Below are 55,199 nucleotides of genomic sequence, written 5' to 3'. Positions count from 1 at the left end.
ATGGTGCGGCCGGAGAACAGCACGTCGTCGACCAGGATGACCAGCGCGTCCTCGATGCCGCCCGCGGGCAGCGCGGTCTGCCCCAGCGGGCGGGTGGGCTTGCGGCGCAGGTCGTCGCGGTAGAGGGTCACGTCGAGCGCGCCGACCGGGACCCGGATGTCGCTGAAGTCGGCGACCCTGGCGGCCAGCCTGGTGGCCAGCGGCGCACCCCTGGTGGGGATGCCCAGCAACACGACCGGGCTCGCGCCGGACGCGCCGAGCGAGGTCTTCTCGATGACCTGATGGGCCATTCGGGCGATGGTGCGCGCCACGTCACCGGCGGAGAGCAGCTCGCGCCGCTCGGCCGGTTCCGGCGCGCCACGGGGCCGTGGCGGCACGGGGGACTCCTTCCCCGCCTCACGGGACGGGTCGTTAAAGGTGTCTAGCGACCCCTCTGACCTGGGATCGCCCCGACCGTACCAGGGTGAGCCCGGCCACTGACCGGGTGGTCGGAGGCCACTCGCGGCGATGTCCTTGACGAACCAGCTTGACCTGGTGACAACTCTGGGTAACCATTACTCTGCGTGTTGATTTGAAGCTACCCGCGGCAGTCCTTAGCGCCGACGGGGCGAATGAATGGAGAACCGCCGCATGGGCGACTACGCCAAGGCGCTAGGGGCCAAGCTCCGCGCCATCCGCCAGCAGCAGGGGCTGTCGCTGCACGGCGTCGAGCAGAAGTCCGGCGGCCGCTGGAAGGCCGTCGTGGTCGGCTCGTACGAGCGGGGCGACCGCGCCGTCACCGTCCAGAAGCTGGCCGAGCTCGCCGACTTCTACGGCGTGCCGGTGGTCGAACTGCTCCCCGAGGGCCGCGTCCCGTCCGGCGCCGAACCGGCCACCAAGATCGTGATCAACCTGGAGCGGCTGCAACAGCTGCCTGCGGAGAAGGTCGGGCCGCTGGCCCGCTACGCCGCGACCATCCAGAGCCAGCGCGGCGACTACAACGGCAAGGTGCTGTCGATCCGCACCGAGGACCTGCGCTCCCTGGCGATCATCTACGACATGACCCCCGGCGAGCTGACCGAGCAGCTGATCGACTGGGGCGTGCTGCCCCCCGAGGCGCGCCCGTCCAAGGAGGACTAGGTCCGGCCCTCGCCAGACACCCGACCGCGCAGACGGGGATGCTGCTCGGTCGGGTGTTTTTCATGCCCGGGGTCCGGGCAGGCAGAACCTGGGGCGCGCGGGTCAGAGGGTGGCGCGCAGGCGGTCGGCCATGCCGCCGATCCGGCCGAGCACCCCGTTGACGAAGCGCGGGGAGTCGTCGGTGGACAGCGACTTGGCGATCTGCACCGCCTCGTCGATGGCGACCGCGTCGGGCACGTCGGTGGCCCAGAGCAGCTCGTAGAGGCCCAGCCGCAGCACCGCGAGGTCCACCGCGGGCATCCTGGCCAGCGACCAGCCCTCGGAGTGCTCGGTGAGCAGTTCGTCGATGCGGGCGCGGTGGGCGGTGACGCCCTCGACGAGGGTCACCGTGTAGTCGTTCACCGGGGGGACGTCGGGCGAGCCGACCCGGTCGGCCAGCAGGCTGACCGGGTCCTCGCCGCGCACGGCGGCCTCGAAGAGCAGGTCCACCGCCCGCTTGCGTGCTTTGCTGCGGGCGCCCACGTCAGCTGTTGACCCGGCCGAGGTAGCGACCGTCGCGGGTGTCGACCTTGACCTTCTCGCCGGTGGTCACGAACAGCGGCACCTGGATCTCGGCGCCGGTCTCCAGCCGCGCGGGCTTGGTGCCGCCGGTGGAGCGGTCGCCCTGCAGGCCGGGGTCGGTGTGCTCGATGACCAGCTCGACCGAGGTCGGCAGCTCGATGAACAGCGGGACGCCCTCGTGCGAGGAGACCACGGCGGTGCCGTTCTCCAGCAGGAACCTGGCCTGCTCGGCGACGGTCTCCGCCGAGACCGGGATCTGCTCGAAGGTGTCGCCGTCCATGAAGTAGTACTCGGCGCCGTCGTTGTAGAGGTAGGTCATCTCGCGGCGGTCCACGGTGGCGGTCTCGACCTTGACGCCCGCGTTGAACGTCTTGTCGACGACCTTGCCGGTGAGCACGTGCTTGAGCTTGGTCCGCACGAACGCAGGCCCCTTGCCGGGCTTGACGTGCTGGAACTCCACCACGGTCCACAACTGGCCCTCGATCTTGAGCACCAGGCCGTTCTTCAGGTCGTTCGTCGAGGCCACTGGATGGATCTCCTGTTGTCCGCGCGTGGCCGTCCGAGAGGTCTAGACGACCATGAGTTGCTTGGTGGTCTGCGTGAGGAGCTCGGGATGGGTGTCCCGCACGACGAGCGTGTCCTCGATGCGGACGCCGCCGAGCCCGGACAGGTACACGCCCGGCTCGACGGTGACCGCCATTCCGGCCGAAAGTGTACCTTCGCCGGTTTTCGCCAGGCTCGGTGCCTCGTGGATCTGCAGGCCGACCCCGTGTCCGAGGCCGTGCAGGAACTGCTCGCCCCGGCCTGCCGCCTCGATGACCTGGCGCGCGGCGGCGTCGACGGCGGACACCGCGACCCCGGGGGCCAGCGCGGCGGTCCCGGCGGCCTGCGACGCGGCGACCAGGTCGTAGATCTCCTGCTGCCAGTCCGACGGCGCGCCGAGGACCAGGGTGCGGGTCATGTCGGAGTGGTAGCCGTGCAGCAGGGCGCCGAAGTCGAGCTTGACGAAGTCGCCGGTGCGCAGGACGGCGTCGGTTGGCCGGTGGTGCGGGATGGCGGAGTTGGCGCCGGTGGCGACGATGGTGTCGAACGCGGGCGCGGCGGCGCCGTGGTCGCGCATCCGGTCGTCGAGCTCCCTGGCGACGTCACGCTCGGTGCGACCGGGGCGCAGACCGCCCTCGGCGATGAGGTCGGCCAGCGCGGTGTCGGCGATGGCGCAAGCCTGGCGCAGCGCCTCCACCTCGGTGTCGTCCTTCACCAGCCGCAACGCCTCGACCAACTGCGGCGCGCGGACCAGTTCCACGCCCTCGGCGGCCCTGGTGAGCGCGTCGAGGCCGTCGACGGTGACGTGCTGGCTCTCGAACCCGACCGCGGCCAGCCGGTCGGCGGCCGCGCGCGCCGCGAGCGCACGGGCACTGGCGCGGTCGATGACCCGCTCCAGCCCGGCGACCTGCTCGGCTGACTGTTCCTGGTAGCGCCCGTCGGTGCAGAAGACCGTGCGGTCATCGCCGTCGACGTGGACGAGGAGGGCTCCGTTGGAGCCGGTGAACCCGGTGAGGTAGCGCAGGTTGCGCAGGTCACCGATGAGTAGGGCGTCAAGGCCACGGTCGCGCAGGGTGCTGCGCAACGCGGCGCGACGCCGCTCGTGCGGGTCGGACATGACCTTGAGCTTAGAGCGCCCACCCCTACCCTTGGGTAATGCGAACCTGGCTGACCCGAGGCGCGGTCCTCGCCGTCGTGCACGCGGCGGCCGCCGTGACCGTCGCGACCCTCAGGGCGGCGGACCCGACGGGGTGGACGACCGTGCAGGCCCTGGCCTTGGGCTCACTGGTCGCGGCGGCCGCGGTGTGGGCGGCGGTGGACGGGTGGCGGGGGTTGCCGGACCGGGGTCGGACGTGGGTGCTGGCGGCGTTGGTGGCGGGCTGGGGCTCGGCCGTGCTGACGGTGGTGGGGCGGGGCGCGTTGGTCGACCAGACGGGGGTCAGCGCCCTCGGCTCGGCGCTGACGGGCGGGGCGGCGTTCACCGCGCTGGTGGTCCTCGTCCCCGCCGGAGTCGGCCTCGTCGTCGGCCCAAGACTCGACCGCCGCACGGACCCGCCCGCGGACGAGGAACAGCCACACCGGGTCATCCCACCCCGTCCGTCCCCGCGGCCCAGAGCCGACTAGGTCAGGCCGAGCGGGTGGCGTTGTCGGCGATCCAGCGCAGGGCCAGCAGGTAGCCGTCGACGCCGAGGCCGACGATGATGCCGGAGGCCAGGGCGGAGATGTGGCTGTGCGCCCGGAAGTCCTCGCGCTTGTGGACGTTCGAGATGTGGACCTCGACCAGCGGGGCGGTCAGTTGGGCCACGGCGTCGCGGATGGCGATGGAGTAGTGGGTCCAGGCGGCGGCGTTGAGGACCACCGGGTACCCGGCGTCGGCGGCCTCGTGCAGCCAGGCGATCATCTCGCCCTCGGTGTCGGTCTGGCGGACCTCGACGTCGAGGCCGAGGTCGGTGCCGGTGGCGCGGCAGCGGTCGGCGAGCTGGGCGTGCGTGGTGCTGCCGTAGACCTCGGGTTCGCGCAGGCCGAGCCTGCCCAGGTTGGGGCCGTTGAGGACCAGGACGTTCACAGCAGCACCCCCGTGCTCCGGCCGCTGTCGGCGGCGACGGCGGAGTAGGCGGCGGCCAGCAGGGCCGGGTCGGGGCCTTCCAGCCGCGCGGGCTTGGCCAGGCCGTCGAGGACGACGAACCGCAGTACCCCGGACTTGGTCTTCTTGTCGCTGAGCATGCCCTCGATGAGCTGCGGCAGCGCGTCGGCGTCGTAGCTGACCGGCAGGCCGACCGAGGCGAGGATCGCGCGGTGCCGGTCGGCGGTGGCGTCGTCGAGGCGACCGGCGAGGCGGGCCAGCTCGGCGACGAACACCAGGCCCACGCTGACCGCCGCGCCGTGGCGCCACCGGTACCGCTCGCGGCGCTCGATGGCGTGGGCGAGGGTGTGGCCGTAGTTGAGCACCTCGCGCAGGCTCGCCTCGCGCAGGTCGGACGCGACGATGTCGGCCTTGACCTGGATCTTGCGGCGGACCAGCTCGGGCAGCACGGGGCCGGTCGGGTCGAGCGCGGCGGCCGGGTCGGCCTCGATCAGGTCGAGGATCACCGGGTCGGCGATGAAACCGCCCTTGATGACCTCGGCCATGCCCGCCACCAGCTCGTGGCGCGGCAGGGTGGTGAGGGTGGCCAGGTCGACCAGCACGGCGGAGGGCTCGTGGATGGCGCCGACCAGGTTCTTGCCCGCGTCGGTGTTGATGCCGGTCTTGCCGCCCACCGCGGCGTCGACCATGCCGAGCAGCGTGGTGGGCACGTTGACCAGGCGGATGCCGCGCATCCAGGTCGCGGCGACGAACCCGGCCAGGTCGGTGACCGCGCCGCCGCCGATGGCCACGATCGCGCCCTGGCGGTCCATGCCCATCCGGCCGAGGACCTCCCAGCAGAACGCGGCGACCGAGAGGGCCTTGCCGTCCTCGGCGTCGGGGATCTCGACGGTGTGCGCGTCGATCCCGGCCGCGGTCAGCTCGTCGCGGGTCGCGGTGGCCGTCGCGGCCAGGGTGGCGGTGTGGATGACGGCGACCTTGGAGGCGCCGCGCACCGCCTCGACCAGGTCACCGAGCAGCCCCGTGCCGATGACCACGTCGTAGGGCGCGCTGGTGGCCACCCTGATCCGCCACGGCTGCTCGCCGACACCGGTACTCACCGAGATCCTCCGCTGGTGCTCAGTCTTGTGCTGCCCCGGCCAGGTTCGCCACCAGGCCGTCGATGATCTGCTCCGGCTCCGCGTGGTCGGTGGCCACCTCGATGGTGGCGACCTCGCGGTAGATCGGGAGGCGCTGGTCGAGCAACTCCTTGAACCTCGCCCGCGGGTTCACCCCGGCCAGCAGCGGCCGCGCGGTGGACAACCCGGTGCGCCGCACGCCCTCGGCCATGCCGACGTTGAGGAACACCACGGTGTGCCCGGCCAGCAGAGCACGGGTGCCCTCGGCCAGGACCGCGCCGCCGCCGAGGGCCAGGACGCCGTCGTGCTCGACCAGCGCGGTCGCCACGGCTTCCGCCTCGGCAGCGCGGAACACGGCTTCACCGTCCTGGGTGAAGATGTCGGCGATCGACTTGCCCGCGGTGGCCTCGACGTCGGCGTCGGTGTCGCGGAAGGCGACCCCGAGCGCGGCGGCCAGGCCCTCGCCGATGGTCGTCTTGCCCGCGCCCGGCGGACCGACGACGACCGCGACCGGGCTCACCAGCGACCGCGCAGCGCCTCGAGGTACCCCTCGACGTTGCGCTTGGTCTCGCCGAGCGAGTCGCCGCCGAACTTCTCCAGCGCCGCCTCGGCCAGCACCAGGGCCACCACGGACTCCAGCACGACGCCCGCCCTGGGCACCGCGCACACGTCGGAGCGCTGGTGGATGGCGACGGCGGGCTCGCCGGTCACGACGTCCACTGTGGACAGCGCGCGGGGCACGGTGGAGATGGGCTTCATGGCGACCCTGGCGCGCAGCGGCTCGCCGTTGGTGATGCCGCCCTCCAGGCCGCCCGCGCGGTTGCTGCGCCGGGTGACCCCGGTGACCGTCCCCTCGGCGCGGTCGATCTCGTCGTGCGCCTCGCTGCCCCAGCGCTGCGCGGTGGTGAAGCCGTCGCCGATCTCGACGCCCTTCATCGCCTGCACGCCCATCAGCGCGCCCGCGAGCCGCGCGTCGAGCCTGCGGTCCCAGTGCACGTGCGAGCCGAGGCCCGGCGGCAGGCCGTAGGCGATGACCTCGATGACACCGCCGACGGTGTCACCCGCCTTCTTGACGGCCTCCACCTCGGCGACCATCGCGTCGGTCCCGGCCTGGCTGAACGCGCGCACCGGGCTCTCGTCGACCGCGTCGAGGTCGCCGGGGCCGGGCGCGGGGCCGTCGGGGGCGACGGCCTTACCGATGGACACGACGTGGCTGACCACCTCGACACCGAGCAGCTGGCGCAGGAACGCGCGCGCCACGGTGCCCAGGGCGGTGCGACCGGCGGTCTCACGGGCGCTGGCGCGCTCCAGGACCGGGCGGGCCTCGTCGAAGTCGTACTTCTGCATGCCGGGCAGGTCGGCGTGACCGGGCCGGGGGCGGGTCAGCGGCTCGTTGCGGCCGAGGGCCGCGAGCTCGGCGGGGTCCACCGGGTCGGCGGACATGACCTGCTCCCACTTGGGCCACTCGGCGTTGTCGATCTTCACCGCGATCGGGCCGCCCTGGGTCAGGCCGTGCCGGACCCCGCCGAGGAACTCGACGTCGTCGGTCTCGAAGCCCATCCGCGGGCTCCGCCCGAACCCCAACCTGCGGCGGGCCAACTGCCCGTTGAGGTCGGCCGTGGTGACCTCGACACCGGCCACCATGCCTTCCAGCACGGCGACCAACGCGGGCCCGTGCGACTCTCCAGCGGTTATCCAACGCAGCACGTCCGAGATCCTGTCATGACTCCCCCACTCCCCCGCGTCCGGCCAATCGCCCAATGGGGGCGTGAGTCCCGCCACTCGCCCGACCTGGGTGTCCGCTGGTCGGAACAGCTTGTCCGGGCGCGGCTGCCGAAAGGGATTCCGCATTCCTCGAGATTTCCCGGGACCACGACTGTGGGCGCCGAGATCAATTCCGCTCCGACCGCCGGTAACACGGAGGAATGTCGACACGACGCCCCGGGCATGACCGCGTCCGAGGGCGACCCGCGCCCATTCGCACCGTGGGAGGGGTTCGTCCTCGACTCGACCCAGGTGGCGCGGCTGCCCGGTGACGCTCCGATACCGGCGGTCCCCGCAGTGCCTTCGGCGCCCTTGGCGCCTTTGGCCGACGCGGTGCTCTGGGGTGACCCGGTGCCCTCGGGTGCCGTGGTGCGCGAGGACGTGCTCTCCGAGGTGTCCGCAGTCGTCCCGCTGGTCCGCGGAACGCGTCCCCGCCGGTCCCGGCAGGGGCTCGTCGCGGCCACCTTCGTCGCGCTCTGCGCCACCCTCGGCGGCGGCCTCGCCTGGGTGGCGTCGGCGAACGAGCCGCCCCCGGCCCCCACCACGTTCGACGTCCGCGGCACCTTCACCCTCTACGACGACGACTTCGACGCCCACGCCCAGGGCTGCGCGGGCAACGGCGGCTATACCGACATCGCCACCGGCACCACCGTGACGATCTACGACGGCGACCGGGTGCTGGCCGCGGGGGTCCTGGGCAAGGGGCACCTGGGCGACGGCGAGTGCGAGTTCGCGTTCACCGTGCGGGGAGTGCCGATCGGGGTGCGCACCCTGGGTGTCGAGGTGTCGCACCGGGGCAAGATCACGTTCTCCGAGCAGGACGCCCGCACCGGCAACGTCCACCTGGAACTCGGCAACTCCTGAGTGGCACCTGACACGCCGACGTCCGGTAACGACCGGAACCCGGGCCGCGAATCCCCAGCGTGACCACGCTCGCCCACCGCACCGCGCCGTTCGCCGACCTCGACCCCCGGCTGCTCGCGGCCCTGATCGGCGACCCCGAACTCCAGGCCCGGAGGGTGGCGAAGCAGGCGACCTCCGGCACACCCAACCGCAAGCGGCGGCTCCTCGTGGGCGCCTGCCTCGCCATCGCGGCGGTCATCGGGGGGATCATCGTGTGGGTGTCCACCCTGGAGGACTCCGGGCCGCAAGAACTGCACGCGACGCTTTCGCTGTACAGCAACGAGTTCGCCGAGGGGGACCAGGGCTGCGCGGGCAAGGGCCCGCGCTACGCGGACATCACGGGCGGGGCGCCGGTCACGGTCACCGTGTCCTACCGGGACTCGGTCAAGCGCACCTACACCGGCACGTTGGGGCGCGGGGAGCGGGTCGGCGACGTGACGTGCGACTTCGCCATCACGATCCCGGGCGTCGACCGGCGGGCGGTGGCCGTCGTGTTCCGGGTGGCGGACCGGGAGCCGGTCCACTTCTCCGGGGTCTACGCGGAGAGGGGCGGCGCCGGGCTGGAACTCGACACCGGCGTGTACGGGCCGGACGACGAGGTCGTGGCGAAGCCGGACTACCTCGGGCAGTAGCCGATCACACCACGCGGGGTTCGGTGAAGTCGTCGACCAGGGCGGTGGGCAGGACGAGCCTGGTGGTGCCGGCGGGGCGGAAGGTCTCGGTGCCCATCACGACGGCGGTGACGTCGGGAGCGGCTATGCCCGCGCGGGTCTGGAGTTGGTCGCTATCCTCGCCGATGGCGACCCGCTGCTCGTAGAACCAGCCGACGCCGTGTGCGGGGATCACCGGGTCGACGACGACGCCACCCGCGGCGGCCGCGGGCCACCATTCGTCGCCCATGCGGTGGAACGCGTGCAGGTCGCACCGGACACCGAGGCCGGTCCAGCGGGCGATCGCGACGACGGCCATGTCCCGACCGCGCCAGCTGCCGACACCGCGCCAGTCGACGTCGTGCTCGGAGGGCCAGGCGGAAGCGGGGTCCGCGTCGCTGTTCAGCACCGCGCGGGCGACGGTCTCGTCGTTGCTCATGCTTCGCGGTTCCTCATGCTTCGCGATCTATCACGCTGAGTCATCCCCCGTGGTGCGGCGTCCCGTGGCGCGTGGTCCGCCGGGGCCGTGGAGACTGGGGCGGGCACGGGGAGCCGCCACCCGGCTTGACACCCGGGGGACAATAAAAAATTAGCGCGTTCTCCGGGAAATGAAGGAGAACACGCTGGATCTGCACTCAGCTTAAGCACTGTGAGGGGCCTGTGTCAACTCAGGGGTATGAAGAGGAATTGCGGTCCGAACGGGGCTACGTGGCGGAGCTGTACACCCGGCTCGACGCCGAGCGGGCTCGGGTGCGGCGGGAGTACACGTCCGCGCTGCGCGGGACCGGGGGCACGCACCTGGAGCGCGACGACCAGGTGCGGGCCTCGGCCAGGGAGATGCGGCGGCTCGACGTCGCGGACACCGGGTTGTGCTTCGGCCGGTTGGACACGCTGTCTGGTGAGAGCTCGTACATCGGCCGGATCGGGTTGTTCGACGAGGAGAACGACTACGAGCCGGTGCTGCTGGACTGGCGGGCACCCGCGTCGCGCGCGTTCTACGTGGCGACGGCCGCGTTCCCAGAGAACATGCGGCGGCGGCGCCAGTTCCACTCGCGCGGCCGGGTGGTGGTCGACTTCACCGACGAGGTGCTCGGCCGCCCGGACGGCGACGCGCGGGGTGACGCGGCGCTGCTCGCGGCGGTCAACGCGCCGCGCGGGCCCGGGATGCGCGACATCGTGGCGACCATCCAGGCCGAGCAGGACGAGATCATCCGGCTCGACCACCCCGGCGTACTGGTGATCGAGGGCGGCCCCGGCACCGGCAAGACCGTGGTGGCGCTGCACCGGGTCGCGTACCTGCTCTACACGCAGCGGGAGCGGATGGAGCGCCACGGCGTGCTCGTGGTCGGCCCGAACCCGGCGTTCCTCAACCACATCAGCCGCGTCCTGCCGTCGCTCGGCGAGTCGGACGTGGTGTTCATGACGACCGGCGACCTGGTGCCCGGTCTGCGGGTCACCGCGGAGGACACGCCGGAGGTGGCGCGGCTCAAGGGCTCGCTGAAGATCCTCGACGTGCTCGCCGCCGCGGTCGCCGAACGCCAGCAGCTGCCCGCGGACCCGGTGCCGATCGAGCTGGGTGGGGTCGCGCTGCGGATCGACGCCGAGACCGCCGAATGGGCCAGGGACGAGGCGCGCGCCAGCGGGCGCCCGCACAACGAGGCCCGCGCGGTGTTCGCCGAGATCATCACGTACGTGCTCACCGAGCGGGCGATCGGCCGGATCAGCAAGGGCTGGTTGAACCGGTCGGACCGCGAGGGCTGGGAGCAGACGCGCGTGGAGCTGCTCAAGGACCTCGCCGACGACGACAAGTTCACCGCCACCCTCGACGACCTGTGGCCGACGCTGACGCCGGAGAGCCTGTTGGGCTCGCTGTTCTCCTCTCCCGACCGCCTGCGCGCGGCAGGCGGCGATCCGGTGCTGGCCCGCGTCGACGGTGACGCGTGGACAGTGTCGGACGTGCCGCTGCTGGACGAGTTGGTGGACCTGCTCGGCCGCGACCAGGCGATCGACCAGGCCGCGGAACGCGAGCGCAAGGCCCAGGCCCAGTACGCGGCGGCCGTCCTGGACAGCATGCACGGCCGCGCGGACTCGATGGACGACGAGGACCACCTGTACGCCACGGACTTGTTGTACGCCGAGGACCTGGCGGAGCGCTTCGAGGAACGCGACACCCGCGAACTCGCCGAACGCGCCGCCGCCGACCGCGACTGGACCTACCGGCACGTGGTGGTCGACGAGGCCCAGGAACTGTCCGAAATGGACTGGCGGGTGCTGATGCGCCGCTGCCCCGGCCGTTCGTTCACCGTCGTCGGCGACCTGGCCCAGCGCCGGACCGAGGCCGGTGCCCGGTCGTGGGGCACGATGCTGGACCCGTACGTACCGGACCGGTGGAAGTACCGGTCGCTGACGGTCAACTACCGCACCCCGGCCGAGATCATGACCGTGGCCGCCGCCGTCCTCGCCGACTTCGCCCCCACCGTCCACCCCCCGGAGTCGGTCCGCGCCTGCGGTGTGGCCCCGTGGTCGCGCCAGGTGACCCCGGACGGACTGGCCGCCGCCATCGACGACTTCATCCGCGACGAGTCCACCCGCGAGGGCACCAGCATCGTCATCGGCCCCCCGGGAATCCCCGGCGTAGTACCCGCCTCGGAAACCAAGGGCCTCGAGTTCGACGCCGTCCTCGTCGTAGAACCCGACCACATCCTGTCCGACGGCCCCCGCGGCGCAGCAGAGCTCTACGTAGCCCTGACCCGCGCGACCCAACGCCTAGGCGTCCTCCACCAAGGCCCACTCCCCCAATCCCTCACCGGTCTGGTCGAACTCCACCCTTCTGGTCACAACGCCTGACCTAGCCCTCCTCTCTCTCCGCGGCAGGTCTGGTCCCACTCCGGGACTGGGCCTGCCGCTCCTGTCTCGCGCTAGCAGTCGACGAGTTCAGCTGACGGATAAGGGGAAGAGCGCGAAGGTGGCGGCTAGCAGACCGGGGGCGAAGGGGATCCTGGCGTGCCAGGCGGGGTGTCGAAGTAGGTGCAGGGACAGGGTTATGGCCGAGGCAAGTAGCGGGGCCAGGATCAGCGACAGGGGGCCGCCAGGGCCCAGGTACAGGCCGAGGATGGGGGCTAGTTTGACGTCGCCCATGCCTAGGGCGCTGGGGTTGAGCGATGTGACGAGGGCGAAGAAGGCGGTCGCGAGGATGGCGCCGGTGAGAGCGTCTTGGAGCAGGGGGTTGGGGGTGGACAGGGCGGCGGGGATAAACAGGGCTACAGCCAGCGGGAAGGCGGGCAGGGTCAAGCGGTTGGGTAGGCGTTGGTGGAGTAGGTCTATGACGGCCAGAGGTACGGATAGTGTTGCCAGGAAAGCGATCGCGGGGAGCCACCACCCAGGGATGATGCCTGCGGACCAAGTAGCGGCAAGGATGGACAAGAGGGCGGCGGTGGGCAGTTCGATCCAGCGGGCGGGGACCGCGTACTCGGGCACCAGCAGGCGAACCGCGGCGCCGATGGCGTAGCCCGCGATGGCGGCCACTGTGGACAGAGCGATCCCGTGGAACAGCGCGGGAAGCGGCAGACACAGCGCGGTGGCGGCGAGCAAGGCGGCCAGCGCGGGAAGGCGTGTCGGCGGCGAGGCCGAAGGCGTGAGGTGGAATGAGAACAGTGACTGGGTTGGCATGAGGAACTCCCTTCGCTTTCCAAGGTAGCGAGGGTGGAGTTCGAGCCGCAGTCACTCAATACGGTGGGGATAGGTTGGTTGACGGAATTGACGGGGGTGTGCTGTGGCGTTCTGAGCAGCCCCCGTTTTCCCAGTCTTCCGGGTGGGGAGGGGTGGAGGGAATAGGTAATGCGGGGGTGTGGATGGGTTGGGGCGTTGTGGATAGTCAGATGGGGAGGGGGTGGAGGCCGCCGGTTGCCGCAGAGAGGGCTTGGCGCATGGGGGGACGGGGGGGGGGGTGGCCGGTGAAGTGGGTTACCTGGCCGAAAGCCTGGTGTAGGAGCATGTCCAGGCCGGTGGTGACGGCTCCTCCGGCGGCGGATACCGCGGTGGCCAAGGGGGTTGGCCAGGGGTGGTAGATGACGTCCAGTAGGTGGCGCGCCGGGGCCAGGGTGGGGGCTAGGGGCTCGGTGGCGGCGGGGGGGACGGTGTTCACCAGGACCGCGGCGGATGAAGCGAGTGTGGCGAAGTCTGTGGTGGACCAGAGGGAGACTTCCAGGGGCAAGCCCAGGCGTGCGGCGCAGTCGGTTGCTTCGGTGGCGCGGGAGAGGTCGCGGACTACGACCACGGCGGAAGTGATTCCTAGGTCTACAAAGGCCGCTAGTGCCGCGCAAGCTGTGCCGCCCGCACCTAGTACTACGCCTAGGGAACCGCCGGTGAAGCCAGCCGCGCGGAGGGCGCCGGTAACACCATCGACGTCCGTGCAGTCGGCCAGCCAGCCACCATCAGCGCGAACAAGGGTGTTGGCGGCGCCTACCGCCACAGCGCGCGGGGTAGCTGTTGTGGCGTAAGACAACGCGGCGCGCTTGCCGGGCATCGTTACCGATAGACCTACCCAGTCGTCGTCCAAAGAGGACACCAAGGCGGGCAGGCGTTCTGCATCGCATTCGATGCGGGTGTAGGTCCACGGTAGGCCCAGGGCCTCGAACGCGGCTTCGTGCAGGACTGGGGACAGGGAGTGCGCGACAGGCGAACCGAGGACGGCTGCCCGTCGGATGTCAGTACGCCTCATTGCGCTGGGCTAGGGCGATGTTCGCGTTGTGCTCGTCGAGCGTGTTCGCGAAGCACGACGTGCCGTCCTTCTGGCAGCGGACGAAGAAGATCCAGGTGCCGTCGGCGGGCTTGGCCGCCGCCTCTATGGCCTCACGGCTCACGGCGGCGATAGGAGTCGGGGGGAGGCCGGTGTTGGCGTAGGTGTTGTACGGGCCGGACTTGGCGCGGTCCTCGGGCCTGGTGCGGATCGCGGGGCGGTCGAGGACGTAGTTGACCGTGGAGTCGTACTCGAGCTTCATGGTCTTCGCCAGGCGGTTGTACGTCACGCGCGAGACCTTGGAGAAGTCACCGGCGATGGCCTCGCGCTGGACCAGGGAACCCATGACCAGCAACTGGTACGGGGTGAACCCGGTGGTGTCGGCCAGCGCGGGCATGCCGACGCTCTGCAGCAGCGCGGAGGAGTCGGCGATGAGCTTCTTCCACAACTCCTCGGCGGTCGACCCCGGCCGGACCTCGTACACGTCCGGCATGATCAGGCCCTCCAGCTTGCGCTTGGGCTCTGGCGACTTCGACGCGTCCGGCACGGCCCACTCAGGGACACCGAGCGTGGCAAGATCGGCCGTTTCCACTACCTTGCGCAACTCTTCGACCGGAACACAGGTGCTCTTACCGTTGAGCTGCGCGCATGAAGCCTTCGACAACAGTGAGTACACGCCCGGTGTCACATTGGCGCCGCTGGCCACGTCGTCGAACTGGGTACCGGCCTTGATCTGCAGGTTCCCCACCCGCGACGCCGGGTTGACGATCTTGGCGACCGCGTCCGCGCCGGACACCTTGGTGCGCATGACGTAGTAGCCCGGCTGGATCGAGCGGACCTTCGACTCCGACTCCGCGGCCTCGGTGAAGGCGCGCGAGCTGGCGACGACACCGTCCTCTTTAAGCCGGTTGGCGATGATGCCCGTGCTGTCACCGCTCTTGACCTCGACGACGACGTCAGCCTCACCTGCGCCGGTGAAGTCGTCGTACCCGCCGATGCCGGACAGGATGCGGATCCCGTACCAGACTCCGCCGCCGATGAGCGCCAGGACGATCAGGCCGAACACCGCGAGCTTGACGCGCCTGCGGTCGCGGCGCGGTTTGCGTCTGGCGGTGTCGTCCGCCTCTTCCTCGAAGAAGCCGAGTTCGTCGGTCATGATTCCGCCTCCGCAGATCGTGCGAGCGCCGCCGAGCGGGCGTCGAGCCACGACTGCAGGATCTCCACCGCGGCGGCCTGGTCGACCACCGCCCGCTGTCGCTTGCCCTTGACGCCGCGGTCGCTGAGCATCCTGGTGGCGGCGACGGTGGTCAACCGTTCGTCGGCGAGGCGGACCGGGACCGGGGCGATCCTCGCCGCCAGGGCGAGCGCGTACGCGTGCGCGCTCTCCGCGGCCACGCCGTGCCGCGCGGCGAGCGTCCTCGGCAACCCGACCACCACTTCGACCACCTCGTGCTCGGCGACGAGCTCGGTGAGCCGGTCGAGGTCACTGCCCGACCGCTCGTCGCGGGACAGCGTAACGAGCGGAGAGGCCAGAATGGGAGTCGGATCGCTCACGGCGACGCCGACGCGGACGGAGCCGACGTCCACGGCGAGCCTGCGGCCACGCCCCGGATCGTCGGCCCCGGGCCGATCAGGTCTGGGGTTCACGACCCGCCCAACGCCCTGCGCAGGGCGTTCACCGCCTCGTCGACACCGTTCGCGTTGGTACCGCCACCCTGCGCCATGTCGGGCTTGCCGCCGCCGCGCGCCTCGATCGCGGCGGAGAACGACGGCACGAGCTTGCCCGCAGCGATCCCGGCGTCACGCGCGGTAGAGGTTGTGGCGACGACGAAGCTCACCTTGTCCCCGTCGACGGAGAACAGGGCGACGACGCCGGGGCGCGTGCCGAGCCGGTTGCGCACCTCGGTCGCCAGCGTGCGCAGGTCGTTGCCGCTAACGCCGTTGGGGGCCTTCAACGCGACAAGAGCGGTCCCGTTGATGTCCTCGGCCTTACCGGCGAGGTCGCCCGCGGAGGACAAGAGTTGGCCGGCGCGGAGCTTCTCCAACTCCTTCTCGGCGTTGCGAAGGCGGTCGATCAGAGCCTCTACGCGACCGGGAACCTCGGCGTCAGGCACCTTGAGCATCGCGGCCAGGTTCTGGACAAGAGCCCGTTCCTTGGCCAGGAAGCGCATGGCGTCCATGCCGACGTAAGCCTCCAGGCGCCGACTACCGGAGCCGACCGAAGACTCGCCGAGCAAGGTGATCGGGCCGATCTGCGACGAGTGCTCGACGTGGGTGCCACCGCACAGCTCACGTGACCACGGGCCACCGATCTCGACGACACGCACTGTCTCGTCGTAGGTCTCGCCGAAGAGGGCGACCGCACCGAGGTCCTGCGCGCCGCCCATGTCGGTGTAGACCACGCGAACGGGCAGGTCCTTGCGCACGGCGAGGTTGGAGACCTCTTCGATCTCGCTGCGCGTCTCGGGCGACAGGGCGTTGCCCCAGGCGAAGTCGAGGCGCAGGTAGCCCGGCTTGTTGTAAGAGCCGCTCTGTAGCGCTGTCGGGCCTAGGACCTCACGCAGGGCCGCGTGCACGACGTGCGTACCCGAGTGCCCCTGGCGCGCGCCGATACGCCACTCGGCGTCGACAAGAGCCTCGACGTTCTGGCCTTCGACGATCTCGCCGCTGCGCACGCGCACCTGGTGGACCCAGAGCTTGCGCGCGACCTTCTGGACGTCGAGGACCTCCAGCTCCACCCCAGGGGCGGTGATGGTGCCCGCGTCGCTCTCCTGGCCGCCGGACTCGGCGTACAGAGGGGTGCGGTCGAGCACTACCTCGACGATCTCACCCTCGGACGCACTACGAACCCGGACGCCCTCGCGGACCAAGCCGCGCACGGTGGCCTCAGCGGACAGGTTCTCGTAACCGAGGAACTCGGTGGGCCCCTGCGCCAAGAGGTCGCGGTACACGGTCTGGTCGCCGTGGCCGGTCTTGCGGGACGCGGCGTCGGCCTTCGCGCGGGCGCGCTGCTCGGCCATCAGCTCCCGGAAGCCCGTCTCGTCGACGGTGAGGCCCTTCTCGGCCGCCATCTCCAGGGTCAGGTCGATCGGGAAGCCGTAGGTGTCGTGCAGCTGGAACGCCTTGTCGCCGGGCAGTTGCGCGCGGCCGTCCGCCTTGACCTGCTCGGCGGCAAGGTCGAAGATCTTCGACCCGCTGACGAGGGTGGCGAGGAAGGCTTCCTCTTCCTTGCGCATCACGGACTCGATGCGCGGGAAGTCCTTGGCCAGCTCGGGGTAAGAGGGCGACATGGTGTCGCGCACGACGGCCGCGAACTCACCCAAGACGGGCTCGTTCACGCCGAGCAGCCGGACAGACCTGACGATGCGGCGGAGCAGGCGGCGCAAGACGTAGCCGCGGGCCTCGTTGCCGGGGGTGACGCCATCACCGATCAGCATCATGCCGCTGCGCGCGTGGTCGGCGATGACGCGGAAGCGAACGTCGTCGACAGGGTTACCGGAGCCGTAGCGGCGGCCCGACATCTCCTCGGCCTTGCTGATGACCGGGCGCACCAGATCGGTCTCGTACACGTTCTCGACGCCCTGGAGCAGGGTCGCGACGCGCTCGATGCCCATGCCGGTGTCGATGTTCTTGGTCGGCAGCGACCCGATCGGCTTGTGGCCCTGCTTGGGGCTCAGCTCGCCGCGCTCGTCCTGCATGAAGACGAGGTTCCAGATCTCGAGGTAGCGGTCCTCGTCGGCGACCGGGCCACCGTCACGGCCGTGCTCGGGGCCGCGGTCGTAGTAGATCTCCGAGCAGGGGCCGCCGGGACCGGGCACGCCCATGTCCCAGTAGTTGTCCAGGCCGTCGCGGCGCTGGATGCGCTCCTCGGGCAGCCCGGCGATCTTGCGCCAGAACTCGAGGGCCTCGTCGTCGTCGTTGTAGACAGTCGCCCACAGACGGTCCGGGTCGAACCCGTAGCCGCCGTCGCCGACGCTCTTGGTGATCAGCTCCCAGGCGAACTCGATGGCCCCGGCCTTGAAGTAGTCGCCGAAGGAGAAGTTGCCCGCCATCTGGAAGAACGTGTTGTGCCGGGTGGTCTTGCCGACCTCGTCGATGTCACCGGTGCGCACGCACTTCTGCACGCTGGTGGCGCGCGGCCACGGCGCGGGGGCCTGGCCGAGGAAGTACGGCTTGAACTGGACCATGCCCGCGTTGACGAACAGCAGGTTGGGGTCCTCGAGGATCAGCGACGCGCTCGGCACCTGGGTGTGCCCGTTGCGCTTGAAGTGGTCCAGGAATCGACTGTGGATCTCGTGGGTCTGCACTGGAATGGGTCCTCTAGCTGTCAGGGGTTCGGCGGTCGGTGCGCGGCGAACGGCCTCAGAGTCAGCCGTTCGCCCTACGCGCTCGCGCGCCGGGGGTGACGCCAGAGCGGCGCTCGACGGCGTCGGCCAGCTCATCTTCGCGCTCCACCATGCCCGCGCGCACGTCGGCGCCGAACGCGCCGATAGCGCTAGCGAGCTCGTGCACGGCGTCGCCGAGGTTGCCCGCGATACCCGCGGGGGTGACCGCGTGCGCGGTCTGCTTCACCTTGCGGTTGAGAGCGACACCGGCGGCGATACCGACGCCGAGCCAGAAGACGCGGCGGATCATGACCTGGCTCCCCTGCGACCGGAGCGGCGGCGGCCGGAACGGGAGTGCTTGCCCTCGTCGCCCTTGGCCTTGCGGCGCGCGCGGATGGCCTTGCTGACGCCGTAGGACAGCGCGGCGGCCTTCACCAGCGGACCACCGAGCGTGGCGGTGAACACCGAGGTCAACGCCGAGACGTTGCCGGTGACGGCCTGCGCGTTGGCGGTGATGCCGTCGACCCGCTCGAGCTGGGCGTTGACGTGGTTGAGCGTGGTGTTGGCGCCGGTGAACAGCGGGTCGCTGTTCTGGTGCGCCTTGCGGATGGCGATGGTGGCCTCGTCGAGCGTGCGGCCGAGCTTGGCCAGCACGATGCCCAGCAGCACAACCAGCAGCACGAACGCGCCTGCGGCCACCAGCGCGGCGATCTGCCCTGCTGTCACGAGCCCTCCTCATATGGCCTGACCCCGGAATTCGATCGTCAGGCTACCGTGCCGGTCGCCCCGGCATTGTGTGCGGTCGAGGCGGTGTCGGGCGACCCGTTTACTCGCCGCGGATGACCCGCCGCAGCTTGGGCACGCGGTCCGCGAGGTGCCGTTCCGCGCCGCGCTGCGTGGGCTCGTAGTAGTCGCGGCCGCGTAGGTCGTCCGGTGGGTACTGCTGGGTGAGTACCCCTTCCGGAACGTCGTGGGGGTACCGGTAGCCGGTGGCATTACCGAGCTTCTTCGCGCCCGCGTAGTGGCCGTCACGCAGGTGGGGCGGGACCTGTCCGGTAGCGCCAGAGCGGACGTCGGCGAGCGCGGAGTCGAAGGCGACCATGACGGCGTTGGACTTGGGCGCGGTGGCCAGGTGGATGGTGGCCTGGGCGAGCGCGAGCCGGGCCTCGGGCATGCCGATGAGCTGGACGGCCTGCGAGGCGGCCACGCACACCTGGAGCGCGGTGGGGTCGGCCATGCCGACGTCCTCACTGGCGTGCACGACCAGGCGGCGGGCGATGAACCGGGGGTCCTCCCCTGCCTCGACCATGCGGGCGAGGTAATGCAAGGCGGAGTCGACGTCGGAACCGCGGATGGACTTGATGAACGCGGAGGTGACGTCGTAGTGCTGGTCGCCCTGACGGTCGTACCGCACGGCGGCTTTGTCCACGGTGGCCTCAACCGTGGCGAGGTCGACAGCGCCATCGTTGGCCGCTAGCGCTGAGTCGGCCGCTGCTTCGAGGGCGGTAAGAGCCCTGCGCGCGTCGCCACCGGCTAGACGGACGATGTGGGCCTCTGCGTCGTCGTCGAGGGTGACGGTGGCATTGAGGCCACGCTCGTCAGCGACCGCGCGGCGGACGAGCTGCTGAACGTCCGTGTCGGTAAGAGGCTGGAGTTGGAGCACGAGCGAGCGGGACAAGAGGGGCGACACCACGGAGAAGAACGGGTTCTCGGTGGTAGCGGCAACAAGCAGGACGATGCGGTCCTCGACGGCGCCGAGCAAGGCGTCCTGCTGGGTGCGGGAGAAGCGGTGGACCTCGTCGATGAACAGGACGGTCGACTCACCGGAGTGCGTCAGCCTCTTACGCGCCTCATCGATGACGGCCCGGACTTCCTTGACACCTGCGGATAGCGCTGACAACGCCACGAAGCGCCGACCGATGGCGGAGGACACAAGAGTGGCCAGGGTTGTCTTACCGGTGCCAGGTGGGCCGTAGAGAAGAATCGACGCGGGGGCAGCGCCTTCGACGAGGCGGCGCAAGGGGGCGCCGGGACCGAGGAGATGGTCTTGGCCTAGGACCTCATCGAGGGTGGCGGGCCGCATCCTGACCGCTAGAGGCGTGTTCGCCCGCGCCTTCCGGACAGCGTCAGCAGACGCGGGGGCGCCGAAGAGGTCGAACTCCTGTTCCACAGGAGTCGACGCTACCTGGTGTGGCGGCCGTCCTTGGTGGTGGTGAGGGCGGGGCAGGGCGGGCTGGGAGTAGGCAGGACGCTCCTGAGCTGGGGGAGGTGTCAGCGCGTGGGGCGGGGAGCGGACGATGTCGAGGCATCACCGGGTGGCGCACGGAGATGGGGCGAGTCGTGGGATTCGAGTTCGTGCCAGGCAGGCGGCCAGTCTGGCTCTAGATCGCCGAGTCTGGCGGGGGTGGTGAAGCATGATCACCCAGGTGGGGTGCGGCCGCTGCGGGAGCGATGAGCGCCCACGGACTCGTGCGGGAAGGTCGCCAACGTGGCGCCCGATGTCGGCGGGGTGATTCCGCAGGAGTTCAGCCGCACCGTCAGGGCGATTCAGTGCGGCCAGTCCGTGGACTGGGGGTTTCCCGGCGCGGGTGCGCGGTGGGTCGACACCGCGTTCATGGTGTTGCGGCTGATCGAGGCCGGGCACACGCCGGGCGAGGCCGAGGGGTGGGCCAGAGCCCGGTCCACGTTCGCCGGTGTCGATGAGCGGGGGCTCACGGCGTGGGCGGTTTATGTGGCTGGGCTCTGGACCCACATCGCGGTCAGCAACGGCCAAGGGTCGTCTCGGCGGGCTCGGTTGGCCCGGGACTACGCCCGTTGGCGGCTGGAGCGGGTCTAGGCGTTCTTGGTGGTGGTGAGGAAGGCGGCCCAGGTGGTGGGGTGGAGGGAGAGGGCGCCCGCGGTGCGGTTCTTGGTGTCGCGGACGCCGATGGTGGTGGGGGTCAGGCGGACCTCGACGCAGTTCTCGTTGACTGCGCCGCTACGGCTGCTCTTGAACCAACCGGTGGTCATGGGGACCTCCTAGGCCGTCTTGATGCCGGTAACCAACGCGGTCCAGGTTGCTGGGGTGATGGCAAGGGTGCCAGCGGAACGGTTCTTGGTGTCCCGCACTCGCACGGTGGTGTCGGTCAGCCGCACCTCGACACAGTTCTCAGTGGCAGCGGTACTGCGGCTGCTCTTGAACCAACCTGTGTCCCGGACCTGGGCAACCATGGGAGCTACTCCTTCGCGATGAGCTGGATCAACCGGCGGGACTCTTCGCGGCTCAAGGCCGTCTCCCAAGACCGGTAGAACGCTCGAAGCATAGCCGTGGCTTCAGGATCACCGTCATAGTAAGTTGACGGCCCGAAAACGGGTGATGAGTAGCCGATCGGCGTTCCCCGCTCACCAAAGCCGAAGATGGTCAAACCCGACCCGCGCAACGGGTTGCCATAAGCCCCAGCTTGCAGAACCCGGATATTCAGGTCGGGCAACTTGTCGAGCAGTCCGAGCAGATGTCCCAACTGCTCGCGCATGACCTCGGGTGCGCCCATGTTGGCGCGCAAGGCGTCTTCGGTGACGACGAACCGCAAGATGCGGCGGTCGCCCTCGCTGAGCATCCGGGTTTGGCGGTCCAGGCGATAGACCCACCTGTCTTCGCCTTGCGTGTCACTCTCGGACCACAGCACGCCGTCCGCCTCGGCGAGCAATGCCTGGATGTACCCCTCCGACTGGAGAAGCCCAGGGATGACACCGGTCTCGAAGCAGTTGATTTCGGAAGCACTGGCTTCGAGGTCGGCGAAGCGGCGGTAGGCGTCCGGCAGATTGTCTACGTGGACGCGGCGTTTCTGGCGGCGGCGGGCTTGGGCGCCCAGTTCGAGGACGGTGGTGCGTTCGTCGCCGGTGACGGTGTAGCAATCGAGGAGGGTTCGGAGGTCTTCCTCGCTGGCGGTGGCGGTTCCGTCCTCCAGCTGCACGATGCGGGAGCGGACCTTGCCCACCGCCTCGGCGCCTGCCTGCTGCGTCATGCCGGAGCGTTCCCGCAACCGGCGGAGGACCAGGCCCAGTTGCCTGCGTTCGAATGTAGGCCGCGCGTGGCCCATGGACGTCCCCTTCGGTTCACCCGATCGTGGGTCTTGTCAGTAGCCCGACTGTCGCCCTAACGTTCAGCACGACAGTCGGGCTTATGTCCCGATCACCGTAGAGCAGAAGGTGGCACCCCATGGCACTTTTCACCCAACCGGGCGTCTCTGTCGAGGCTTGGGTCGACCTCGCGCACGACGTCCCGATCAAGCTGGAGGCGGTCGAGGGGAACCAGGCGACCCTGCAGTTCGGGCAGTCCGGCGAGTACACGATGACCATGAGCCAGGCGAACCTGACCCAGTTCGTCGAGCTGGCGACCCGGGCGCTGACCGAGATGGCGGCGAGCTGAGGCGGAAACTATCAGCGACCGCCGGATGGGGTGACGGGAACCCGGGTGGACTCATCCGGCGCGGGCGATGACCTCGGCACGGTCGCGGTGGTGGGCTGGGCGCAAGGAGGTCGGCATGTGTCGATGGATCGCGTACTCCGGCTCGCCCGTGCGGCTGGAGGACCTGCTCTACAAACCCGAGAACTCCCTCATCGTGCAGAGCAAACAGGCCCAGCTCGGCGTGGAGACCACCAACGGCGACGGCTTCGGCATCGGCTGGTACGGCGACCGGGCGACACCGGGGGTGTACCGCGACGTCCAGCCCGCCTGGCAGGACGACAACCTGCGCGAGGTGGCCATCCAAGTCACCTCCCGCAGGGTCTTCGCCCACGTCCGCGCCACCACCGGCACCGCGGTGCAGCGGACCAACTGCCACCCCTTCCGGCACGACCACTGGCTGTGGATGCACAACGGCGCGATCGCGGGCTTCCCGCTGATCAAGCGCGACCTGGTGCTCGCCGTCGACCCCGAGCTCTACCCGGGCATCGAGGGGTCGACCGACTCCGAGGTGTTGTTCTACCTCGCGCTGACCATGGGCCTGGAGCACGACCCACCCGCGGCCATCGCCCAGGCGGTCGGGTTCGTCGAGCAGGTGGGTCAACGCCACGGCATCGCGTACCCGCTCCAGCTCGCGGTCGCGACCACCGACGGCGACACCACCTGGGCGTTCCGCTACTCCAGCGAACGGCGTTCCCGCTCGCTGTTCCACAGCGCCGACATCTCGACGCTGCGCGCGCAGTACCCGGACAACCCGGAGCTGCACGAGCTCTCCGACGACGCACGACTCATCGTCTCCGAACCCCTGGGCGGCCTGCGGGGCGCGTGGCGAGAGGTACCCGAGTCGACGTACCTGACCACGCGCGACGGCATCGAGGAGATCCGCCCGTTCACCCCGGTCGCGCGCTGATCGCTAGCCCGTCGGCGTGCCCAGCAGGTCGCGCAGCGCGGCGGCGATCGCGGCGGGCTCCAGCGGGGTGGCGTTGCTCAGGGCGTCGAGCAGCACGCCGTCGAGGAACACGGCGGCGGCGCGCGCACGGTCTGGCGGGTACCGGAGCGTCAGCACGTCGACGAGAGCGGTGCGCCAGCAGTCGGCGAGCGCGCGCAGCTCGGGGCGGTGGGTGGCGGCCAGGTACAGCTCGGCCTCGACCACCGCGCGCTCGCTGCCGTGGTACGACAGGGACAACGCGACCAGCGCCGACACCGGGTCGTCGGCGCACTTGACCTCGGACGACAGTTCGGCCAGGTCGGCGGTCCACGCCTGGGTGACCTGCTCCAACGCGGCCGTGGTCAGGTCGCCGAGGGTGGCGAAGTAGTAGGTGGTCGAGCCGACGGGGACACCCGCGCGCGCGGCGACAGCCCGGTGGGTGAGGCCCGCGACGCCGAGGGTCGGGATGAGCGCGCAGGCGGCGTCGATGATCTCCTGGCGCCTGGCCCCGGGGTCGCGGCGGCGGTTCAGTGCGCACCGCCGAGGTTGAGGGTGATCACGCCCGCGACCACCAGGACCACGCCGATGACCTTGACCGGGGTGAGCGCCTCGTTGAGGAACAGCGCGCCGACGATCACGATCACCGTGGTGCCGAGTGCGGACCAGATGGCGTACCCGACGCCGATCTCCATCCCGTGCTGCAGGGCCTTGGCGAGCATGAAGAACGCGACCGCGTACCCGGCGAGCACGGTCACGGTCGGCCAGAGCTGCGTGAACCCCTGCGTCGACTTCATCAGGCTGGTCGCGACCACCTCGAAGGTGATCGCCAGGCCCAGGTAGACCCATGCGAGCATGGCCACTCCCCCGTGTTGGACATCTGTACATGTACAACCGTACAGATGTCCAACACGGCTAGGAGCGGGTGCGGCCGGAGGCGAAGCCCAACCAGGTGTGCCGGTTGCCCCACCAGCACCACCCGACCTTGGGGGCGTCCTTGTGACCCCTGCCGTCGCGGCCGATGCCGTTGCTGATCCAGATCGCGGGAGTGCGGGTGTCGAACTTGCCGTCGGCCTTGCGCAACCGCGAGGAGATGGTCATGAAGCACCGCGTGCGCTCTAGAGCCTCCGGCTGGTGCAAGAGCCACTGCACGCCCTCCCCCACCGTGAGAGGCGTACGACCGGCGCCGGTGATCTCGGGCAGGGCGTCCTCGGGGGTCCAGTTGGCCATGTCGTCACCCCGGTCGATATCGGTGACCAGGTAGACCGGCTTGTTCGGAAGTTCCACCGTTGGGGTGAAGTCGTCGAGGTCGGGCATGTCCAGCACGACGAACCCGGGCTTCTCCTTGTGCCGCAGCAGCGGCGCCAGCGCGGAGGTCTTGAGCCGGTCGGGGTGGACGACGAGCAGGGCGTTGTCGACATCGGGGAGGTCGAGGTCGTTCGCGGAAAGCCCGGCCAACTCCGGGATGCCCAACTCGTGGAGGCGCAGGATCTGCTTGTCGAGAGGCGGGAGGGACACAGGCACGCGCAAGCCTCCAGGGGTGTGACAGAGCGAGTCCACCTACAACGCGAAATCCGGGCCACGAGTTCCCCCGCCACCCTAATGGGTCAACATCGACCGGGCGAACCGCGTCCACAGTGGACAATCGGCGCTCAGCCGGGGGTGTCGTCGATGAACCCGCGGATCTCCGGCGGCACCCCGTGGGCGAACCGGGCGTCGGTGAAGTCGGTGAAGGGGGAGGAAGGCCGCCGCGGGTCCGCGCCGCCTGAGCGCAACTGGGCGTCGCGGAAGGTGGGGAGACTGGTGAACGTGGCGGCCTTGAACCGGGCCGACTGGCGGAAAACGGTGTTGTCGAAGGAGACCGCGTCGAACGTGGTCCGGGCGAAGTTGCCGTCGCCGGACCAGGTGGCCTCGTCGAACAGGACGAACTCCTCGAAGACGGCGTCCTCGAACCCGGCACTGACACCGAACGAGGCGGAGCCGAAGTAGGTGAGGCGCTTGAAGGTGGCGCCTGCGAACCAGGCCGTCCCCTTGAAGGCGACCTGGTAGAAGCTGCACGTGCCGGTGAAGGTGGCACGGTCGAAGCGGACGGCGCCCGCGAACACCGTTCCCGCGAAGGTCATGTCGCGGGCGAAGGTGGCCCCGGCGAAGGTGGCCGCACGGACAGCGCAGTGGTCCAGGGAGAAGTCGACGAGGACGGCGCCCGCGAGGTCGAGGTCGATGTCCGGCCAGAACGTGGCCAGGGGGCGCTTGGACGCCGGGTCGCGCTGGAGGTGGCGGTGCAGGATTCGGCTGGCGGTGTTGCGGACCTCGCGCTCCTCCCGCTTGCCCTGGTCGGTGGCCGAAAGCGCGGGCGCCGACCGGTTCTTGCGGAGTCCGCCGACGCGGGTCGCGGGCCTGTTCGTCGGGGGGATCCACGGGCCGCGCAGGTAGGCGCAGATGAGGTTGACGACCGTCTGGCGGTGGGCGGGGTTGTCCTGGGCGATGCGCTCCAGGGCGTACAGCGCGCCGTGGCGGACGGGGGGCTTGTCGGAGCCGAGTTGTTCGATGGCCTTGACGTAGAGGTCGGTGAGGCGCCGCTCGGTCGCGTCGTGCTCGGTGGCCCACTGGCGGCGCAGGGCCAGGACCAGGGTGGTGAGCGCGCCGGTGCCCGCGCCGATGGTGAGCGCGGTGCGGATCATCTCCAGCCTGGCCGCCGAGGTGCTGATGTCCAGCACCCGGCTGAGGACCAGGACCGCGGCGGCGGTGACCAGCACGACCGGGGTCACCACGGCGAGCACCGCTCGACCCGTCCGGCCGGTCTGCCGTCCAGTCTTGTTCACCGGGGAAGCATCCCGAACGCGAGCGGCCGTGTCAGGCATACGACGGCGCCCGTCGTCCCCATGAGGTCGACGGGCGCCGTCACGGGCTAAGCCTGGGCGGAGTCCTTGATGAAGGTGGCCAGGCGGGTCATGCCCTCGCGGATGGTGGCCGGGTCCAGGGCGCTGCACGAGAGGCGGAGCTGGTGGTCGCCCGCGGTGTCGTGGTGGAAGTAGCTCATGGGGGTCCAGAGGACGCCGTAGTCGCCGGCGGCGCGGTGCAGGGCCGCGTCGTTGGCGGGGAAGGGGACCTTGACCACCAGGAAGAAGCCGCCCTCGGGGGCGTTCCAGGAGATGCCGAGGGTCTCGCGGACATCGGCGGGGAAGTGGTGTTCCAGTTCGTCCAGGACGGTCTGGAGGTTGGTGCGGTAGAAGTCGATGGCCTGGGCGTTGGCGTCGCGCAGCTTGCAGTCCGCGAGGACCAGCATGCCGCCGATGGCCGCCTGGCTCAGCGCCGCCGTGTTGACCGTGGTCATGCTCTTGATCTTGGAGAGGCTGTCGGCGAGCAAGCCCACCGTGCCATCGGCAGCGGCGACGGGCTGGTCTGCCAGCACGTAGCCGACACGGGCGCCGGGGAAGCCGGTCTTGGCGAAGGAACCCAGGTAGATGACTCGCTTGGCGCGGTCGAGGGCCTTCAGAGTCGGGCGCGGGTTGCCTTCGCGGAGGAAGAAGCCGTACGGGTTGTCCTCTAGCAGTAAGAGGTCTTCCTGCTCGGCGACGCGCAGCAGCTCCTCGCGGGCCTCGACCGGCATGCTGGAGCCGGACGGGTTGGCGAAGTCCGGCACCAGGTACATCGCACGCGGCCTCTTACCCTGCGCACGCACCTCAGCCGCCGCAGCGGCGACCGCAGCCGGGTCGACGCCATGCGGACCCTCGGGCACCGGGTGGATCGCGATGTCCAGCACGGTGGCGGTACCGGTGATGCCGACGTAGCAAGGGGAACTGACCAGCAGCACGTCGTCCGGACCGGCGAAGAGGGCACGCAGGGTGAGCAGCATGCCCTCCTGGCAACCGACCGTCACCACGACCGACTGCGGCGAGACCTCGATCCCCTCGTCGTTCGAGACGGTGCGGGCGATGAGGTCGTGGATGTGCCCGTTGGTGCGGCCGTACTGGAAGATGTTCGTCCGGACCTGCGCCGGGGTGAACCCGCGGTCGCGCTCCAGGTAGTCGGTGTACGCCTTGAGGTAGTCGAACACCTGGCTGGTCTCGAAGAACCCCTCGTACGGCCGCCCGGGGGCGAACGAGATGGCGTCCGGGAACCGGCCGACCACCTCGTTGAGGAAGTTCATCGACTCCATGCCCGGGTCGGTGACGCTGCCGTGGAGGTCGGCCGCCCGCAGCAGCACCCCCGACATGGTCTCTACTGACACGCCTGCACCCCTCGCTGTCGGGCCACCCACTACGGCATCTGACTACAGGAATTTCCGCAAAAAAGCAGCAGCCTCTTCTTGCGCCCGCTCCCCTGCCGCGAGGTCACCGGCCATGGCGAAGAAGCCGTGCACCATACCGTCGTAGCGGCTCACCTCGGCCGGAACACCAGCCGCGGCCAACTTCGCGGCGTACGCCTCGCCCTGGTCGCGCAGCGGGTCGTACTCGGCGGTGATGACCAACGCAGGCGGTAGCCCGGTGTGGTCTGTCGCGCGCAACGGCGACACACGCGGATCCATGCCCTCGGACGGCGCGTCGGCCAGGTAGTGGCTCCAGTACCAAGCCACGGAACGGTTGTTGAAGAACGCGGGGTCGACGTTCTCGGCCATAGAGCCGGAAGACGCCGTGTAGTCCGTGTTCGGGTACACGAGCAGTTGGGCCTGAAGCCGCGGGCCGCCCCTGTCGCGCGACATGAGTGACACGACCGCGGCGAGGTTACCGCCCGCGCTATCGCCACCGACCGCGATACGGCTGACGTCTGCCCCATAGCGGGAACCGTTGGCAGCGAACCACTCCACCGCGCCGTAGCAGTCCTCAAGCGCGGCCGGGAACCGGTGCTCTGGCGCCAGGCGATACCCCACGGCCACGGTCACGCAACCGACGGCGTTGGTCAGGCGACGGCAGATGGCGTCAGAGGTGTCGATGGTGCCAAGAGTCCAGCCACCGCCGAAGAAGTAGAACAGCACCGGCAGCGGGCCCTCGACATCCGGCCGGTAGACGCGGATCTGGATCTCACCGTCCGGACCGGGGTAAGAGTCGTCGACGACCGACCCCACCTGCTCGGGCGTCCCCCCGGCAGCCTGGATGGAGGCGAGGTCATCGGCGCGGGCCTGGGCCAGCGAGAGGGTGTAGAGCGGCGGCGTGTCCTGCGCGATCTTGCGCTCGCGCATCGCGGCGACCTGCGGGTCCAGTGGCATGTCGGGGTCCTCTCAGGAGCCCATGGCCAGGCCCATGGCGTGCACGCCGCCATCGACCATGAGCACGGAGGCGGTGGTGGCGGGGAGCAGGTCGGAGAACAGCGCGCAGACCGACGTGGCGACCGGGCGCGCGTCGTGCGGGTCCCAGCCGAGCGGGGCGTGGCTGTCCCAGTCGGCCTTGAGCTGGGCGAACCCGGGGATGGACACGGCCGCCTTGGTGCGCAGCGGACCGGAGTTGACCAGGTTGACCCGGATTCCCCGCGGTCCGAGCTCGCGCGCCAGGTACCGGACGACGGCCTCCAGCCCGGCCTTGGCGACACCCATCCAGTTGTAGGTGGGCCAGGCGACCTGCCCGTCGAACCCGAGGCCGACGACCGACGAGCCGGGGCCGAGCAGCGGCAAGCAGGCGGCGGTGAGCGAGTTGAACGAGTACGTCGACACGTGCACCGCGGTCCGCACGTCGTCCCACGGCGCCTGGCTGAACTCGCCGCCGAGGCAGGTGGTCGGGGCGTACGCGATCGCGTGCAGCACGCCGTCGAGGCCGTCGGCGAACGCGTCGTGCGCTCGGACCCGGTCGGCCAGGGTGGCGAGCTGGTCGGCGTCGGTGACGTCGAGCTCGATCACCGGCACGTCCGGGCCGAGCCGCTTGGCCAGCCGCTCGACCAGCGACATCCGGCCGAACCCGGTGAGGATGACCCGCGCCCCCTGCTCGGCGGCGTACCTGGCCACCTCGAAGGCGATCGAGGAGTCGGTGATGACCCCCGTGATCAGCAGTCGTTTGCCGTCGAGCAGTCCTGGCACGGTCCCTCCGCAATCAGCCTGATGACCGGGCCGGGCCCAGGACGGACAGGTGCGCCGCGCGCCACCGGTCGGTCCACGGCTCGGGCCGGAACGTCTTGGGGTTGAGCTTCACGACCGACCGCAGGCCGCTCGCGTGCGTCTGGCCCTGAGGTCCCACGCAGCGGAAGCCGTAGCGCAGGCTGGTGGCGCCCAGGTGGTCGAGCCACAGGTCCACGTCCAGCGGACCGGTGCCCAGGTACGGCAGCTCCAGGTCGACCTCGAAGCGCCGCACCGCGTGGAACTTGTCCGGGTTGTCCTCGATCGACGCCTCCCAGGTGAACCCGTTGGCCTCGAAGAACGCGGCGGTGGCCCGCTCGACGTGCACCGCGTAGCGGGCGTTGTGCAGGATGCCCATCGGGTCCAGCTCGTCGAAGAACACCCGGCCTGCGTGGCGGAAGGTGCCGGGCTCGAGATCGGTCGACGGTCCACTGCGCAGCGGTGTCTCGGTCATGGCACCAATCTAGCACGGTCGTGCGGTTTGTTTCCCGGAATCATCCCGCCGCCACCGCCTCGCGCGCGGCGACGGGCGCCGCGACCGGAGCGGCAAGATCCAGGCAGGCCAAGGAGATCGCGTCCGAGTCACCCAGGGTCACCGAGTTCACCCCGGGCCGGATCCCCGCCGCCGTCACCCAGTGCACGGACTCCGTCGGCACACCGAAGGCGAACCGACGCGGGTGCGCGCGGTCGTCGGCGTCGATGACGCGGTAGGGCCGAGCGGTGACGGCAAGGCCACCGGTCTCGTACTCCCCCACCTTGTGCAAACGGCACTGACCGGTCGCCATCAGCTTGCCCAGCAACGGGTCGGCCGTACGGCGCAGGTCGATCTCTTGCAGCCGCGCCTCGATGAGCACGGTCGCGCGCACCACGGATCCCGGCACCGCGGGCGACTCCAGCACGAAGCCGGGCTCCTCCGGGTCCACGCGCAGGCGCACGTCCGGGCCCATCACGTGCAGCACGCCCGCCTCGATCAACGCGACGGTCTGCTCGATGCGGGCCGCGGGCGGTCCGATCGACAAGAACGCGTTGAGTGGGGTGTAGTGCCCGTCGAGGTGGTCTCGGTGCGAGTGTCCACTGAGGCCGTTGTGGTCGACGATGAGCCGGATCTCGTTGCGCAGGTCGCGCATCACGTCCAACGCCGCCTTGAGCGGGTTGTCCAGGTTGCCCTGCTGGGCGTGGGCCGCGTCGGCGCTGAGGTAGTCGAGCAGCCAGCGCTGGAACGCGTCCTGGTCGGCGAACACCTGACCGCGGAACGGGGTCGCGATGCGCTCCCAGTCCCACCGGTCGCCGGTGGGGATACCGAACTCGTCGAGCAGGAGAGCCTCGGTGGGGTCGCCCCAAGACTTGGTCAGGTAGCGCTCACGGAAGCGGTCCGCCACACACACGCACTCGCGCTGGGCGAGCAACGTGGAGTAGTAGACCGTCTCCGTCTCCTTCGCGATCAACGGCCACAGCTGGGTGCGGAAGTCGATCCCGCGCTGCGCCCGCAGGTCCGCGATGACCTCCGGCGTGATCACCAACGGGTCGTGGCGGCCGGAAGGGCCCTTCTGGTTCTCGCCCCGCGCGTGGTACGGCACACCACGGCGGGAACCGGCGTACAGCTGGGGTTCGCGGCCCGACGCGCGGTAGACCAACCGGCCATCGACGCGCTCGAACCGGCCACCACGCCCCAGGGTGAACAGGGCGAGGTGGTCGAAGAAGTTCAGCCCGAGCCCACGCAACGCGACAGCGGTACCGGGCTGGATCGCCGACAGGTCCACATCGGCCGGGTTCGACGGCAGCACATAGGTCAACCCGTGCTCGGCGGCGTAGGCGGCGAGCCCTTCCTCCGAAGCGCTGGGCCGGACCGGGACGTGCCCTTGCGCCAGGATGACCGCGGCGAGGTCATCCAACCGAGTGCCGTCCTCAAGCAGGACCGTCTGCGGCCCGTCGACGGTGCCGGTGGCGTCCTCAAGGGACACCGCCCGCGAGCGGTGCACCTCCACCCGCACCGTCCCGGGAGCCTGCCGCACGACGCGACGGAACACCCACTTGAGGTAATGCCCGTAGAACGCCCGGGAGGGATAAGAGTCCGGCCCTAGCTCACGAGCCTGGGCCAGGACCTCTTCCGGATAGCCCTCGGAGTTGCCCATCAGGACAAGGAACCGCGCCCACTCATAGAGGCTGGGCCCGACCTCCAGCCGCCCGGCAAGGTCAACGCTGTCGTCGGTGAACATCGACACCTGGGAGGCGACGGTGTTCAACAGCAGCTGACGGTCCTGACTGGTCCGCCACACACCACCGGCACCGGGGTGGTGCGGATCGACCACGTGGACGGTCAGCTCAACCCGCGGGGAATCCCGGGCGTTGGCGCAGATCCGCTCCAGCACCGACAGGCCCCGCGGGCCCATGCCGACGACGCACACGGCGATCCGGCCGGTGCGCGACGGGTCAACACTCGGGGGCATCTCGTTCCTCTCGCCGGAGCGGCTCTGGTGTCACGGCAGGTCCGGAACCGGCCCGTCACGACGGGTCGGCCACGGGGGCAGGATCAGGACTGCCAGGTCACCGGGCAGTACTCGGGGTCGGAGTAGTCCGGGGTCCCCGCGGCGGTCTTGCGCACCAGGAAGTCGTGGTTGTAGTTCACCTGCGACCCGTCGGAGGTGCGGAAGTCGCGGTAGGCGTTGTCGCCGTCCTGCAGGTGCAGGGAGATCGCGCGGCGCGGGCGGTCGCTGACGTTGGCGCCGCTGCCGTGGTAGGTCTTGCAGTGGTGGAAGCTCACGTGCCCCTTGGGGATCTCCATGGGGACCTTCTTGACCTCGACGTTGTTGAAGGACGCGTTGTCCTCCAGCATCTGGTCGAGCTCGGAGCGGTCGCGCTCGGCGAAGTGCCGGTTGGTGGTGTCGTTGTCGCCGATCTCCTTCCACAGGTGGCTGCCGTCCACCATGGTGATCGTGCCCATCTCCTCGGGGCAATCGTGGAAGGGGATGAACGCGGTCAGCATCTTCTCCGAGGTCGACGTCGACCAGTAGTGCTTGTCGAAGTGCCACGGGACGATGTTGGTGACCTCGTCGGGCTTGGGCTGCTTGTAGATCAGGGTCGACTGGAAGACCCGGATCGACTCGGCCTCGGCCAGCCGGGCGGCGACCGCGCCGAGCAGCGGCTTGCGCAGGATCGCGCCGAGGGTGTCGTCCTCGTAGTGCACGTAGTCGTTGTGCCGCTGCACGTCGCCCTTCTCGGGCGTCCAGTAGGCCAGGCGCGCCGGGTGCGACGGGAGCTTGCGGTCGCGGTGCCCGCCGTAGTACGCCTCACTGGCCGCGACGAGGGTGTCGATCTCCTCGTCGGTGAACAGCTTCTTGCTCAGGTACCACCCGTGCTCGGCGTAGAACTGGACCTCTTCGTCGGTCGGCAGTAACGCGCGCTCTTCGTCGGTCAGGTCGAACGTCCGCAGTTGCGTGGTCACGCTGGTTTTCCCCTCTATCCCCTGTGTGTGCTTCTCAGCCCGCGGTCGCGGGGCTCTCCGAGGCGCGCAGCACGGCCTCGTAGAGCGCGCGGATGTTGCCGCTGCCGAAGGTCTTGGCACCGTGGCGGTCGATGACCTCCAGGAAGTAGGTGCCCCTGGCGTGGATGGACCGGGTGAAGATCTGGAAGACCTCGCCCCAGTGGTCGCGGTCGACGAGCACGTTGGTGCGGCGCAGCGCCTCCACCCCGAGGTCGACCCGGCCCAGGCGCTCCTGGAGCGCGTCGTAGTAACTGGCCGGGGTCGACAGGAACTGCACGCCCCGCGCGGCGAAGGTCTCGACCGAGCCGACGATGTCGTCGGTGAGGAACGCCAGGTGCTGCACGCCCGCGCCGTCGTGGCGGGCCAGGAAGTCGTCGATCTGGCCGGGGCGGCGGGTGCTGTCCGGCTCGATCAGGGTGAAGGTCACCTTGGTCGACTTGCTCTGCACGACCTTGGAGTCCATCGCCTGGTCGCCGATCTCGATGTACTCCTCGAAGATCTGGTCGAAGTCGAAGACGTCCTGGTAGAACCGGACGGTCTCGGCCAGCGTCCCGGCGGGCAGGCAGACGGCGACGTGGTCGACGATGTCGAGCAGGGTGTCGCCCTCCTCGACGTCCTGGGTCAGCATGCCGATCACGCCGGGCAGGAACTGGTCGCGCTCGCCGTGGCGCTCGATGAACCGGTGCCGCACGTCGCCGAAGCCGATGACCTCGGCGATGGTCACGCTGCTCTCGCCGTCGGTGTGGGTGACCGGCTCGGCCACCGCGGTCGCGCCCCGGCTGACGGCCTGCTCGAAGGCGGCCCGCGCGTCGGCGACGGTGAAGGCGAGGCTGGACACGCCGTCGCCGTGGCGGGCCACGTACTGGGCGGCGGCGCTGCGCGGGTTGAGGCCGGAGGTGAGCAGCAGCTGTATTCGGCCGTGCCGCAGCAGCAGCGACCGGTCGTCGGGCAGGCTGGTCTCCGGCCCGCCCTGGCCCGCCACCCGGAACCCGAGCGCGGTGCACAGGTAGAACGCCGACTGCTGGACGTCACCGACGTAGAGCTCGACGTGGTCGATGTCCTGGATATCCATTTCTCCCCCTTCGGGAGTGATTCGGTTACCGATGACAACACCAGGTTTCGACGGCACCGGAAACACGCGAGAGCGACATCGTCACCCACGCTGGTTTGTCCGCTTTATTTCCGACTGGAAGGCCGACCCGGCACTAGAACATGTTTACCACAATCGTCATGATCCCTGGTCCATAACCGCGTGGAATCGACACACTTCACCACCGGTGCGCACGCACGACACCCTGCTGTCACGGACCGTGACACCCATTCCCTCGAACCAGCCCTCACGCATCTGCGGACAGGGGCATTCGTACCCGTCCAACGCCCGCGCGGCGGCCAACATCTTCAACGCGTAGTTCTTGGTGATGACGCTTTCCCACTCGTCGTCCCCGGTCACAGCGTGTTCGGCGACCATCATGGCCGGGTTCCAGGAGATCTTGGGAATTTCCGCGAACCACTTCACGAACTCGTCGAGCGACATCGCCCGGAAGTCGAGCCCGTGCTGGTGGCGGTACCAGCGGGCGACGCGGCGGAACACGAACCGGATGGCCTCGGCATTGATCTCGTTCGCCGCTTCCTGGCCGAACCGGCGCAGCACGCCCTGGTACCAGCGGGCGTCGTGCAGCCACCAGAACTCGTGCAGCGGCGGCGGCCCCGGATCGGCGTCGGTGTCGGCGGCGACCCGGCCGTTCTCGATTTCCGTCCCACTCATCGTGTTCCCTTTCCCGCTGTGCGCGTCGCTCAGCCGAATCGCTTCGCGGTGGTGCTCGTCGGTCCGACCGCGAGGCTGATGTTGTGCCCGCCGAACCCGAAGGAGTTCGACAGCGCCACCGACACCGGCCCCTGCCTCGGCTTGTCCAGCACGTGGTCGAGGTCGCACCTCGGGTCGACGTCGGTCAGGTTGAACGTCGGCGGCAGGGTGCCCTTGGCGATGGCCAGCGCGGTCACCGCCGCCTCGATCGCGCCCGCAGCGGCCAGCGAGTGGCCGATGACCGACTTGGTCGCGCTGACCGCGGGTCCGCCGGTGCCGAACACGTCGTGCACCGCCTTGGTCTCGGCGACGTCGCCGCGCTTGGTGCTGGTGCCGTGCGCGTTGATGTACTCCACATCGGACGGGACAAGACCGGCGTCCCTGACTGCCTTGCGCATCGCCTCGGCAGCGCCCTCACCGTCCGCGCGCGGCGCGGTCAAGTGGTGGGCGTCAGTGGTACCACCCCAGCCGATGATGTCCGCGTACCCGGCGGCCCCGCGCGCCTCGGCGTGCTCGACGCTCTCCAGCACTACGACGCACGCGCCCTCGCTGAGCACGAACCCGTTGCGGCCACTGTCGAACGGTCGGCTTGCCTGAGTCGGGTCGGCCCAACCGTTGGCGGTAGCGCGAGCGTTGACGAACCCGGTCGCGATGCTCGGGTGCAGCGGCGCGTCAGTGCCACCGCAGACGACGACGTCTGCCTCGCCCGCGCGGATCAACCGCAGGCCCTCGGCGATCGACTGCGCACCGGCGGCGCACGCGGTCGCGATCGCCGCGCTGTAGCCGCGTAGGCCGAACCGCAGCGCGATCCGCGCGGCGGCCATGTTCGGCAGGATGCCGGGGATCATGTACGGGCTGATCCCGGTGCGGCCCTTCTCCCGACGAGTGGCGGCCTGGTCCTCGTAGGTGAGCAGACCGCCGCCGCCGCTGGAGACGACGGTCGCGATCCGGTGCGGGTCGGCGTTGTCGCCCACCGCGATGCCCGCGTCGGCGATAGCGTCATCCGCCGCGGCCAGCGCCAACAGCACATACCGGTCCAGGCACGGGTCGGCGCGCTTGTAGATCGTGGCCGGGTCGATGTCCGGTGCGACACCGGCGTTCTCGATCCAGGTGGCGACCACGTGGTCGCGCGGCGGGGTGACGATGCCGGAGCGGCCCTCGCACTGCGCGTCGAACGTGGCGGTCAGACCCCGACCCGCGGGGGTGACCATGCCGATGCCGGTCATGACCGCCGTGCGGCCGGGGGCGCTCACGCGGTCACCGCGCGGAGCTTGTCGACGTGCTGCTGGCGCAGGACGACCTTGCGGACCTTGCCGGTAGCGCCGCGCGGGATGTCGTCCTCGTTCACGACGACGACCTCGCGGATGGTGGCGGCAACGTACTCGGGCAGGGCTGCCTTGACCGCTTCGGTCCGGTCGATGGAAGTGTCAGCACCGGAGTTGAGCGTCAACAGGACCGCCGACACGACCTGACCGCTGTCGTCCTTGACCGCGACGACCGTGCAGTCGAGCACGTCCGGGTTGGTCGCGAGCACGCGCTCCTCGGACTGCGCGGTGTACAAGCGCTTGCCCTCACCGAGGTCGATAGCGTCAACGGCCCGGTCGACGTGGTAGTAGAAACCCTCCGCGTCGCGGTACGCGAGGTCACCGGTGAGGAAGTACCCGGCGAGCCTGCTGCGGTAGGTCGTCACCGAGTCGTTCCAGTACCCCGGCGCCAACGTTGGCGACCGCACCCCGAGCTGGCCGACCTCACCGACGGGCAGCTTGTCGCCGTTGTCGTCGAGGACCGCGATGTCGGAGAACGCGTGCGGCTTGCCGATGCAGCGCCCGTAGCGGTCGGTGTCGGGGGTGTGGGTGATGAAGAACTGCGAGTGGCCCATCTCGGTGGAGCCGAGGCCGTCGATGAACGCCGACCCGGTCACCTGGCTCACGCCCTGCGCGGTGACCACGGTGCGGGTGCCGACCGAGATCAGCCTGCGGATGTGCGCCTCGTGCGCGCAGTCGCCGGTGTTCCACCAGAACTGCACCGAGGCCACGTCGTAGGCGGTCAGGTCCTGGGAGACCAGCTCCGGCCAGGTCGCGGCGAAGCCCAGCACGCAGGTCGGCTTCCAGCGGTCGACCGCGGCCAGCACCTTGGCGCCGGACTGCTCGGACAGGCACAGCAGCTGCGAGCGGTTGCTCAGCGCCAGGCTGGTCGCGATGACGATCGCGGCGTGGTTGGCGGGCAGCGCGGACAGCATCCGGTCGACACCCTGGGCGCGCGGCAGGCGCAGCCGGTGGCGGACCGAGGCGAACAGGCTCGAGTGCGAGGCCACGACCGCCTTGGGCATGCCGGTGGTGCCCGAGGAGTGGGTGATGACCACCGGGTCGTCGGCGTGGTGGCGGAACTGCGGCGGCGCGGCGGCCGGGTCGCCGTTGCCCAGCTCGGTCACGTCGATGAACAGCTCGACGCCCTCGACGCCGTCGCCGAGCGCGGCCCGGTGCGGGGCGTCGGTGAGCACGGCGACCGGGCGGACCCGGGTGATGTACACGGCCGCGGTGGCACCGGGCAGGTTCTTGTTCACCAGCGCCGGGATCGCGCCGATGCGGGAGAGCGCCAGGTAGTTGAGCACCAGGTCGGCGGAGTCGGTCACGTAGACCGCGACCGGGTCGCGCGGGCGGATCCCCTTGGTGTGGAACACCGACGCGCGCCCGGCGACGGCGAACTCCAGCTGCCGCAGGCTCAGCGCCTCCCACGCGGGGTGGCCGTCGACGTCGGTGTCGAAGCTCAGCGTCGGCTCGTCGAGGCCGTAACCGCTGCGCACGAGCGTGCTGAGCACGTTGCCGATGCCCAGGTCCGGGTCGGCCGCCAGCTGCGCCCTGGTTGTCTTGACGGTCACTGCGTGCTCCTCTGGTCGGTTCGCTGGCGCGTCTGGTCGGTGGTGCGTCCTTGCCTGGCCAGCAGCAGCGCGGCGGCCGCCTCCGCGCCCTGCTCGACGAGCACCACCAGCACCTCGTCGGCGGCCTCGTCGGTGAGCAGCAGGTCGGCGACGGCCAGCGCGTCGGCGACCGGGTCGTCGACCGGGCTGGTGCACACGACCGGCCCGCGCAGGCCCCAGGTCACCGCGACCCGGCCCGCCGCGGAGTTGGCCACGGACTGGAAGAACAGGATGGGCGGCATCCGCTTGCCCGCCTCGATGGCGGCGGCGACGGCGGTGGCGGTGCCCAGGTCGCCGCGGGTGCTGACCACCACCACGGCGGTGCGGTCGCCGCGCTCGGCGGGCGCGGGGGCGCTGCCGTGCACCTGGCTCATGCAGTCGTCGGCGGCCTGCGCGATGAGCGGGGCGAACGACGAGCTGACGAACCCGGGCAGCGGCGCCGGTTGCCGGGACGGGTCCGCCCCGGGGAACCGCGCCTCGGCGAGCACGGTCAGACCGCCCACATCGGATAAGTCCAACGTGGACAGATCGGTGTCCGCGGTCGTGGTCATACCCGTGCCACCACCAATGCGGTGTTCGCGCCGCCGAAGGCGGAGTTGAGGGTGAGCGCGTGGTCGACCTCGCGCTCGAGCGGGGTGTCGAGCACCAGGTTCAGGCCGAGGCTCTCGTCCGGTCCGGCGTAGCCCGCGTTGACCGGCAGTCGACCGGTGCGCAGCGCGTGGATCGTGACCGCCAACTCCAGCAGCCCGCCAGCCTGCAGCGTGTGGCCGTGCACGGACTTCGACGAGCTCACCGGGATCCGCGCGACCTCGTCGCCCAGGGCGCGGTGCAGCGCGACCGCTTCCGCCGCGTCGCTCTGGGTCGTGCCGGTGCCGTGGGCGTTGATGTAGCCGATGTCGGCGGGGGTGCGACCCGCCTTGCGCAGCGCCGCGGTGACGGCCCTGGTCATGCCGCCGCCCTCCGGGTCGGGCTGGGTGATGTGGAAGGCGTCGCCAGCCCGGCCCCAGCCCGCGATCGCGGCCAACGGGGTCGCGCCCCGGCGGGCCGCTTCCTCGGCCGACTCCAGGACCACCGCGGCGATGCCGTCGCCGAGCAGCATCCCCTGCCTGCCCGCGCTGAACGGGCGGACGTGGCCGTCGGTCGCCAGCGAGCGGCCCGCGTCGAACAGGGCGAAGTTGTCCTGTTCGACCAGGTAGCCCGCGGCGACGACGACCCGGTGCGCGCGGCCGTGGGTGATCATCGTGGCCGCGTCGGCGACCGCGGTGCTCGCGGCGACGCACGCGGTCATGTACGCCCTCGGCGCGGGACCGAGACCGGCCCGGCGCGCGATGGCGGAAGCGATGGCGCCGGGGCCGGTGCGGTCGGACTCGGGCAGCCGCGCCACCGCCGGGTCGCCGTGCACCGCGACCAGCAACGGGCTCACCGCGCGCTCGTCGGCGCCCAGCCCGGCCTGCGCGCAAGCCTGGTCGAGGACGGCGACGAGCTCGTCGGCCAGCACCGGGTCACCGGGCAGCTGAGCGGCCAGGTCGGTGCGGTAGCGACCCGCGTCGAACCGGGTGACGGGCGTGAACGCGGGGTCGCCCACCGCGGTCCGCTCGCCGAGCGCGGCCAGGTCCCACCCGGTGCCCGCGACCGCGGCCAACCCGGTGACCACCACGTCCGCGCGACCGGCCCCGTGCGCCTCAGCCATCGCCGCGCCCACCCACCAGGTCGGCGAGCACCTGCGCGGCCCCGGCCACGGTGTGCATCCGCGACAGGTCGGCGTCGTCGAGGTCGAGCTCGACGCCGTAGCGCTGCTCGGCCTGGTGCAGCAGCCACGCCAGCTCGAGCGAGTCGAGGTCCTCGGTGTCGGCCTTGGACACCTGGGCGCGGTAGCCGGAGATCATCTCGACGACGTCCGCCCTGCTGGGAGCGGCGGTGGTCTCACTCACGAACGCTGCCCTCGGCGACCGGCTCCAGCCTGCCAGCGACATCGGCGACGAACTCGTCGATGGTCATCAGCGAGACCTGCTCGATCTCGTCCTCGTCGATCTTGACGCCGAAGCGGTCCTCCAGCTGCACGGTCAGCTCGGCCATCGACAGCGACTCCAGGTCGAGCCCGGCCGGGCCGAGCTGGGTGTCGCCAGCGACGTCCTTGGTGGCGTACTGCAGGCCGACCAACGCGTCGATGACGAAGGCGCGGACTTCTTCCTTGGTGCTCATGGACTTCCTCTCGTGGCGGGACTCGGGCGCGCCCGGACGCGGGCGCGGCCGACCGTGCGCTGACCCGGGATCGGGTGAGCGCCTGGTGGGGACCTGGTGGCTGTGGCTAGGTCGGGTTCGCGGCCTGCTCCGCGGCCGACCGCAGCGCGGCCCGGTCGCGCAGGAGCTTGCCGCTGGAGGTGCGCGGCAGCGCGGGGAGGACGTGCACGGCGCGGGGCCGCTTGTAGGCCGCGAGCCGTTCGCGCAACCAGGCGTCGACCGCGCTGGTGTCCACACCGGACACGTAGGCCCTGATGCCCTCGTCGTAGAGCACCACGGCGGCGTCGACGCCCGGCGCGTCGGCGAGGGTCTGCTCGACCTCGGTCAGGTCGACCTTCAGGCCACCGATGGAGACCTGCGAGTCGAGCCTGCCCCTGATCGTCACCCGACCGGTGCCGGGGTCGACCTCGCCCGCGTCACGGGTGCGCAGCCAGCCGTCGGCCCAGCGGGTCGGGTCGACGAGTCCGATGTAGGGCGAGCGCTCGCGGCTGAGCAGGACCTCGCCGCCCTCGACCCGCACGGCGATGCCGGGGGCCGGGGTCAGCTCGGGCCGGAACGCGCCCTCGATGTCGGTCGCGATGACACCCAGCTCCGTCATCCCGTACATGTTGCCCAGGGTGATGCCGTAGCCCTCGGTCAGCGTGCGCCACAGCTCCGGCCGGACCAGCTCGCCACCGGTGATCATCCGGCGGAACCCGGGCAGCGCGGGCGGTTCGGCGACCGCGGCGAGGATCTCGGCCTGGGACGGGACCCCGATGAGCGTGGTGGGGGCGCTGTCGTCGGCGAGTGCTTTGAGGATGCCGTCGATGGTCAGCCGCGGCGGCACGACCATCGGCACGCCCGCGTTGAGGCCGTGCAGCAGACCGCCCACCAGACCGAGCACGTGCACCATCGAGCCGAGGACGACCGCGCGCTCACCCCGCTGCGGGATCCCGGCGATCGCGTTGTAGCGGTCGAGCTCGGAGATGACGTCGGCCGAGGTGCGGCCGATGATCTTCGAAGGCCCGGTCGACCCGGAGCTGAGCTGGATCAGCGTGTGCGGCGTGGCCGCGGCGGCACCGGCCGGGTTCGGCAGGTACGCGGGGTCCACGTCGAACAGCGCGCGCAACGCGCCGGTGGCGGGCTTGCCCGGCTGCACGAGCAGCTGCGGCGCCAGCCTGGCCACCGCCTGGTCGACCTCGTGCTGGGTGAGCCGGTAGTCCAGAAGGGACACCTGGGTGCCCAGCCGCCAGGCGGCGAGCAGCACCGTGACGAAGGCCAGCGACGGCGGGAGTCGCAACGCGACGCTCCCACCGGGAGCGAGCCCGGCCGCGACCAGCTCCGCCTCGCGCTCGACGACCAGCGCCCGCAGCGCCCGCCGGTCGAGCGGGGCGCCGAAGTGCAGCGCGAGCTCACTGTCCGGTCCGGCCAGCAGGAGCTCGTCCACCCACTCGCCGGTCGCCGGAGCCGAGGGCTCCCCGGTCGCGACCGGGGATAAGTGGGTCTCACTCGGCATGGTGTTCCCCCCTATTCGGTACCCGGAATGGGAATGATGATCCCTTATAGGACAGATATGCGCATATCGCCTTCGGCCGAACCACAGCGTCTACAACGGGGGAGTAAAACCCTGGGTGCCCACGCGGCAGCACACCCGGCAACTCACCCCTGCATCTCACGTTACTGCCGACAATACGGGTTTTGCAAGCGATTCGCGCACCGGGTTTACGTCGGCACTGTCACACCGCCGCACAATGATCGAATGAACAACGGGAAAATAAGTGAACGCGCAACGATTGACCGCCGGAGTCGCATACCGACCAGTAGATACATCGGACTGAACAGTAGGGGTATAGCACCGCGGCCGATGTGGAAGTGGGCGCGGTGCACGCGTTCCTAACACGAGAATGCCCAATCGTGTGGTATCCGTCGAAAATGGACAGTCCGACCCGGATGACCGTGCTAACGCACCAGCGCGGCGCCGATGTCGGTCAGCCTCGGCGCGCCGGAGAGGACCATCGCCTCTTCGAGTTCCTCGCGCAGGGTGGACAAAACGCCGGTCACGCCCTCGGCACCGGCCACCGCGAGTCCATGCAGGACCGGCCTGCCGACCAACACCGCGTCGGCCCCGAGCGCGAGCGCCTTGAGCACATCGGTACCCCTACGAACCCCACCGTCGACGAAGACCGGGACCGCTCCCCCGACCTCCGCGACGATCTCGGCGAGCGCGTCAATAGCCGCAATGGCCGAATCGAGTTGGCGTCCGCCGTGATTGGACACGACGATCCCGGCGACCCCGTGGTCGACGGCGAGTCGGGCGTCGGCGGCGGTCAGGATTCCCTTGAGCAGGACGGGCAACCGGGTCGTCCCGCGCAACCAGGCCAGATCGGACCAGGTGATGGCCGCGTCGAATTGCTCCCTGGAATGGCTCTGAATCGAGGAACCCGATTCCCCCGTTCGCGCCACCGCCATCGCGGCCGGGTCGACATTGGCCGCGGTGACGCCGGGGGGAAGGGTGAAACCGCCGCGCAGGTCGCGCAGCCGGGTCGCCACCCGCGGCGCGTCGACGGTGAGCATGAGCGCGCGGACACCGGCCGCCTCGGCGCGGGCGACCAGGTCGGCCAGCGCGTCGCGCCTGCGCAGCCAGTACAGCTGCAACCAGACCGGCGCGGTGGTGGCGGCGGTGATGTCGGCCAGGGTGCGGCTGGCGAACATGCTCACCACGAACGGCAGGCCGCACCCCGAGGCGGCGCGCGCGGTCGCGACCTCGCCCTCGGGGTGGACCAGGCGGTGGTAGGCCATCGGCGCGATGGCGAGCGGAGCGCGGACCGGGTCGCCCAGCAGCGCGGTGCCCAGGTCCGGTTTGGTCACGTCGACGAGCACCCTCGGCAGCAGCACCCGTCGGTCGAACGCGGCCCGGTTGGCGGTGACGGTGGTCTCAGCACCGCTGCCGCCCTGGAGGAAGTCCCAGGTGGACCCCGGTAATCGGGCCTGCGCGGCCCGTTCGAAGTCCGACAGGGACAGCATGTCGCCCATCCCCTGACTCTCCGCCACGAAAGTCCCCCAACCGCTGACGCCCGGTGGTCGATGCCCTCCGGCCGGGACCTGCCCCGCCGGTCGACCTCGGGCGTCAGTGTACCCAACAAGGCCGATCGTTCGTACGTTTTTCTCCGCTGGCGGCGGTTTAACGACGCTCCCCGACGTCCCCGCCGGTCACCGCACAGGTGCGGAGAGTCACGGGTTCGGCCAGTTGAGGGCGACGGCGCGCTCGGCGAGCATCAGCACGGGCAGGGTCGTAGTCGCGCGGGGGCTGACCGGGAAGGCGGAGGCGTCGATGACGAGCAGGTCGTCGACGGCACGCACCCGGCAGGTCTCGTCGAGCACCGCGTCGGGGTCACCCGCCTGGCCCATCCGGGCAGTGCCAACCGGGTGATTGTAAGTGCCCACGGTCGCGTGCACGGCGTCGACGAGATCGGCGTCGGCCACCGACGCCCCCGGCAGCCGCTCGGCGACCAGCAGGCTCGCCAGCGGCGACTGCTCGGCGAGCCTGCGGATCACCCGCAGGCCCTCGGCGACCCGCACCGCGTCGCGCGGGTCGCGGTAGATCCCGGTGTCCACCACGGGCAGTTCGGCGGCGTCGCGTGAGCGCAGCCGGACCGACCCGGTGGAGTGCGGGGCGACCAGGGCCGAGGTCATCAGCAGGTCGAAGCCGGTGGGGTGACCGGCAGGCGAGCGGGTGGGCATGGTGGCCATGGCGTGGACGTGGATGTCCACGTCCGGCTCGTCCTGGCTGGTCTTGATCGACAGCATCGTGCGCAGCGGGGCGGGACGGCGCTCGTTGTGCTCTTCGGCGGTCGCGAACACCGCCGGGGTGGAGGGGTGCTCCAGCAGGTTCGACCCCACGCCGGGCACGTCGGCGACGAGGTCGACGCCGACCTCGCGCAGGTGCTCGGCCGGGCCGATGCCGGAGCGCAACAGGATGGCGGGGCTGCCGTAGGCACCCGCGCTCAGCACGACCTGCCCGGCCTCGATCTCCTCGCCGGAGACCAGCCGGACACCGACCGCGCGGCCGTCGCGGACGAGCACCGTGTCGACGTCGGTGTCCGGGCGGACGGTGAGGTTCGGCCGCTCGGCCGCGTGCTCCAGGTAGACCAGCGCCGAGTTGTACCGCCTGCCGCCGACCTGGTTGAGCGGGGTGAGACCCGCGCCGAGGGAGTCGGCGGCGTTGTGGTCGTCGACGAGGGCGAAACCCGCCTTCTCGCACGCGGTGAGGAACCGCTCCTGCGAGTCGGTCAACTCCTCGCGGGCGTACCTGCGGACCGGGGTGCGGCCCGCCACGGCGCGCGGCTCGGTGTCGTGGTCGGACTCCAGCGCCTGGTAGACCGGCAGCACCTCGTCCCACGCCCAGCGCGGCAGGCCCATCGCCGCCCACGCGCGGTGGTCGGTGGGCCTGCTGCGCAGCGCGACGCAGAAGTTGACCGCCGTCGAGCCGCCGACCACCTTCCCGCGGGGGATCGGGAAGGTGTGCCCGCCGTGCTCCAGCGGGGCGCTGGCGAAGCCCCAGTCGTGGCTGCGCGGGAAGCCGAGCCCGTCGAGCAGGTCCGCCGGCCACCGCGCCTCGGTGCGGTAGTGCGGCCCGGCCTCCAGCAGCAGGACCGAGCGGGTCGGGTCCTCGGACAGCCTGCTCGCCACGACGCAGCCCGCTGCGCCCGCGCCGACGACGATCACATCGTGTGTCATGAACCCGCTTCTTCGTGGTGTGTGGTGCCGACGGTCAGTCGACGAGGACGGGCAGTCTGCTCAGGCCGCGGATGAGGGTGTTGGACTGCCACACCAACTCCTCCGGCTCCACCGCCAGGCGCAGCCCCGGGTAGCGGGTGAGCAGCCGCTCGAAGGCCACCCTGCCCTCGATCCTGGCCAGCGGCGCGCCGACGCAGTAGTGGATGCCGTGGCCGAAGGTCATGTGGCCACCCATCGGACGGGTGATGTCCATGGTGGCCGCGCGCGGGAAGAACTCGTCGTCGCGGTTGGCCGAGGTGAGGATGGTGGCCACGAACGAGCCTGCCGGGATGGTGACGCCCGCGATCTCCACGTCCTCGATCGAGTACCGCATCATCGAGGTGTTGGCCGGGCCGTCGTAGCGCAGGAACTCCTCGACCGCGTTGGGCAGCAGCGACAGGTCGCCGCGCAGCAGCGCCAACTGGTCGGGGTGGGTCAGCAGCGACAGCGCGCCGTTGCCGATCAGGTGGACCACGGTCTCGTGCCCGGCGAACAGGGTCAGGAAGGCCATCGAGACGACCTCGATGGTGCTCAGCGCCTGGTCCTCGTCGCGGGCGGTGATGAGCGCGGTGAGCAGGTCGTCGGCCGGGTTGCGCTGCTTGTGGTCGATCAGCTCCAGCAGGTACCCGGCCATCTCCGCCGCCGAGGACTTCGCCTCAGCCGAGCGGTTGTCCGAGGTGAGCGCGACCGGGGCGGAGTCGGTGCCGATGGCCAGCGCCCAGCGGTGGAAGTCGGAGCGGTCGGCGGCGGGCACGCCGAACAGGTCGCAGATGATCGCCAGCGGCAGCGGGCTGCCGAACTGGCCGACCAGGTCGATCTCGCCGGACGGGTCGAAGGCGTCGAGCAGGTCCTCGACCAGGGCCGAGACGTTGGGCTTGAGGCCCTCCATCCGGCGCGGGGTCAGCGCCTTGGCCATGAACCGGCGCAGCCTGGTGTGGTCCGGCGGGTCGACGTTGAGCATGTGCCTGCCGAACTGCGAACCGTAGTCCTCTTGCGTGGGGCGGACATCCGAGCCGGTCTCGACCAGCTTGCGGCCGTGCACCAGGTCGCTGGAGAAGCGCCGGTCGGCCATGACCGCGCGGGCGTCGGCGTGCTTGGTGACCATCCAGACCTTGAGTCCGTTGGGCATCAGCACCTCGCGCACCGGTGTCTCCGCGCGCAGCTTGTCGTACACCGCGTGCGGGTCCTGCATGTCGTTCGCCTCGAAGACGAACGTGCCGCCCCCCTGCTGCCCGTCTTCCCGCTGGACGCGCGCGGGCTCGGTGGGTAAGGACTGGCCGGTGACTTGGTCTGCGGACACGACACTCCTCGGATACCGGTTCGGCTAGCTCCCCCGTCGCAGCCCGGTGGCCCGACGCGGCGAGCCTAACACACAATGCGATCGGTCGTGCGGATATTTTCGGTACAGCGTACCGGCTGGTCTCGGCCCCGCACGGCCCCCGGCAGTCCCCTTCGGACAGACACGGGCGCCGCGGTCACCGGAAACTGCGCGCTACCATGAGAGGAACTTGTGAAGGCGGGAGTAAGATCGACGGACACCGGTATCGGCTCCCGGTCCGCTTACCGCCCTACGAGCCCAAAGACGTTGACAGCCCTGAGACACAGTGCCCCGAAGACCATTCAGGGCACAAAGACCCTAGTGAGTCCTAGATCCCTGAGAGCGCAACGATGACCGAGGCTCGTGTGGACGGTCGTGTCCAGCGGGGCAACCACACCCGCGGGCTGGTTGTCGCGCGCGCGGTCGAGATCGCCTCGGTGGAGGGCCTCACGAGCCTGTCGCTCGGCAGGCTCGCCACCGACCTGGACATCAGCAAGAGCGGGGTGTTCGGCCTGTTCGGCTCCAAGGAGGAGCTGCAGCTGGCCACCATCGACGCGGCGCTGCGGATCTACGTCGACACCGTGGTCCGGCCGGTGCTCGACCTGCCGCCCGGCGTCGACAAGGTGTGGCGGCTGTGCCTGAGCTGGCAGGACTACTCCCGCGGCCGGATCTTCCCCGGCGGGTGCTTCTTCTTCGCCGTCTCCGCCGAGTTCGACGCCCAGCCCGGCCGGGTGCGCGACACCCTGGCGCGGCTGTCGGGGCGCTGGGCGGAGCTGGTCGGGCGGACCCTGGACGAGGCGGCCGCGGCCGGTGAGCTGACCGACGAGGTCGACAGCGGGCAGCTGGCGTTCGAGCTGATCGCGTTCATGGAGACGGCCAACGCCAACTCCGTGCTCAACGACGACTTCGCCGTCTACGACCGCTCCCGCGCGGCGATCCTGCGGCTGCTGCGCTCCGTGGCGACCGACCCGGCTCTACTCCCGTCCACCGCGTAGCCGCTCCCCGGTCCCACCGGGTGGACGCGGAGGGTCATCTGTTGACCACGCGCGGGCCCGGTGCTCGGATAGGTGGGTGTCCACCGCGAAGCCAGCCAAGCGCCTGACCAGGCGCAGGCACGTCGACTTCGCCCGGGTCTGCACCCAGGGCTGTCACCGCTGAGCGTCACTCTCCGCACTCGACCGCGCCCCAGGGCCGGTCCCCCAGCGTGCCCGGCGACCCGTGGAGTCCACCGTGCCCGACACCGAACCGACCCCCCTCCAGTTCGCGTACTGGGTGCCCAACGTCAGCGGCGGCCTGGTCGTCAGCGACATCGAGCAGCGCACCGACTGGTCTTACGACTACAACCGGCGGCTGGCGGTGCTGGCCAAGCTCGTCGCCACCGCGGACCACATCTCCGGTGGCCGCGCCGCGGTGAACGTGGTGTCCGGCTGGTTCAAGGGCGAGTTCACCGCCCTGGGTGAACCGTGGCTGGAGCACGACGAGCGCTACCGGCGCTCGGAGGAGTTCATCCGGGTGTTGCGGGCCAGTTGGACCACCGACGACGCCCAGTTCGCCGGGGACTTCTACCGGCTGCGCGGGTTCGACCTCAAGCCCAAGCCGCTGAGCGGACCGGACCGACCACACCCGGAGATCTTCCAGGGTGGGAACTCGACCGCCGCCATGGCGATGGCCGGGCGGGTGTCGGACTGGTACTTCAGCAACGGCAAGGACTACGACGGCGTCAGCGAGCAGGTCGCCGAGGTCGGTGCCGCCGCGCTGGCGCACGGTCGGCGGGTGCGGTTCGGCCTCAACGGGTTCCTGATCGCCCGCGACACCGAGGCCGAGGCCCGCGAGACGCTGCGCGAGATCGTCGCCAAGGCCAACCCCGATGCCGTCGCCGGGTTCCGCGACGCGGTCACCCAGGCGGGCGGCTCGACCGGCGACGGCAAGGGCATGTGGGCGGACTCCTCGTTCGAGGACCTCGTCCAGTACAACGACGGATTCCGCACCAAGCTCATCGGCACCCCCGAGCAGATCGCCACCCGGCTCGTCGAGTACCGCCGCCGCGGCGTCGACCTGGCCCTGCTCGGATTCCTGCACTACCACGAGGAAGTCGAGTACTTCGGCGCCCACGTCCTGCCGATCGTGCGCGCCCTCGAGGCCGACGCCGATCGCGGGGCCGGTGTCCCCGAACCCGTGACCCGCTGAGAGGCAGGGACCATGACCACCACTGAGACCGATTGGGCCAAGTCCACTCCTACCACTGCCACCGCCACCGGCTGGTTGGCCCGTGCGGCCGAGGTATCGGCACTGCTGGCCGTTGACGCCAGTTGGTGTTCGTGAGCTTCTACCTCGGGATCGCACGCGGGGCGTTGGAGACCGCGCGCGTTTACACCGTGGAGAAGTCGCGGGCCTTGCTGCACGGCGGCCAAGAGCGGTCGGTGGACGAGCCCTACGTCCTCGACGTGTACGGCGACCTGACCGCGAAGCTGTGGGCGGTCGAGGCGTTCGCCGACCAGGTCGCCGCCGAGGGCTGGGCGATCCACCAGGACCCGGACGTGGTGACCGAGCGCGAACGCGGCGAGCACGAGGTGCGGGTCGCCGCGGTGAAGGCCCACGCGACCGAGGTGGCGCTGGAGATCACCGGCGGCATCTTCGAGGTCACCGGCGCCCGCGCCACGGCCGCCCGCGAGGGGCTGGACGCTTCTGGCGCAACGTCCGCACGCACACCCTGCACGGCCCGGTCGCCTACAAGCGACGCGAGGTCGGGGTCTTCGTACTACGGGACGAGATCCCCGAACCCACCTGGTACTCCTGACCACTGGAGGTTGCGTTGTCCTCGATCGTCGTCCTCTCCGGCAGCCCTTCGGCCACCTCCCGCACCGCGGCCCTGACCGGCCACTTGGCGGCCAGGCTCCGCGACCACGGCCACGACGTGCGCCTGGTGCTGGTGCGCGACCTGCCCCCGGCCGCCCTGCTGCACGCCGACGTCGCCGACCCGGCGATCGCGGAGGTCACCGCGGCGATCGAGGCCGCCGACGGGGTGGTCGTGGCCTCGCCGGTCTACAAGGCGGCGTACTCGGGGCTGCTCAAGACCCTGCTGGACCTGCTGCCGCAGTTCGCGCTGGCGGGCAAGACCGCGCTGCCGGTGCTGACCGGGGGCAGCCCGGCGCACGTGCTGGCGCTGGACTACGCGCTGCGACCGGTGCTGTCCTCACTCGGGGCGCACCACATCGTGCCGGGGTGGTTCGTGCTGGACCGGCACATCGAGGTCACCGGGTCGGGGGTCGTGCTGCACCCGGACGCGGAGGCGCCGCTGCTGGCGGTGGTGGACACGTTCTCGCGGGTCTTACCCGTGGGAGTTGTCTAGGCGGGACTCGCCGTTGGGTGGTCAGGCCCAACGGCGAGTTCGCTGTCATGGGCGCAGGAGCGGCTTGATGACCTTGCGGTCGTCCATGTCGGTGTAGGCGTCGGCCACCCGGTCGAGGGGGTACTCGGCGTCGAAGACCCGACCCGGGTCGATCTCCCCGTTCAGGACGGCGGGCAGCAGGTCGTCGAAGTACGCGCGGACCGGCGCCACTCCCCCGGCCACGGCGATGTTGTTGCCGAACAGGTGGCGGACGGGGAACTCGGGACCGCCCGCGGGGACACCGACGTACCCGAGGCGCCCGCCGGGGCGGACGGCGTGCAGGGCCTGGTCCATGGACTCCTTGGTGCCCACGCACTCCAGCACGGCATCGGCGCCACCGCCCAGCAGGTCCCTCACCTCGGCCACGCCCTCGTCGCCGCGGGTGGCGACGATGTCGGTGGCCCCGAACGCGGTGGCCAGGGCCTGGCGGTCGGCGTGCCGGGACATGGCGATCACCCGCTCGGCACCCAGCCGGGACGCGGCGAGGACCGCGCAGAGCCCGACCGCGCCATCACCCACGACGACCACCGCGTCACCGGGGCCGACCTTGGCGGACACGGCCGCGTGGTGGCCGGTGCCCATGACGTCGGACAGGGTCAGGAGGCCGGGGATGGCCGTGTCGTCGGGGAACTCCGGGGTGGCGACCAGGGTGCCGTCGGCGAACGGGGACACCACGTACTCGGCCTGCCCACCGTCGATGTCGTGCCCGGCACGGGCCGTGCCACCCCAGTAGCCGCCGCGCTCGCACGAGGTGTGGATCCCGTTGCGACAGTGCGCACACGTCCCATCACTGACCGCGAACGGCGCGATCACGAAGTCCCCCGGCCGCACGGTCCGCACCTCGGACCCGACCGCCTCGACCACCCCGACGAACTCATGCCCCATCCGCTTCGGCCCCTCAACCGGCGCGATCCCCCGATACCCCCACAGATCCGACCCGCACACACACGACGCCACCACCCGAACCACCGCGTCCGTCGCCCGCCACACCCCCGGCTCCGGCATGTCCTCAAGCCGAACATCGCCGGTCCCGTGCAACACAGTCCCGCGCATCCTCAACAACCCTCCACAGTAGACAGAACTTCGATCACGCCCCAGCGATGGCGACCCGCAGCGCTGCGCCCACCAACCCCATCCGGTCCGGACGCAGGGTGCGACCCATCGAACCGAGCCGTGACACCGAGGTCGCGCCAGCTCCAAACACGACGCGGCTAAGGCACAGCGGGCTCTGCGTAGGGAGTCGGCGACGCAATCTCACGCCCCGGCCTTGGCGATGGCAGCGCGCAGAGCGGCCAGTACCAGTTCCACCCGGTCCGGGCGGGCGTTGTGGCCCATCAAGCCGATCCGCCACACCGAGCTCGCGAACGCACCGGCGCCCGCGCCGATCTCGATGCCGTACCCGGTCAGCAGATCCGTGCCACCAGCACTGATCCGACGGCCCTTGGGCTCGCCGCGATCCGGATCGGTGTCGCACCCCAGCGATCCGATCCGCGACACCGGGTTCGCTCCAGTACCGGATACGGAGCGGCCAGAGACCAGCGGACTCACCGGGCGGGACGTGTCCGAACAGGCCGTAGACCGGCGCACAGTCCTCCTTCTCTCGCAGCATGCACCCAAGTCAGGCCGCGGCCTTGGCGATGGCGGCGCGCAGGGCGGCCAGTACCAGTTCCACCCGGTCCGGGCGGGCGTTGTGGCCCATCAAACCGATTCGCCACACCGAGCTGGCGAAGGCGCCCGCGCCTGCGCCGATCTCGATGCCGTACTCGGTGAGCAGGATCTGGCGGACCCTCGCGGAGTCGACACCTGCCGGGACGCGGACGGTGGTCAGTTCGGGGAGGCGGTGGCCTTCGGGGGCGAAGAGTTCGAGGCCCTGGGCCTGCAACCCTTGCTGCAGCAGGGTTCCGGCGGCGTGGTGGCGGGCCCACACCTGGTCCAGGCCCTCGTCGAGGACGCGGCCGAGGGCGGCGTGCAGGGAGGCGATCATGGCCACGGGGGCGGTGTGGTGGTAGGTGCGGCCGCCGCTGGAGCCGTCGACGTAGGCGCCGATGAGGTTGAGGTCGAGGTACCAGGTCGGGGGGCGTTGGACGCGGCGGTCCCAGGCTCGGGGGGAGACGGTGAAGGGGGCGAGGCCGGGGGCGACGCCGAGGCACTTCTGGGTGCCGGAGTAGGCGAGGTCGACGTCCCAGGCGTCGATGGCGACCTCGATGCCCGCCAGGGAGGTGACGCAGTCGGCGAGGACGAGGGCGCGCTCGTCGCGCTGGTGGACGGCGAGGGACAACGCGCGGATGTCGCTGAGGACACCGGTCGAGGTCTCGGCGTGCACGGCGGCGACCAGGGACGGCTCCGGGTGCGCGGCGAGGACCCGTTCCACGTCGACCGGGGTGCCCCAGTCGTGGTCGACCCGCACCACGTTCGCGCCGTAGCGGCCCGCGACGTCGACCATCCGCTCGCCGAACAGGCCGTTCACCGCGACCACGACCACGTCGCCGTGGCGGACGAAGTTCGCGAACGCCGCCTCCATGCCGATGGAACCCGTGCCGGACAACGGGAGCGTGCGCGCGTTGTGCGTGCCCCACACCCGGCGCAGCCGGTCGCAGGTCTCGTCGAGCACGCGGAGGAACTCCGGGTCCAGGTGCCCCAGCAGCGGGGCGGCCAGCGCGGCCGTCGCCTCCGGGTAGGGGTTGGACGGTCCCGGGCCGAGCAGGGTGCGGTCGAGGAGTGCCATGCCGGGAACTCTACGGACGCGCCACCCGCTCCGCGCCGAGCTGTCCACAGGGCGGTTCGCGGTGGCCGCGCAGCATGATCCCCAGCGCGTAGGGCACCAGGTCGCCGCCGCGCTTGCACAGCCACGGGATGCCCTTGAGCACGAGCCAGGCGAAGTGCGCCAGCGGTCCCGGCCGCAGCCCGCCCTCGCAGACCAGGCTCACCGGGGCGGGCACCGCGCAGCCGCGGGCGGCCAGTTGCTCGGCGAACCCCTTGGCCAGCATCCGGTGCCCGAGTTCGGACGGGTGCAGCCGGTCCACGCTCCAGGTCGCGGTCTCGTAGGCGCCCGGCAGCACGTCCAGGTCGACCAGCGCGGCACCGGTCTCGGCGACCACGGTGTCGATGACCGAGTTGAGCCGGTCGATCCTGGTGCGCAGCGCCCGGCGCAGCGCGGCGGGCATCCGGAACACCCGCGCGTGGTCGTGGAAGCGCACCAGCGCCACCACGGTGCCCCGCTCCTGCAGCGAGATCACCACGTGGGCGAGGTCGGCGCACATCGCGACCGGGTCGAAGTCCGACCGCAGCGTGTCGTTCATGCCCGCGATCACCACCGCGGCGTCGGGAGCGACTGCCATGGCCTGCGGCAGTTGCGTGGCGCGCACGTCACCGAGCCTGGCGCCGGTCGCGGACACGTTGTGCACCTCGGCGCCGAGCGCGGCGGCCAGCAGCGGGCCGACGCCGCGCCAGCGCCCGCCCGGCAGCGGGTCGCCGATGCCGACGGTGGTGGAGTCACCGAGGACCGCGAGGGTTCTCGCGGTCCAGGTAGGGGGCGGTAGGGCGGGAGGATGTGTCGAGGTCGGGAGTACGGGTGTGCTGCTGCGTTCGATCCCCAGCGCGGTCACGCGGACAACGATGCGACCCGATGGCTCACCGGCGGTGAGATCGCGGTGTCCGCGCGGGGTCGGCCGGGCGAAGACTTCGGTGTCAGTCGAACGCGGGGTAGAGCGGCAGCGAACGCTCGCCGAACCGCGACCGCAGACCGGTGACGACGGCCTCCGCGTGCTCGGCGACCGCGACCGACTTGGCCCGGCGCGCGGCGGCGGCCAGCCCGGTCCAGCGGGCCACCAGCACGTCGGCCTGGTGCGGCCTGGGCACCGACCCGCCGGAGCCGAGCTGTTCGAGGTCGGGCACGGTGAGGAACTGCCAGGTGGTCAGCCACACCCAGAACACCTGGGCGTCGAGCAGCCGGGGCCCGAGCACGGCGTCGTCGTCGAGGTCGGGCCACATGACCCGCACCTCGGCCCGCCAGGCGGCCAGCATCGCGTCGGTCATCCCCGGCGGCAGCGCGTAGGCGCACCAGCAGGACGGGAACGGCACGGTCAGGTAGGCCGCGTCGAACATCATGTTCCGCACGCAGCCGCCCTCGAAGTCGAGGAACCGGACGCCGCGGTTGGTGATCAGGTTGTTGTCCGGGCAGGAGTCGGACGGGCTGAACGCGCGGTGCCTGGCGGTGTCGAGCAGGCCGAGGGTGCGCCGGGCGGCGTCCCACGCGGCGGGCGCGGTGTCCACGCCGAACTCGCCCGCGAGCAGCAGCGGCAGCGCCTCGATGGCGATCGGGCCGTCGACGGTGAGCGGGTCCTTGGACTTGGGCGGGCTGAGCCTGCGCAGCAGGGCGTCGAAGTCGGCCTCGCGGCCCGCGGTGGAGGCGTGCAGCCGCCCCAGGGACCTGGCCCAGGACAGCAGGGCGCCCTCGGCGGCGCGGGCGTCGTCGCCGTGCAGCTTCTCGGCCAGCGTCGGCGCGCGCCCGAGGTCCTCCATGACCAGCAGGTTGGTGCCGCTGTCGTGGGCGAACAGCTCGGGGCACATGCGGTCCTCGGCGGCCAGCGCGGTGAACAGCTGGTAGCTGACGGCCTCGCGCACCCAGCTGTCGCGGGTGGCGCCACCGGCCGGGCGGACGTAGCGCTTGACCGCGAGCGTGCGCGGCAGGGAGAAGGGGCTGGCGGCGACCTTGACCCGCAGCACGATGGACCGCTCGCTGCCGCCGAGGTCCTCGGGTTCGGCGAGGTGGATGCGCGCGCCGAAGCGCTTGCTGAGCACGGACTCGGCGGCCACCACGGTGGCCAGCACCTCCGCGCTCGCGAGTTGCTCGGATTCGCCTGGGCCGTCCGGTTCGCCGGTGCCCGGCGGATCGGCGGCGATCTCCACACTCATCTCCTCTGACCCTGCTCCCGATCGTAGGGGGCCGACGGCGGCCCGGTCAGCACTCTCGCCGAGAAGACCGTAGTGGTCGGGCAGGTCTCCCGACGAGCGACCTGCCAAGAAATCACAGCACCTCGACGCATTCCGGTGGGTCACCCACCGCGGAGTTCCCAGCGGATGGGAGGTTCACCCCTCGGCGAGCGGCCTGGTCCTCGACGCGGTCCGCCCGCGGGTCAGCAGCACCACCGCCGCGGCGACCACGATGCCCACCAGGTTGACCGCGAGCTGACCGGCCGAGGCCACCACCTTCTCCCACTGTCCTAGCACGGCCGCGACCCCGATGTACCCGGCAGCGGGGACCGTCGTGACCGAGATGAACACCCCGACCAGGGCCGCCGACTTCGCGGAGGTCATCGACAGCATCCCGGCCGCGCCCGCCAGCACCGCGACCACCAGCGACCACGGGCCCACCTGGTAGACGAAGTCGACCTCGTGGTCGCCGCTGATCGCGCGGGCGTCGAGCAGCCCCACCCGGTTGCCGAGCCAGGTCAGCGCGGCGGCGGCGGCGATCGCCACCGGGAAGCCGACGGCCAGCGCGGTCGCGGCTCGGCGGACCAGGTCGCCGCGGCGGCGGACCAGGCCGACCGCCAGCGCGGCCAGCGGGCCGAACTCCGGTCCGACGACCATGGCGCCGACGATGGTGACGGCGGAGTCGGTGATCACGCCTGCCGCGGCGAGCAGGCAGGAGATGGTCAGGAACGCCAGGAAGGTCGCGTTGAGCCGCGACTCCTCGCCGGTGCGGGCGACCAACTCCTCCCACACCACCGCGTCCGCGGCCTGCCCCGGGGCGTCGCGCTCGGCGCGGTCGGCGGCGTCGGACAGCGAGGTGTCGACCTGTTCGAGGGTGATGCCGCCGTCGCGGTCGATGCCGAGCCCGCAGAGCGCGGCCAGGACCTCGTCGGTCGCCTCGCGGGCGACGTCCGCCTCGATGACGTCGCCCTCGGGGTCGATGGCCGCGCCGCGCAACAGCACCAGGTGCGTGGCGCCGGGGTGCTCACGCAGCACCTCGAGCGCCCGCTCGGTGCTGTCGCGCGGGCTGAGGACCCTCAGGTGCAGCAAGTCAGGACTGGGCCTGGCCGCCAGACTCGGCGGGCACGGCGGGCTTGGTCGGCTTGAA

At 70.7% G+C, this 55,199-nt stretch carries 62 protein-coding genes (2 of these 62 cut by a window edge); 13 read left to right on the top strand and 49 right to left on the bottom strand.

What is annotated here, in order from left to right; all coding sequences use genetic code 11:
• A protein-coding gene (gene pyrR / locus CLV68_RS25380) for a bifunctional pyr operon transcriptional regulator/uracil phosphoribosyltransferase PyrR (RefSeq protein WP_121393351.1) crosses the window boundary here: on the bottom strand, nt 1–377 show its 5' portion. The gene continues 214 nt to the left of window position 1, outside the view; the window shows 377 of its 591 coding nt (coding positions 1–377); its start codon is at nt 375–377; its stop codon lies beyond the left edge, outside the window.
• A gap of 253 nt (nt 378–630) precedes the next feature.
• Between pyrR and bldD the strand changes: the two genes are divergently transcribed.
• Nucleotides 631–1,119, top strand: coding sequence for a transcriptional regulator BldD (gene bldD / locus CLV68_RS25375; protein ID WP_018686187.1), 489 nt, complete (start codon nt 631–633; stop codon nt 1,117–1,119).
• Between the two features lie 102 nt (nt 1,120–1,221).
• On the opposite strand, the gene nusB is transcribed toward bldD, so the two are convergent.
• From nusB to CLV68_RS25360, 3 genes are read right to left on the bottom strand one after another with little or no spacing between them, the layout of a single operon-like run.
• The gene (gene nusB, locus CLV68_RS25370; protein WP_121393350.1) at nt 1,222–1,641 is read right to left on the bottom strand and encodes a transcription antitermination factor NusB; all 420 of its coding nucleotides are present in this window, start codon (nt 1,639–1,641) and stop codon (nt 1,222–1,224) included.
• A 1-nt stretch (nt 1,642) separates the two neighbouring features.
• Nucleotides 1,643–2,206, bottom strand: coding sequence for an elongation factor P (gene efp / locus CLV68_RS25365; RefSeq protein WP_092776295.1), 564 nt, complete (start codon nt 2,204–2,206; stop codon nt 1,643–1,645).
• A gap of 42 nt (nt 2,207–2,248) precedes the next feature.
• Complete coding sequence (locus CLV68_RS25360; protein WP_121393349.1) at nt 2,249–3,340, bottom strand: M24 family metallopeptidase; 1,092 nt, start codon at nt 3,338–3,340, stop codon at nt 2,249–2,251.
• A 38-nt stretch (nt 3,341–3,378) separates the two neighbouring features.
• Here CLV68_RS25360 and CLV68_RS25355 point away from each other — a divergent pair, with 38 nt between their 5' ends.
• Nucleotides 3,379–3,846 carry a B-4DMT family transporter gene (locus tag CLV68_RS25355; protein WP_121393348.1) on the top strand — a complete coding sequence of 156 codons (468 nt, stop codon included), beginning with the start codon at nt 3,379–3,381 and terminating at the stop codon, nt 3,844–3,846.
• 1 nt (nt 3,847) lies between these two features.
• On the opposite strand, the gene aroQ is transcribed toward CLV68_RS25355, so the two are convergent.
• From aroQ to aroC, 4 genes are read right to left on the bottom strand one after another with little or no spacing between them, the layout of a single operon-like run.
• Nucleotides 3,848–4,288 carry a type II 3-dehydroquinate dehydratase gene (gene aroQ / locus CLV68_RS25350; protein ID WP_121393347.1) on the bottom strand — a complete coding sequence of 147 codons (441 nt, stop codon included), beginning with the start codon at nt 4,286–4,288 and terminating at the stop codon, nt 3,848–3,850.
• The gene (gene aroB / locus CLV68_RS25345) at nt 4,285–5,406 is read right to left on the bottom strand and encodes a 3-dehydroquinate synthase (RefSeq protein ID WP_121393346.1); all 1,122 of its coding nucleotides are present in this window, start codon (nt 5,404–5,406) and stop codon (nt 4,285–4,287) included. Before aroB ends, aroQ begins: the two co-directional genes overlap by 4 nt.
• A 19-nt stretch (nt 5,407–5,425) precedes the next feature.
• Entirely contained in the window at nt 5,426–5,944 is a 519-nt protein-coding gene (locus CLV68_RS25340) for a shikimate kinase (protein ID WP_121393345.1), read from the bottom strand.
• Nucleotides 5,941–7,131, bottom strand: coding sequence for a chorismate synthase (gene aroC, locus CLV68_RS25335; protein ID WP_121393344.1), 1,191 nt, complete (start codon nt 7,129–7,131; stop codon nt 5,941–5,943). The genes CLV68_RS25340 and aroC overlap by 4 nt, the downstream gene beginning before the upstream one ends.
• Before the next feature lie 240 nt (nt 7,132–7,371).
• Here aroC and CLV68_RS25330 point away from each other — a divergent pair, with 240 nt between their 5' ends.
• Together CLV68_RS25330 and CLV68_RS25325 are read left to right on the top strand one after the other, a co-directional pair.
• On the top strand, nt 7,372–8,052 hold the full coding sequence (locus tag CLV68_RS25330) for a hypothetical protein (RefSeq protein ID WP_121393343.1): 681 nt from the start codon (nt 7,372–7,374) through the stop codon (nt 8,050–8,052).
• Between the two features lie 59 nt (nt 8,053–8,111).
• Nucleotides 8,112–8,723, top strand: a complete 612-nt coding sequence (locus CLV68_RS25325) for a hypothetical protein (RefSeq protein WP_121393342.1) — start codon at nt 8,112–8,114, stop codon at nt 8,721–8,723.
• A 4-nt stretch (nt 8,724–8,727) separates the two neighbouring features.
• Here the strand turns inward: CLV68_RS25325 and CLV68_RS25320 are convergent, their stop codons facing one another.
• On the bottom strand, nt 8,728–9,180 hold the full coding sequence (locus CLV68_RS25320) for a hypothetical protein (protein WP_121393341.1): 453 nt from the start codon (nt 9,178–9,180) through the stop codon (nt 8,728–8,730).
• A gap of 221 nt (nt 9,181–9,401) precedes the next feature.
• Here CLV68_RS25320 and helR point away from each other — a divergent pair, with 221 nt between their 5' ends.
• Nucleotides 9,402–11,588, top strand: a complete 2,187-nt coding sequence (gene helR / locus CLV68_RS25315) for an RNA polymerase recycling motor ATPase HelR (RefSeq protein WP_211346754.1) — start codon at nt 9,402–9,404, stop codon at nt 11,586–11,588.
• A gap of 87 nt (nt 11,589–11,675) precedes the next feature.
• On the opposite strand, the gene CLV68_RS25310 is transcribed toward helR, so the two are convergent.
• The 8 genes from CLV68_RS25310 to CLV68_RS25275 all read right to left on the bottom strand — a co-directional run bounded on the left by CLV68_RS25310 (nt 11,676) and on the right by CLV68_RS25275 (nt 19,974).
• Nucleotides 11,676–12,410, bottom strand: coding sequence for a prepilin peptidase (locus tag CLV68_RS25310; RefSeq protein ID WP_121393339.1), 735 nt, complete (start codon nt 12,408–12,410; stop codon nt 11,676–11,678).
• A 205-nt stretch (nt 12,411–12,615) separates the two neighbouring features.
• Nucleotides 12,616–13,461: a shikimate dehydrogenase gene (locus tag CLV68_RS25305; RefSeq protein WP_121393338.1), complete on the bottom strand. Its 846-nt coding sequence runs from the start codon at nt 13,459–13,461 to the stop codon at nt 12,616–12,618.
• Nucleotides 13,448–14,635 (bottom strand): endolytic transglycosylase MltG, encoded by a 1,188-nt coding sequence (gene mltG / locus CLV68_RS25300; protein WP_121393337.1) that lies wholly within the window; start codon nt 14,633–14,635, stop codon nt 13,448–13,450. Before mltG ends, CLV68_RS25305 begins: the two co-directional genes overlap by 14 nt.
• Complete coding sequence (gene ruvX / locus CLV68_RS25295) at nt 14,632–15,126, bottom strand: Holliday junction resolvase RuvX (RefSeq protein WP_121393336.1); 495 nt, start codon at nt 15,124–15,126, stop codon at nt 14,632–14,634. The genes mltG and ruvX overlap by 4 nt, the downstream gene beginning before the upstream one ends.
• Complete coding sequence (gene alaS / locus CLV68_RS25290) at nt 15,123–17,786, bottom strand: alanine--tRNA ligase (RefSeq protein WP_121393335.1); 2,664 nt, start codon at nt 17,784–17,786, stop codon at nt 15,123–15,125. The genes ruvX and alaS overlap by 4 nt, the downstream gene beginning before the upstream one ends.
• Before the next feature lie 61 nt (nt 17,787–17,847).
• Nucleotides 17,848–18,114: a hypothetical protein gene (locus CLV68_RS25285; RefSeq protein WP_425454876.1), complete on the bottom strand. Its 267-nt coding sequence runs from the start codon at nt 18,112–18,114 to the stop codon at nt 17,848–17,850.
• Nucleotides 18,111–18,530: a DUF948 domain-containing protein gene (locus CLV68_RS25280; protein ID WP_121393334.1), complete on the bottom strand. Its 420-nt coding sequence runs from the start codon at nt 18,528–18,530 to the stop codon at nt 18,111–18,113. Before CLV68_RS25280 ends, CLV68_RS25285 begins: the two co-directional genes overlap by 4 nt.
• A gap of 100 nt (nt 18,531–18,630) precedes the next feature.
• Entirely contained in the window at nt 18,631–19,974 is a 1,344-nt protein-coding gene (locus CLV68_RS25275; RefSeq protein ID WP_121393333.1) for a replication-associated recombination protein A, read from the bottom strand.
• Nucleotides 19,975–20,292: 318 nt separating this feature from the next.
• On the opposite strand from CLV68_RS25275, the gene CLV68_RS25270 reads away from it, so the two are divergent.
• Nucleotides 20,293–20,640, top strand: coding sequence for a hypothetical protein (locus CLV68_RS25270; RefSeq protein WP_211346753.1), 348 nt, complete (start codon nt 20,293–20,295; stop codon nt 20,638–20,640).
• Here CLV68_RS25270 and CLV68_RS25265 read toward each other — a convergent pair.
• The 3 genes from CLV68_RS25265 to CLV68_RS25255 are packed head-to-tail and all read right to left on the bottom strand — an operon-like array spanning nt 20,637 to nt 21,883.
• Nucleotides 20,637–20,813, bottom strand: a complete 177-nt coding sequence (locus tag CLV68_RS25265; protein WP_121393332.1) for a DUF397 domain-containing protein — start codon at nt 20,811–20,813, stop codon at nt 20,637–20,639. The genes CLV68_RS25270 and CLV68_RS25265 overlap by 4 nt on opposite strands.
• Nucleotides 20,814–20,822: 9 nt before the next feature.
• Nucleotides 20,823–21,014, bottom strand: coding sequence for a DUF397 domain-containing protein (locus tag CLV68_RS25260; RefSeq protein WP_121393331.1), 192 nt, complete (start codon nt 21,012–21,014; stop codon nt 20,823–20,825).
• Nucleotides 21,015–21,019: 5 nt separating this feature from the next.
• Nucleotides 21,020–21,883, bottom strand: coding sequence for a helix-turn-helix domain-containing protein (locus CLV68_RS25255; protein WP_121393330.1), 864 nt, complete (start codon nt 21,881–21,883; stop codon nt 21,020–21,022).
• 119 nt (nt 21,884–22,002) lie between these two features.
• Between CLV68_RS25255 and CLV68_RS25250 the strand changes: the two genes are divergently transcribed.
• Nucleotides 22,003–22,212, top strand: a complete 210-nt coding sequence (locus CLV68_RS25250; RefSeq protein ID WP_092776353.1) for a hypothetical protein — start codon at nt 22,003–22,005, stop codon at nt 22,210–22,212.
• A gap of 115 nt (nt 22,213–22,327) precedes the next feature.
• A complete protein-coding gene (locus CLV68_RS25245) occupies nt 22,328–23,158 on the top strand; it encodes a class II glutamine amidotransferase (RefSeq protein WP_121393432.1) in 831 nt (276 codons plus the stop codon).
• Nucleotides 23,159–23,161: 3 nt separating this feature from the next.
• Here CLV68_RS25245 and CLV68_RS25240 read toward each other — a convergent pair whose 3' ends face one another.
• From CLV68_RS25240 to CLV68_RS25135, 22 genes are all read right to left on the bottom strand, one after another.
• A complete protein-coding gene (locus CLV68_RS25240; RefSeq protein WP_246010104.1) occupies nt 23,162–23,527 on the bottom strand; it encodes a TetR/AcrR family transcriptional regulator in 366 nt (121 codons plus the stop codon).
• A 176-nt stretch (nt 23,528–23,703) separates the two neighbouring features.
• Complete coding sequence (locus tag CLV68_RS25235) at nt 23,704–24,030, bottom strand: DMT family transporter (RefSeq protein WP_121393430.1); 327 nt, start codon at nt 24,028–24,030, stop codon at nt 23,704–23,706.
• Between the two features lie 58 nt (nt 24,031–24,088).
• Complete coding sequence (locus CLV68_RS25230; protein ID WP_121393329.1) at nt 24,089–24,697, bottom strand: DUF5701 family protein; 609 nt, start codon at nt 24,695–24,697, stop codon at nt 24,089–24,091.
• A 128-nt stretch (nt 24,698–24,825) separates the two neighbouring features.
• Nucleotides 24,826–25,995: a pentapeptide repeat-containing protein gene (locus CLV68_RS25225; protein ID WP_147460155.1), complete on the bottom strand. Its 1,170-nt coding sequence runs from the start codon at nt 25,993–25,995 to the stop codon at nt 24,826–24,828.
• An 86-nt stretch (nt 25,996–26,081) separates the two neighbouring features.
• Nucleotides 26,082–27,404 (bottom strand): aminotransferase-like domain-containing protein, encoded by a 1,323-nt coding sequence (locus tag CLV68_RS25220; RefSeq protein WP_246010092.1) that lies wholly within the window; start codon nt 27,402–27,404, stop codon nt 26,082–26,084.
• A gap of 42 nt (nt 27,405–27,446) precedes the next feature.
• Complete coding sequence (locus CLV68_RS25215) at nt 27,447–28,379, bottom strand: alpha/beta hydrolase (RefSeq protein ID WP_121393326.1); 933 nt, start codon at nt 28,377–28,379, stop codon at nt 27,447–27,449.
• A gap of 12 nt (nt 28,380–28,391) precedes the next feature.
• On the bottom strand, nt 28,392–29,180 hold the full coding sequence (gene fabI / locus CLV68_RS25210) for an enoyl-ACP reductase FabI (RefSeq protein ID WP_121393325.1): 789 nt from the start codon (nt 29,178–29,180) through the stop codon (nt 28,392–28,394).
• Nucleotides 29,181–29,193: 13 nt separating this feature from the next.
• A complete protein-coding gene (locus tag CLV68_RS25205) occupies nt 29,194–29,670 on the bottom strand; it encodes an acyl-CoA thioesterase (protein ID WP_121393324.1) in 477 nt (158 codons plus the stop codon).
• 40 nt (nt 29,671–29,710) lie between these two features.
• Nucleotides 29,711–31,663 carry an FAD/NAD(P)-binding protein gene (locus CLV68_RS25200; RefSeq protein ID WP_121393323.1) on the bottom strand — a complete coding sequence of 651 codons (1,953 nt, stop codon included), beginning with the start codon at nt 31,661–31,663 and terminating at the stop codon, nt 29,711–29,713.
• Nucleotides 31,664–31,746: 83 nt separating this feature from the next.
• Nucleotides 31,747–32,658: a phytanoyl-CoA dioxygenase family protein gene (locus CLV68_RS25195; RefSeq protein ID WP_246010091.1), complete on the bottom strand. Its 912-nt coding sequence runs from the start codon at nt 32,656–32,658 to the stop codon at nt 31,747–31,749.
• A 34-nt stretch (nt 32,659–32,692) separates the two neighbouring features.
• The gene (hppD, locus tag CLV68_RS25190; RefSeq protein WP_121393322.1) at nt 32,693–33,769 is read right to left on the bottom strand and encodes a 4-hydroxyphenylpyruvate dioxygenase; all 1,077 of its coding nucleotides are present in this window, start codon (nt 33,767–33,769) and stop codon (nt 32,693–32,695) included.
• A 156-nt stretch (nt 33,770–33,925) separates the two neighbouring features.
• A complete protein-coding gene (locus tag CLV68_RS25185) occupies nt 33,926–34,462 on the bottom strand; it encodes a hypothetical protein (RefSeq protein ID WP_211346752.1) in 537 nt (178 codons plus the stop codon).
• A 29-nt stretch (nt 34,463–34,491) separates the two neighbouring features.
• Complete coding sequence (locus CLV68_RS25180) at nt 34,492–35,754, bottom strand: beta-ketoacyl-[acyl-carrier-protein] synthase family protein (RefSeq protein ID WP_246010090.1); 1,263 nt, start codon at nt 35,752–35,754, stop codon at nt 34,492–34,494.
• On the bottom strand, nt 35,751–37,379 hold the full coding sequence (locus tag CLV68_RS25175) for a class I adenylate-forming enzyme family protein (RefSeq protein ID WP_211346751.1): 1,629 nt from the start codon (nt 37,377–37,379) through the stop codon (nt 35,751–35,753). The genes CLV68_RS25180 and CLV68_RS25175 overlap by 4 nt, the downstream gene beginning before the upstream one ends.
• Nucleotides 37,376–37,969, bottom strand: coding sequence for a beta-ketoacyl synthase chain length factor (locus tag CLV68_RS25170; RefSeq protein ID WP_121393321.1), 594 nt, complete (start codon nt 37,967–37,969; stop codon nt 37,376–37,378). Before CLV68_RS25170 ends, CLV68_RS25175 begins: the two co-directional genes overlap by 4 nt.
• Complete coding sequence (locus tag CLV68_RS25165) at nt 37,966–39,108, bottom strand: beta-ketoacyl-[acyl-carrier-protein] synthase family protein (RefSeq protein WP_121393425.1); 1,143 nt, start codon at nt 39,106–39,108, stop codon at nt 37,966–37,968. Before CLV68_RS25165 ends, CLV68_RS25170 begins: the two co-directional genes overlap by 4 nt.
• Entirely contained in the window at nt 39,101–39,349 is a 249-nt protein-coding gene (locus tag CLV68_RS25160; protein ID WP_246010089.1) for a hypothetical protein, read from the bottom strand. Before CLV68_RS25160 ends, CLV68_RS25165 begins: the two co-directional genes overlap by 8 nt.
• Complete coding sequence (locus CLV68_RS25155) at nt 39,342–39,620, bottom strand: acyl carrier protein (protein WP_092776392.1); 279 nt, start codon at nt 39,618–39,620, stop codon at nt 39,342–39,344. Before CLV68_RS25155 ends, CLV68_RS25160 begins: the two co-directional genes overlap by 8 nt.
• 106 nt (nt 39,621–39,726) lie before the next feature.
• Nucleotides 39,727–41,154, bottom strand: a complete 1,428-nt coding sequence (locus CLV68_RS25150) for a class I adenylate-forming enzyme family protein (protein WP_121393320.1) — start codon at nt 41,152–41,154, stop codon at nt 39,727–39,729.
• Nucleotides 41,155–41,597: 443 nt separating this feature from the next.
• Complete coding sequence (locus CLV68_RS25145; protein WP_246010088.1) at nt 41,598–42,671, bottom strand: alpha-hydroxy acid oxidase; 1,074 nt, start codon at nt 42,669–42,671, stop codon at nt 41,598–41,600.
• A 198-nt stretch (nt 42,672–42,869) separates the two neighbouring features.
• Nucleotides 42,870–44,375 carry a GMC family oxidoreductase gene (locus CLV68_RS25140; RefSeq protein ID WP_121393319.1) on the bottom strand — a complete coding sequence of 502 codons (1,506 nt, stop codon included), beginning with the start codon at nt 44,373–44,375 and terminating at the stop codon, nt 42,870–42,872.
• Between the two features lie 34 nt (nt 44,376–44,409).
• The gene (locus CLV68_RS25135) at nt 44,410–45,714 is read right to left on the bottom strand and encodes a cytochrome P450 family protein (protein WP_246010087.1); all 1,305 of its coding nucleotides are present in this window, start codon (nt 45,712–45,714) and stop codon (nt 44,410–44,412) included.
• Nucleotides 45,715–46,082: 368 nt separating this feature from the next.
• On the opposite strand from CLV68_RS25135, the gene CLV68_RS25130 reads away from it, so the two are divergent.
• The 5 genes from CLV68_RS25130 (at nt 46,083) to ssuE (ending at nt 49,081) form a co-directional block, all read left to right on the top strand.
• Nucleotides 46,083–46,727, top strand: a complete 645-nt coding sequence (locus tag CLV68_RS25130) for a TetR/AcrR family transcriptional regulator (protein WP_121393318.1) — start codon at nt 46,083–46,085, stop codon at nt 46,725–46,727.
• 235 nt (nt 46,728–46,962) lie between these two features.
• Nucleotides 46,963–47,919 carry a dimethylsulfone monooxygenase SfnG gene (gene sfnG / locus CLV68_RS25125; protein WP_121393317.1) on the top strand — a complete coding sequence of 319 codons (957 nt, stop codon included), beginning with the start codon at nt 46,963–46,965 and terminating at the stop codon, nt 47,917–47,919.
• Nucleotides 47,920–47,931: 12 nt separating this feature from the next.
• Entirely contained in the window at nt 47,932–48,054 is a 123-nt protein-coding gene (locus CLV68_RS35760) for a hypothetical protein (RefSeq protein WP_281274692.1), read from the top strand.
• Nucleotides 48,051–48,605: an acyl-CoA dehydrogenase family protein gene (locus CLV68_RS25120; protein ID WP_246010086.1), complete on the top strand. Its 555-nt coding sequence runs from the start codon at nt 48,051–48,053 to the stop codon at nt 48,603–48,605. Before CLV68_RS35760 ends, CLV68_RS25120 begins: the two co-directional genes overlap by 4 nt.
• On the top strand, nt 48,545–49,081 hold the full coding sequence (ssuE, locus tag CLV68_RS25115; protein ID WP_121393316.1) for an NADPH-dependent FMN reductase: 537 nt from the start codon (nt 48,545–48,547) through the stop codon (nt 49,079–49,081). Before CLV68_RS25120 ends, ssuE begins: the two co-directional genes overlap by 61 nt.
• Before the next feature lie 45 nt (nt 49,082–49,126).
• Here ssuE and CLV68_RS25110 read toward each other — a convergent pair whose 3' ends face one another.
• The 7 genes from CLV68_RS25110 to aspS form a co-directional block, all read right to left on the bottom strand.
• Nucleotides 49,127–50,173: a zinc-dependent alcohol dehydrogenase family protein gene (locus tag CLV68_RS25110; protein WP_121393315.1), complete on the bottom strand. Its 1,047-nt coding sequence runs from the start codon at nt 50,171–50,173 to the stop codon at nt 49,127–49,129.
• A 201-nt stretch (nt 50,174–50,374) separates the two neighbouring features.
• Nucleotides 50,375–50,617, bottom strand: coding sequence for a hypothetical protein (locus CLV68_RS35400; RefSeq protein ID WP_246010085.1), 243 nt, complete (start codon nt 50,615–50,617; stop codon nt 50,375–50,377).
• Nucleotides 50,618–50,738: 121 nt separating this feature from the next.
• Nucleotides 50,739–51,845 carry a pyridoxal-phosphate-dependent aminotransferase family protein gene (locus CLV68_RS25100; RefSeq protein WP_121393314.1) on the bottom strand — a complete coding sequence of 369 codons (1,107 nt, stop codon included), beginning with the start codon at nt 51,843–51,845 and terminating at the stop codon, nt 50,739–50,741.
• Between the two features lie 10 nt (nt 51,846–51,855).
• Complete coding sequence (locus tag CLV68_RS25095; RefSeq protein ID WP_246010084.1) at nt 51,856–52,725, bottom strand: SGNH/GDSL hydrolase family protein; 870 nt, start codon at nt 52,723–52,725, stop codon at nt 51,856–51,858.
• 82 nt (nt 52,726–52,807) lie between these two features.
• A complete protein-coding gene (locus CLV68_RS25090) occupies nt 52,808–54,034 on the bottom strand; it encodes a hypothetical protein (protein WP_342772806.1) in 1,227 nt (408 codons plus the stop codon).
• Nucleotides 54,035–54,208: 174 nt separating this feature from the next.
• A complete protein-coding gene (locus CLV68_RS25085; protein ID WP_121393312.1) occupies nt 54,209–55,141 on the bottom strand; it encodes a DUF389 domain-containing protein in 933 nt (310 codons plus the stop codon).
• A 1-nt stretch (nt 55,142) separates the two neighbouring features.
• Nucleotides 55,143–55,199 carry the 3' portion of an aspartate--tRNA ligase gene (aspS, locus tag CLV68_RS25080; protein ID WP_121393311.1) on the bottom strand. The gene runs 1,755 nt beyond the window's last position, so only the last 57 of its 1,812 coding nucleotides appear in the window; the start codon falls outside the window, past its right edge; its stop codon occupies nt 55,143–55,145.

Source organism: Actinokineospora cianjurensis (assembly GCF_003663795.1).
Lineage (GTDB): Bacteria > Actinomycetota > Actinomycetes > Mycobacteriales > Pseudonocardiaceae > Actinokineospora > Actinokineospora terrae.
This window is presented reverse-complemented; position numbering and strand designations above follow the sequence as displayed.

Excerpts from the sequence above, each read along its gene's own strand:
- mltG (WP_121393337.1), bottom strand. The coding sequence starts at position 14,635 with ATGACCGACGAACTCGGCTTCTTCGAGGAAGAGGCGGACGACACCGCC.
- CLV68_RS25140 (WP_121393319.1), bottom strand. The coding sequence starts at position 44,375 with ATGACACACGATGTGATCGTCGTCGGCGCGGGCGCAGCGGGCTGCGTC.
- CLV68_RS25150 (WP_121393320.1), bottom strand. The coding sequence starts at position 41,154 with ATGCCGAGTGAGACCCACTTATCCCCGGTCGCGACCGGGGAGCCCTCG.
- CLV68_RS25245 (WP_121393432.1), top strand. The coding sequence starts at position 22,328 with ATGTGTCGATGGATCGCGTACTCCGGCTCGCCCGTGCGGCTGGAGGAC.
- CLV68_RS25110 (WP_121393315.1), bottom strand. The coding sequence starts at position 50,173 with ATGCGCGGGACTGTGTTGCACGGGACCGGCGATGTTCGGCTTGAGGAC.
- CLV68_RS25235 (WP_121393430.1), bottom strand. The coding sequence starts at position 24,030 with ATGCTCGCATGGGTCTACCTGGGCCTGGCGATCACCTTCGAGGTGGTC.
- CLV68_RS35760 (WP_281274692.1), top strand. The coding sequence starts at position 47,932 with ATGACCACCACTGAGACCGATTGGGCCAAGTCCACTCCTACCACTGCC.
- CLV68_RS25355 (WP_121393348.1), top strand. The coding sequence starts at position 3,379 with ATGCGAACCTGGCTGACCCGAGGCGCGGTCCTCGCCGTCGTGCACGCG.
- CLV68_RS25155 (WP_092776392.1), bottom strand. The coding sequence starts at position 39,620 with ATGAGCACCAAGGAAGAAGTCCGCGCCTTCGTCATCGACGCGTTGGTC.
- CLV68_RS25090 (WP_342772806.1), bottom strand. The coding sequence starts at position 54,034 with ATGAGTGTGGAGATCGCCGCCGATCCGCCGGGCACCGGCGAACCGGAC.
- CLV68_RS25255 (WP_121393330.1), bottom strand. The coding sequence starts at position 21,883 with ATGGGCCACGCGCGGCCTACATTCGAACGCAGGCAACTGGGCCTGGTC.
- CLV68_RS25130 (WP_121393318.1), top strand. The coding sequence starts at position 46,083 with ATGACCGAGGCTCGTGTGGACGGTCGTGTCCAGCGGGGCAACCACACC.
- CLV68_RS25205 (WP_121393324.1), bottom strand. The coding sequence starts at position 29,670 with ATGACCGAGACACCGCTGCGCAGTGGACCGTCGACCGATCTCGAGCCC.
- CLV68_RS25330 (WP_121393343.1), top strand. The coding sequence starts at position 7,372 with ATGACCGCGTCCGAGGGCGACCCGCGCCCATTCGCACCGTGGGAGGGG.
- CLV68_RS25305 (WP_121393338.1), bottom strand. The coding sequence starts at position 13,461 with ATGAGGCGTACTGACATCCGACGGGCAGCCGTCCTCGGTTCGCCTGTC.
- CLV68_RS25265 (WP_121393332.1), bottom strand. The coding sequence starts at position 20,813 with ATGACCACCGGTTGGTTCAAGAGCAGCCGTAGCGGCGCAGTCAACGAG.
- CLV68_RS25250 (WP_092776353.1), top strand. The coding sequence starts at position 22,003 with ATGGCACTTTTCACCCAACCGGGCGTCTCTGTCGAGGCTTGGGTCGAC.
- CLV68_RS25165 (WP_121393425.1), bottom strand. The coding sequence starts at position 39,108 with ATGGCTGAGGCGCACGGGGCCGGTCGCGCGGACGTGGTGGTCACCGGG.
- CLV68_RS25170 (WP_121393321.1), bottom strand. The coding sequence starts at position 37,969 with ATGACCACGACCGCGGACACCGATCTGTCCACGTTGGACTTATCCGAT.
- CLV68_RS25360 (WP_121393349.1), bottom strand. The coding sequence starts at position 3,340 with ATGTCCGACCCGCACGAGCGGCGTCGCGCCGCGTTGCGCAGCACCCTG.
- CLV68_RS25200 (WP_121393323.1), bottom strand. The coding sequence starts at position 31,663 with ATGCCCCCGAGTGTTGACCCGTCGCGCACCGGCCGGATCGCCGTGTGC.
- CLV68_RS25215 (WP_121393326.1), bottom strand. The coding sequence starts at position 28,379 with ATGCCACTGGACCCGCAGGTCGCCGCGATGCGCGAGCGCAAGATCGCG.
- CLV68_RS25260 (WP_121393331.1), bottom strand. The coding sequence starts at position 21,014 with ATGGTTGCCCAGGTCCGGGACACAGGTTGGTTCAAGAGCAGCCGCAGT.
- CLV68_RS25185 (WP_211346752.1), bottom strand. The coding sequence starts at position 34,462 with ATGAGTGGGACGGAAATCGAGAACGGCCGGGTCGCCGCCGACACCGAC.
- CLV68_RS25145 (WP_246010088.1), bottom strand. The coding sequence starts at position 42,671 with ATGGGCGACATGCTGTCCCTGTCGGACTTCGAACGGGCCGCGCAGGCC.
- CLV68_RS25320 (WP_121393341.1), bottom strand. The coding sequence starts at position 9,180 with ATGAGCAACGACGAGACCGTCGCCCGCGCGGTGCTGAACAGCGACGCG.
- bldD (WP_018686187.1), top strand. The coding sequence starts at position 631 with ATGGGCGACTACGCCAAGGCGCTAGGGGCCAAGCTCCGCGCCATCCGC.
- CLV68_RS25285 (WP_425454876.1), bottom strand. The coding sequence starts at position 18,114 with ATGATCCGCCGCGTCTTCTGGCTCGGCGTCGGTATCGCCGCCGGTGTC.
- hppD (WP_121393322.1), bottom strand. The coding sequence starts at position 33,769 with ATGGATATCCAGGACATCGACCACGTCGAGCTCTACGTCGGTGACGTC.
- CLV68_RS25100 (WP_121393314.1), bottom strand. The coding sequence starts at position 51,845 with ATGGCACTCCTCGACCGCACCCTGCTCGGCCCGGGACCGTCCAACCCC.
- CLV68_RS25310 (WP_121393339.1), bottom strand. The coding sequence starts at position 12,410 with ATGCCAACCCAGTCACTGTTCTCATTCCACCTCACGCCTTCGGCCTCG.